Source organism: Agromyces bracchium (assembly GCF_009709675.1).
In the GTDB taxonomy this organism is placed as follows: Bacteria; Actinomycetota; Actinomycetes; order Actinomycetales; family Microbacteriaceae; genus Agromyces; species Agromyces bracchium.
Map to the genome: position 1 here is coordinate 1 of NZ_WMLB01000027.1, position 51,738 is coordinate 51,738.

Consider the following 51,738-nt stretch of genomic DNA (forward strand, 5'->3'; position numbering starts at 1 on the left):
CGCATCAACCCCTACCTGTAACCCCACGCCGATGACCGCTTACACAAACCACTTGACAGGCTCGGCGACGGTCGCCGTGCGACCCGCGGCCTGGGCGAGGCCGACCATGGCGGTGGCGTCGGCGGGGTCGCCCTTCGCGTCGATGACGAACACGGGCCACCCGTAGCTGAGCGCACACAGCACGAGCCCGTTGATCAGGACCGTCTTCCCGCTGCCCGACTCGGCGATGATCAACGCGCGCGCCGCGGACGATGCGTTGGGCATGAGCACGAACCTGCCGGTCGGGTCGACCCAGTCACGCACCTGGCGGGCGTCGTGGAACCGGTCCGCGAGCGAGGTCACGGTGGAGCGGGTGGTGAACCCGAACGCTTCCCGATCCGCGACCCGGTGCGGCACGGTGACCGCCCCGTCGTGGACGCCGGTGATCCGTCCGGTGGCCGGGTCGAGGCGGATCCCGATCCGGGCCGCAGTGGAGGCGTCCGCGGCGCGCTTGCGTGCGGTCTCGATCCGTTCCTGGCGGAGCACGTCACTGACCCGCCTCGTGCGGACCCGGTCCGCGATCTGTCTGCGCCGGATGGACCACGCCACCGGCAGGAGGAGCACCCCGGCGCACAGGTTCGCGACCAGCCAGGGCCCGAACATGGGCCACACCTGCCCCATCCATCCGTCGCTCGCGAGGAACGCGGCGGCCGCGCCGGTGCTGACCCACTGGGTCAACAGGAGGGCCTCGATGGTGAGGAGGATGGTGACGAGGAGGATGCCGGCGGTGTTGATGATCCACTGCCACGGCCAGACCCGCCAGAACACGGCCTTGGTCGCGATGCTCTCCCCCGCCACCCGCACCGCGATCACCGGGATCAGTAGCGGCAGCGCAACCAGCCCGACCAGCGCGATGAGCGCAGCGGCGAGGACCGCTTCGAGGGCGTCGCTGAGCGCGTCGGTTTCGGCCGGGGCGGGCGGGACAGCCGCCTGCTCCACGCTCACCGGGCCGCCTCCTCGAACAACGGGGTCGACACGGCCATCCCCCTCGACCCACTCTCACTGCCGGATGGTGCGGTGTCGTCCCAGAGTGGGGCATCGTCGCCGACCCACTTCCCGCGGACATCGAGCACGGGCAGGGTGAGCAGCCGGTGGCGTTCGGTGCGGAAGATGAACCGGTCCGCTTCGCGGGCCACGACCCGGGCCGCGTCCGGGGTGCACAGGTACACGACCCGGGCTACCCCGGTCGTGGTCATCCGGGTCGCATGGTTCGTGTGGATCGTCTTGTACCGGTGCAGCGTCTTCGGGGTCAGCTCGACCTCGACGAGCTCGATCCGGTCGCCCTTGATCGCGACTCCGTCGACCTGGTGCTCCTGGGTCGACCCGGGTCGCCGGTCCCGGAACCACTCGTAGCCGCGGGCCAGGTACCGGGCCGACGCCGCCGCGACCGCGACCTCGTGCCGTGCGGTCTGCCGGTACAGGTTCGGTGCGCCCCGCCCGACAGCTTGGTGCGTGGCCCACACCACCTGCCCGTCCTGGAAGTTCGGCCGAGCCCGATCCACCAACCCGACCCCGGCCAGCCGGGCCACCCACTGCTGCGCCTTCCGCCGACTCACCGGCACCCCCGCCGTCTCGCCCGCGAGCCCGGCCAGCGCCCACCGGATCGCGTCGACATCCGCCATCCGCACCACGCCCAACCACTCGAGCATCGCCTCGTCACGACTGGTCAACTGCACCATCAGCGACCACTCCCCCCACCGTTCTCGTCACCTGTTCGTGTCCTCGTTGTCGTCGTCATGGCCGCCCGGTCCCCGTCGAATGTCCAAGTCCTTCTCTGTCCTCTTTCCCTGTCCCGCCGCCCCGGCTTTACTTCCCAACCTCCCTCAGGAAGACGAAGGATGAGTGCGGGAGGTTGGGAAGTAAAGCCGGGGCGGCCGGGGCGGCGGGACAGGGAAAGAGGACGGTGAACCGTACGTTCACCTATTCGCGCCGGGTGAACACCCGAACGCACACCCACCCAACCAGCACGTGACCCCCAAACGGGGGGAACACGCCGTGCGGTCGGCAGAGTCGTCCGCCCTGCCAGAGCCATCATCGACCGCGCATGACGACCCGGGCGAGCTCGACCCGCGGTCGTCGCGACGCCAAGGAGGAGCTGCCTTGAGCGGATGTCTGCGCTCATGCGACGCCGACCGGGTCGCGCTCGAGTGGGACGGTGGCTTCCGGTGCCTGGTCGTGGCGGGCGCGTTCGACCCAGCGTTGCGCGGTGGTCGACGCGACGCCGACGGTGCGCGCAGCGCTTCGCACTGACGCTCCGTCGTCGACGAGGGAGATCACCTCGTGGCGCTGCGCGTCGCGGTCGATACGAGTGGGCCGGTCCACTGTCGCGTTGGGCTCGGACGCGCCATCCCCCGCTCGTTCCACAAGCTGACCCGACGGCTTCGCTTCGGACCGTTCGGCCGGTGCGGAGTTGCCTGTGGAAACGGGTCGCCTGCCGCGAGCGGGTCGGACGGTGACGGTGGGGTCGGTTCGAGTGGGACGGTCGTCGCGGCGGTACACGGTCGCCGCGGCGAGGTGGGTCGTCAGCAGCAGTGCGATCGCGGGGACCGCGTTTACGATCACCGCAGGCACCTGCCCCAGGATCATCGTGTCCGGGTCCGCGATCGCGACGGCGGCCGCGTTGCCGGCCACGGTCAGGGCGCTGAACAGCGTGAAGGTGAACCACGGGAGAGCGCGCAGGAATCGGGATGGTGCGGGCACGAGCAGGGCGATCAGCATTGCTGCAAGGGCGGGCAGGTCGACCACGATCGGGAACACGATCGCCCGGTCGGCCGGCATCCCGCCGACGTGGAGGGCGAGGTCGTGCAGCGCGCCCCACGACATGAAGATCGCCAGCGCCCCGGCCGCGGCGATCAACCAGCCCAGGAAGATCCGCAACGACCGTGACGCCGCTCGCAGCTGCGGCCCACGGCCACTCACCCCGACCGCCCTCGAAGCGAGCGCGACCGAAGCGCGAGCCTCGCACGCGTCTCGAAGCTTCGACTTCGACGACCCCTGACCGCCCTCGCTGCTCTTCCCCCTCGTGGATGACGTCGGCTCTGGGTGTTCGCGCGTCGCGCGCGTACTGATTCCTTGCTGTTCATTCCTGTTCTCTTCCTTCTTCTAAGGGGGACGCTCAGTGACCCCCTGCAGGTACGCTCAGTGACCCCCTAAGGGGTACGGTGAGCGACCCCCTGAGGGGTACGCTCAATGACCCCCTGACCCCGTGCCGGGAACTGCAACACCACCGGGTTGTCCACAGCCGCGCGTGCCGCGCTGGGCTTCGAGGAACTGACCAGGAGCTCGTACTCGGCCGGAAGGCCGCGACCACCTGCTCTGACCCGCACGATCGCGCCCTTCTTCACCAGCTCGCGGACGGCACGTTTGACCGCCTGGTGCGCTGCCGGGCCGCCGTTCTCGGGGGCAGTGAAGCCCAGCGCGACCGCGGACATCTCACGGCCTCCGAAGTACCGCCTGGCCGGGCGCCCGTCCGGGGTGTCCTCATCCCAGCACTCCAACGCCATGTGCAGCAGCAAGCGGGTCGCGGCATTGCCCAGTCCGAGCCGTGCCGCAACCAGCACCGCGCTCTTGGCTGCGAACAACCCCATCACCCCGACCCCCGCGCCGCCGGCCCGGTCAGGCGTAGGACTCCGCACCGGTCCGCATCCGCGCCGTGGACTCGACCCACTCGATCACCTCGTGCCGCTTGTAGAGCACCGTCCGCTTCGTCGGCTTGTAGAACCGCGGCCCCTGCCCCGTGTACCGCAGCTGCGCCAACGCACCCAGTGAAAGCCCGGTGATCTCCGCGACCGTCTCCGGCTGAATGAATTCCTTCTCCATCACGCTCCCCTTCAAAATGACAACCCAGTCACTCTGTGGTTGTCACAGTCACGGTAGCGGGTTCACCTTCGGCACGACAACCCTGAACGCGATAACCTGTCGAAATGACGGACTACCGGGCAGAGCCGAGCATTGGCGCCCGCATCCGCGCCGCCCGCCGTCAACGCGGCTACCGCACCACCCGCGACCTCGCCGAAGCCCTCACCGGGACGAAGATCACCGAATCTGTGCTCGAGAACATCGAATCCGGACGCAAAGCGGACCTCACCCTGGGCCAGTTCCTCTCCATCGCCTACGCACTCCGCATCGCACCCAGTTACCTGCTCGCCCGCATGGTCGAGCCCGACGGCCCGCTCGACCTGCAGAACCTCAGCGACGACCTCAATGCGCTGACCGCAAGTGAGTTCGACGCATGGCTCTCGGGCTCATCCGCCGGCGGGCACCGTCCGGGATCAACGATCGAACGCCAAGAACGTCACGACCTCGACCTCCTTCGCGAACTCGCGGCGACTCAGCGGGAAATCACGCGACAAGAGGTCATCCATGCACTCGACGAAGACGGTCGCCAGCATCAGACCTCGTCCGGATCAGCGGCCAGTCGACTCAGGGCGCTTCGGGAGCGCGAAGTCGACCTGGCTCAGTTGCTCGAGAGCTCCGGGATCCGATCGCAACCCGATTAAAGTCCTGCGGTGGCCTGCCGGTCTCCGGCCACTGCTTGGTCTCCTCAGGGTCCGCAACTCACCGCGCTACGTCGGGACGAGCAGGACCAGAGGCAGAGCAGTGAGTGAGCCTGGGTCTTCGAGCTACGCCCAAGACAGACTCAGCGGGCGACGCGTTGCATCTGGCGCAGGTGCTGCGATTGGACGAGATCGTCGCGGTCCGAGTACCGTCCTTAGAGCAGGAGGCCGCGCGAGTTCTGATCCGTGCTCAGGACAACCGTGGCGAGCTGATGGCGGCCCGGCATCGACCATCGAAATTGCCGCTGCGCCACCGGGATCGGCTACGGCCGGCAGGCGTGGACGGGTGCCAGCCGAGAAACTCGGGGGCCCGTGCTGGTCACTCACTCGCACCAACCCCCGCGTATCAGTCTGGCCGCTCGTCGCCAGGGAATTGAGGGTCACCACCGATGCCCGGCGCCTGCGACCAAAAAGAGGAGCGCCCGGAGCTCGACAACTCCGGGCGCTCTTCCCCTGCCGCTTGACAGGAACCGATCAGATATCAGTTGTAGTTTGTGGTGAGGATTTCCGTCACGAAGTCCCAGTACTCGTCGTTATCCACCGTGTAGACAACATCAATCGGGTTCAGGTGCGCTGGCTGACGACCTTCCGTCCACTGCCGAATTACGCCAAGGAACGGACCCGGCTCGTCTGCAAGGGTCATGTAGCGAACAGCAGTTCTGTCAGTGATGCTCGGAATCATCAGCACCGCTGGCGTTACCGCGTCCCAGAACGACTGCACTCGCTGAGGATTCGCCTCCCAAACCGGGTACGCTACGTCCTTGAGCAGCTCAGCCACAGGCGTGTCGGCCGCAACGATCTCATCCATCACGGGCTTTGTGAGCTTCACTGTGTTCGCGATCTCACTCGGGATCAACACCTGCTTCGGGAAGTCAGCATTCAATGCGACGTTAACGGCAGTGGCATCGCTGCCCCAGTTGAACGAGCCCGACCCGTTCGACCCATCTTCCGGCGTCACACCACCCATGTAGTAGATGCCCGCAGTGTTGGCGGCGAAGTTCGGATCGTGCTTAATTGCGAGGGCGGTATTCGTGACGGCACCGATCGACATGATGGTCACCTGACCGGGATACTTCTTCACCTGCTTGGTCATGAATTGCCAAGCGGGCTCGGGCTGAGCCTTGGTCGTAACACCGGCGTGCGTCGCCGGATCATACTGCCCACCCAGCTGCATGCTTGAGTAGTCGACCTCGGAGTTCGGGTCCAGGTCGGCCTTCATGTTGTCGCGAAGGCGGAGGTTCCACATCTCCACGAAATCGCTGTCCTTATACCAACGTCCATCAAGCGGACGGTCCTGTCCGACATAGAGGGGAACGTCAGTCCGCTCCACCTTCTCCAGCATGCTGAGACCCATCTGAGCTTCGACCTCGGTGCGAACGCCGGGAGGAGCCGTGGTGACGCCGAGAAGGTCGATGTAGCCGGCCGCGTCCGCCTGGAGCAGGAACATCAGCGTGTACATGTCGTCCGTGTTGTATCTCAGGTCCGTATCCAGAATGACCTTTGTCGTTGCCGCCGAAGTCACTACGTCGTGATCGGATGCGGCGGCTTCGAGTGTGACGGTGGTCTGGGCACCTGCTTGCGCCGGGGCGGTCCCGGCCAGCAGTGCGGCCAAGGTCACCGCCAAGACGACCGAAATCTTGTGCTTCATTGTGACTCCAATGTCGGGCTTATGTCCCGTCCGCCTTGGTCCTGCGTTCCATTTGTACAGGTGAGACGAGACGTGGTGAGACATGAGAACACCACATCAACCGAAGGTTGACAAGCGGAATTTTTCCCAGTTCAAACGGCTTTTTTGGCGCGTCCGGGCACCCCTCCCCGCAGGCTAGGGGTCACAGCCGCGCTGCCTACTTCACTAAGCCCATCGCGAGCCGGGTGGACGCTTTGTCTCGGTAGTAGTCGATGATCACGGCGAAGACGATTACCGCTCCGGTCACCATCTGGCGCGCGAAGTCACCGACTCCCAGCAGCAAGAGCCCATTGGTGAGCACTCCGAGTAGGCACGCTCCCAAGAACGTGCCGATGAGTGAGCCCTTGCCGCCGAACAGGCTCGTCCCACCGATGATGACCGCGGCGATCGCATTCAACTCGAAACCCTGCCCGATGATCGGGCTGGAGGTGTGCAGGCGAGTCATGTAGATGATTGCGGCCAGCCCTGCCAGCGCGCCCGAAATGCAGAACGCTGCCACCTTGTAGTACGACGTGCGGTGCCCCGCGAGGCGAACGGATTCCTCGTTATTGCCGATCGCAAATAGCATGCGCCCGAAGACCGTCCTGGTCAGCACCAGGTGACCAACTACGATGACCGCGAGGGCGACGAGGAAGACTGCGGGCACGCCGAGGAATGTCGCTGTCCCGAACGCGTTAAAGGAGGCGGGAAAGCCGAAGACAGCTGCGGCGTTTGTCGTCTGCAGCGCGGCTCCACGCGCGATGTTGAGCATGCCGAGTGTGACGATGAAGCTGGGAACCATCCAGCGCACGGAGACGAAGCCGTTTACGAATCCGCAGCCGAGTCCGACCAGCACTGCGGTTGCGATCGCTGCGGTGATTGCTATCGGGTCCGGTAGTCCACTCGTGATGACGAGGCCTGCGACCATCGCACTAAGCGCGAGCACGGATCCAACCGAAAGGTCGATTCCTGCCACCAGAATCACAAACGTCATGCCTGCCGCGAGGATGGTGTTCAGTGTGATCTGCGTCTGGATGTTGGCGATGTTCTGCGGCGTCGCGAAGCTAGGCGCTGAGATCCAGAAGATCGCGATCAGGACAAGCAGCGCGATTCCGATGCCGGTCTCACCGAGTACCCAGCGGAGGACCTTTGTCCCCAATGGCGTCGGCTGCGCGAAGTCTCTTTGTACGCTTGCGGTGGTCATGAGCTTTGCCGGTTTCTCTTTCGATTGCTTGTTTCGGAGGAACCTGCGGCCACAAGGGCGGCCTCTCCGCCCTCCGTGCCGAGGTACCCGCTGTAAGCGTGGGTGAGGATGAGTTCCTGGTCGAATTGTTCGCGGGGAATGTCGGCCACGATCTGACCACGCGAGAACACGAGGATGCGGTGACACATTCCGATCAATTCGCCCAGATCAGACGAGACCATAACGATCGCCTTTTTCCGGCGAGCGAGGTTGGCAAGAAGACCATAGATCTCGTGTCGCGCACCGACATCGATGCCGCGTGTGGGTTCGTCGACGATGAGGACGTCTGAGTCCCTGAAGAGCCACCGCCCAAGCACGACCTTCTGTTGGTTTCCTCCTGAGAGAGTTCCCACCGGCGTGCCGATGGACCCAACCTTGACGCGCATCTGCTTGGCGACATCGGCTGTTCTTTGCCGCTCCGCCCGCCGGCGCAGGAAACCCCTACGGGAGACAGCATCAATATTTGCGAGGCTGATGTTGACGTCGCATCCCATCTGGAGGACAAGGCCCTGTTGCTTGCGATCCTCGGTGGCCAGACTGATCCCGCCGCGAACCGCGTCCTTGGGCGACCGCAGGTGGACCCGGCGGCCTCGCACCGAAACCGTGCCGCCCCTTGACTGATCGGCCCCGAAGATGGCCCGCACTGTCTCCGTGCGACCGGCTCCGACGAGCCCTGCCATGCCGACCACCTCGCCCTCACGGACAACGAAAGACACCGCGGATCCGGTGTCGGCCACCTCAAGTTGATCCACTTCGAGCACGACTGCTCCCGGGTCCACGTCGTCTGGGAAGGGGTGGTCGTCCACAAGCGCCTGGCCGACCATCATGCGTACAAGATCGGCGGTGGTTAGGTCGGCGATCCCTCGAGTGCCAATCGTCTCCCCGTTTCGCAGGACGGTGGCGCGATCGCAGATCTCAAAGATCTCCTCGAGATGGTGCGAGATGTAGATGACGGCGACACCGCGTGCGCGAAGGTCCGCAATCAGTTGAAGGAGACGGCGCTTCTCCGGCACGGTCAGCGTTGCGGTGGGCTCGTCGAACACCACCACTTTGGCTTCAGATGAGAGCGCGCGCGCGATCTCAACGAGCTGCGTCTGAGCGAGGCTGAGACGCTCCATCTTCGTGGTCGGAAGCACGTCGAGCCCCACGAGATCCAACATCTCTCGTGCCGCGCGGTTCAGTTCGCGGTAACTCACCACGCCCGCACGGTTGGGGAGCCCGTCGAGGAACAGATTCTCCGCGACGGTTAGGTTCGGCAGCGCGGACAACTCTTGGTGGACAACTCGGATTCCCGCACGTAGGGCGTCCTGAGGTGTCGCGGGCGTGTAGTCCGCGCCATCCAGCGTCAGTTGTCCGCGATCCGGCGGGTGCACGCCACCGAGGATGCGAACCAGCGTGGATTTGCCCGCGCCGTTCTCACCCACCAGGGCGTGCACCTCGCCACTGCGGACGTCCAAATCCACCCCGTCGAGGGCGACCACGCCGGGATAGCGCTTGGTGACGCCACGAGCTCGGAGCCTGATCTGGTCGTTCATGTCTTGCCTTCTCTACGGACCGGTAATCAGCTCGATGTTGGTCTTCTCCCACTCGGCGACTGTGTCGCCGTTCAGGAGCGCCAACGCAGCATCGATGCCGAAGACAGCCTGCTGAGACCCAAACTGGTCGAGCGTGGCCAGCAGTGAGCCGTCCTGAAGGTAGGGTTCGATCTCGGGGATGTTGTCAAAACCGACCACCTTGATCTCCCCCTTCTTTCCCGCCGACTCCAGGGCGGCCAGTACTCCGAGTGCCATCGAGTCGTTCGCCGCCATGACGCCCTGAATATCGGGGTTGGCGGAGAGGATGTTCGTGAAGACAGTATTGGCCTGCTCGGTCTCCCAGTTCGCTGTGGCCGATGCCACCAGGTCGAGCCCGCCTTCGTCGATCGCGGCCTCGAAACCCTCCTTACGCTGCTCGGCGTTGGCGGCGCCTTGCACCCCCTCGAGGATGACGACCTTCCCGCCTGCGCCCAGCTCGTCAGCGAGGACTTCGCCGACGGTACGTGCGCCCTCAACGTTGTCAGGACCCACGAAGGGGACCTCGATGTCCGCGTCGGCCAGGGCGCTATCGTCGAGCTTCACGTCGATATTGATGATCTCGATGCCCTGATCCGCGGCCTGCTTAAGTGGAGCGACGAGGGCGCGCGAATCGGCAGGTGCGATCACGATCGCATCAACTCCCTGCGCCACCAGGTTGTTCACCGCCTCGACCTGTCCGGTCACGTCCGTCTCGGACTGAATTCCAACCGCCTTGAGCACGAACTCGTCGTTCCCTTCGGCGTATTCCTCGGCGCCAGCCTGCATGTCCTGAAAGTACGGGTTGCCAAGACTCTTCATTACCAGCCCGATGGTGGGCACGTCTCCATCGGAGTCCTGCCCCGTGCCAGCAGTCGTACCGGTGGTCTGCTGGCCGCAGGCACTGAGCGTGGCCACCAGAGTTGCGGCTACTGCCGCGGTTGCAAGCAACTTGCTTCTCATTGTTATCTCCCTTGATGCGCCGCGACTCCTCCGTCGCGGGGGCCTAAATGTGGTCGACATGTTGGTGGTCTAGAAGGGAACGCCCGCGCGGAGGACGACGTTCGCGTAGGGGGTGGTCTCGCCGGTCCGCACGATTACTCGGGCTGTGTGGGCCAACTTTTTTAGGTCAGCGTGCGGACGCCGTTGCAGCGGAATCCCGCTGAGCAGATCACGAACCGAGGTAAGGACTTCGCCGTCGGCTAGCTCGTTGGCAACAACCGCGACCTCCACGACAAGTTCGGAGGCGACCGCCGAGAGGACTCCGGACAGCCGCGGCGAGTTGGCCGCGTAGACCAGGTCGATCACAGTCTCCGCGCCCCGAGGAATTGGTAGCCCTGGATCAGCGATGATGATCTCGTCGCCGTGTCCCATGGCTGCGATCTCCGCGGCGAGCAGCGGATGCCAGATGCCCTGCCTACGCATTGGCCGTACCTCTGCGAGCGCGGAAGAGTTCCACTTCGGCGCGCGCCGGCATCGCGGTCTGCGCTCCTACCCCGGTGGTCGCCAGAGCGCCGGCAGCGGCAGCCCATGCCATCGCCTCGCCGAGCTCGTCTCCTCGCGCGAGCGCAACGGCGAGCACACCGCAGAATGTGTCCCCGGCGCCCGTTGCGTCGATTGCGTCTACCTGAAGCGCCGGCTGGACCAGGGTGCCATCTGCTGTTGCTGCGACAGCACCCTCCTCGCCCAGGGTGATGATCACTGAGTGTGGCCCCGACGCGAGGAGGCTCTCCGCTCGCGCATTCCAAGACTCGCCCTCCGCACCCAAGGTCATGGCCTCCGTCTCGTTGACGATGAGCACGTCGGACATTGCGATGAGGTCGCTCAGCGCCCCTGCTGAGCCAGCCGAGAGGGGCGAGGCGTTGAGCACGATCGTCGAACCCGCCTCAGCAGCTTGGCGGGCGGCGGCCATGGCCGTGGGGAGCGGGATCTCCAGTTGCAGCAAGAGAACATCGACCTGGCGGTGTCCCGTGCGGTGCGACATCAGGTCAGCCGGCACGAGGGATGAGTTGGCACCAGCAGCGACGCTGATAGTGTTCTGTCCCTCGCTGTCGACGACGATCAACGCCACTCCGCTGGGAGAGGATCGATCGACACGGATCCCGGCTGGGCTCAATCCCTGTCGGAGAAGGTCAGAGTGCAATTGCGCTCCGAACGCGTCAGCTCCGATTGCGGCAGTGAGTTCGACGGCGCCGCCGAAACGGCGAGCGGCAACTGCCTGGTTGAAGCCTTTGCCCCCAGGTCGGGCCGCCGTCTCTCGACTGAGGACGGTTTCACCCGGCAGCGGGAGACGGTCAACTTCCACGATGAGGTCGAGATTCATGCTGCCAACGACGGCCACCACCGGGCCAGCATCGTCGCGCTGCTCGGGAACGATGACCATGTCCGACTCGGCTCGGGCTCCCTCGGCCGGACATCCGCACGAACCGCGGACGATCAGCTCGACGTCAAGGGTGTCGATCCGCTGGGGCGAGGGCTCCAGCTCCGTGTGGGTGATCTGGGCTAGGAGCTGCTCGAACGCCCGCCGGGCCAAGTCAGGGACAGGCTGACGGATCGTAGTCAGAGCGGGAAACGTTAGCTCGGAGGCCGCAATGCCATCGAAGGACACCATCGCGACATCCTCGGGGCACTGCAGACCACGACTATGCAGCGCGTGCATAACGCCGATAGCTTGCTCATCGCTCGCGACGAAAATGGCGTCGATGTCAATGACGGCGTCAAGCATCTCGAGCGCCGCATCGTGGGCGGCGAAACTTCCGAACGAAACTTCGCGGAGCAGATCGGCGGTGGGCTGCATTCGAGCGCTTAACAGCGCGTCGCGCCACCCACGGACCCGGTCGGCGGTGTTGCGCAGATCCTGCGGGCCGGAGATGCAGGCGATGCGGCTTCGTCCATGTCGAATCAAGTGCTCAGTGGCCAGGCGGCCGCCCTGTCGATTGTTGGAGACGACCTGGCTGGGTGCGACCCGGTGAGCTCCGAGCAGACGGTCGACGACGACCCACGGAGTGCCCGCCCGGGGGAGCTCGTCGGCAATCGGCACATCATCGTGCGAAGGGATGAGGATCACGCCGTCGACACGGCGGTCCAGCAGCGCGCGTACGTGTCCGGTCTCCTTCTCCACGTCGTCCCCCGCGTTGGCGAGGAACAGGGTGTACCCGTATTCGAACGCCACCTTCTCGATCTCGCGCGCCAGTTCGGCGAAGAAGGGATTGGCGTTGTCGGGTACAACGAGCCCAATCGTCTTGGTCTCACTGGTCCGCAGCGAGACGGCGAGTTGGTTAGGGCGGTATCCGAGTCGCTCTACGGCCGCCAGGACACGCGCCTTCGTCTCTGGAGCTACTCCTCGGGGCCCGTTGTTGAGCACATAGCTCACCACCGCCGGCGAGGTTCCTGCCAGCCGCGCCACATCGCTGCGGGTAACCATTGCGTCTCCATCAACTCGGGTTGCTCAACTTCGTGGATGGAACGGAAACACATCAACCATCGGTTGACAAGACGCGCCGGTAGAGTCCACTTCTGCGAGTCCCTTGCGCATTCTGTATAGCGTCCGATCGCCTAGGTGATCAGACTGCGAACCATGACGTCCGCAACCTCACCTTTCCCTCAGCGAGGAATCCATCCAGTATTAGGTTATACCTCGTTAGTATGACCGCGTCAAGGAACCTGGAGCCCGACGCGCGTTGTTCAGTCCACGTGACTGGCCGCGCGGTTCGCTGGTGCTCGGGGCGCCTGCATCACACGTCCCTTCTTGAACGTGCTCTGGTTGCCCCCTCCCCCAATAGAGGTGTTCGGCGACCGCCTCCGCGGGGAGCCGGTCGATTCGCCGGGAAACCGAGGCGAGCGCGGCGCAACACGGATTGGCTTTGGCGAGGCAGGCACAGGCTGTCGTCGTCGGTCATGATTCTTCGGCACACGCACGGAGATTCGCCGGCCGACGCATGGTCGCCAAGCCGGCTACCTGTTGGGCTCGTTCACGTTGGGCGCATCCCGGGATGAAAGCCGTCCCGACGGCGCGGTCGCCCACCTTGAGGTCCCGTCCGTTGCGCCGGGCTCCTAGAGGAGGCCCAGGCATGCCCGCAGCCGTAAGCGGCGAGGAACGTACGGTTCGAACGGGCCGTGTTGTCGCCTGACTGATCAGCTGCTGCGGCCGCGACTTGACAGCCCGTGCCGGCAGTCTTGTCTAGGCCTTCGTCTACGAGCTAGCGATCGCACTCTGAACTTCCTCCATCGCTTCCTCTCGCCCCCAGTCTCGGCGATCAGCCTTCGTTGCCGGGCAGGCACGACGGGCTGGAGGAGAAGGTCGCCCGGCCGCATATGCGCGACCCTGCAAGAGAGGGTTTCCACACGGTCATATCTGCAAGGTATGATGTCGTACTGTAGACCCAACGAGACAACGTGTCAGTGACGACGACCTGGCTTCAAGTATGAAGAGAGCCGAGCCCAACGCAGCATCATCTGGTGGAATCCTCGAGGGGATGCGCGCGACGTGGCTGGTCGTCGGCCTGGTGATGGTGGTGCTCGTTCAACAGCTCGACAAGTCCATGCTGACGCCGGCGCTTCCCGCGATGTCCGAGGAGCTAGGGGTCGGCCTCGACCAGATCGCATTCGTCTCGACAGCTTTCCTTCTCGTTGGCGCGGTCGGCGGAGTGGCGATCGGCCGTTGGAGCGACTTCATCGGTCGCCGTCGGACGCTGTTTATACAGCTCGTCGTCCTTGCGATTGGGACGGCGCTTTGCTGGCTCGCACCCAATTTCGAGCTACTTCTCCTCGGCCGCGTGATCCAGGGCGTTTGCGGCGGCTCCTTCCAACTATCGGCAATGATCCTCAGCGAGAATCTGGATCGTAAGAGGTTCGCAGCCAGCCTGGGCATACTCACCGCAGTCAACGGAGGAGTGGGCGGATTCGACGGCTACGTCGCTGGCCTCCTGACCCAGGAATGGGGCTTCCGGTCAATCTTCGCTGTGATCTTCGCCACGGCGTTGGTCGCGATCATCTTCGTGCGGTTCACTGTTCCGAAGCAGCCGCCGCCCATCACCACAGGAAGAATGGATTGGACGGGCGCGGGGCTTTTCGCTGTCTTTCTAGTGAGCCTTAATCTGCTTGTCTCCAACGGTGCGAAGCTGGGCTGGCTATCCCCAGCCGCGCTTCTTTCCGCCCTCGTCTGCCTCGCCGGTGCCGCGGCATTCTGGTTCGCGGAGAAGCACGTGAAGACGCCGCTCATCGCCGTCCACCACCTCAAGTCGCGTCAGGTTTGGCCAGCCTTGCTGACGGTGCTCCTGTCGCTTGCAAGCGTCTTCGCAGTCCTCAATTTCACCGTGGTGTTGCTCAGTCAGAACAGCGAGGTCGGGTACGGGTTGGACGCCGCCACGTCTGCCCTCTTGTACCTTGCCCCGCCAGCGCTCATCGGTATGGCAGCGGCACCATTCGCGGGCTGGCTCGCGGGACGGCTGGGCTGGCTGATGGTGCTGCGCGGTGGTCTCGTCCTATCCCTTTCGGCGATGCTAGCGATGAACATCTTCCTTGGAGACAGGATCGTGGTCGCGATCACCATCGCTTTCCTCGGCTTCTCGTACAACGGGCTCTTGCTCACCACGACAAACGCCCTGGGTGTGCTGCAGTCGCCAGTGGAGGCTCCCGGCGCGCTGCCGGGAATGATCGGCGCCGCCTTTGGCATCGGAGCTGGGCTGGGCATCAGCATTATCGCGCCACTCGCGGCTCAGGGAACAATGGCGGGCTTCCATTCGGCTATCTGGGTCTCCATCGGAATCGGCGTACTCGCGCTAGCCATCGCTTTCCTCATCGACCCTTCCAAGAAGATGCTGGGGGCTGAGCCCATCGACGCGGCAACGAGCCCGCGTGACTTGACCGGGTGAAGTATGGCTCACTGTGCGGAAGTCGGCGCCACGCTCTCGCGCAACGCGGACGAAGCGCATCCGATGTCATACCTGCTAGGTACGATTACAGGCGTGACGACCGATCCGAGAAAGAGAACGACATGACGACCATGGATACCTTCCTGCGCGAACGGCTATTGGTTGCTCCCGGAACGGCGATCCGGGTTGCGGTCTACTCGCGTCTTGCCGACGGGATCCGCACCGGGGTCTTGCCGTTGGGAGCGCTGCTCCCCCGCGAGACCGAGCTCGCCGCTCAGCTACGCGTGAGCCGGACACCCGTGCGTGAAGCGCTAATTCTGCTCGAGGAGGACGGACTCATTCGAACGAAGCGGGGCGTTGGCCGATTCGTCGCGGACGCCCTGCCACGTTCGGGCCTCGAGGTGTTCCGGCCCTTCGACGACCTCCTGGCTGAGAGCGGGGGGGATGTTGAGACAGAGCAGCTTCGTTTTGATATCAAGCCCACGACGGATTTCATCTCGAACAAGCTGACTCTCGATTCGGCCGCCAACACATGGTTCCGGGAATGTATCATCCACCTGAATGGTGATCCCGTCGCCCTGATCCATGAGCATCTCCCAGCTGGCAAGTACCTCGATGACGTGCATCCCGAGATCGGAGAAGTGCTCCTTGAGCTCAGCCGTGAAAGGCGGTCACTACTCGCCGGCCTAATCGAACGACTGGGTCCGGTCTTCCACTCCGGGTCTTGCCAGATAACCGCCAGCCTTGCGGGTGAGTCCCGTGCCACGCTGCTTGGTATTGACGACGCCGATCCGGTTCTTGTGCTTACCCAAACCGCTGAATATAGGGACAGGCCTGTCTATCTCGCCAAGTGCATCGTCAGTGGGCAAGTAAATCACCTAATGATCGTTCAATCCTCGGCGCTCCCCTCCTGAATGTCACTACGCGTTTCGAACTTCAACAAGGAAGAACACGGTCAGCGGGGCAGATGAGTAGGCCGACGACGGCTCGTCGTGACCTGTCCGTGGGGTCGAAAGCGGCCGGAGCGGCGCGATCTGGCGCGCGCGGGCCGGACTGGCCTCGAGAGTGCACCGTCCGTGCGATCTTGCTCGCAGGCATCGCTCGGGTCGGGGAGGCCCATAGGGTGGAGACGCAACCTGGGAGGGGACCACACATTGGGCACGGTTGAACCGTATTCGAGCGCGGCCGGCAAGAGATACCGAGTGCGCTATCGGAAGCCTGATCATTCGCAGACCACGAAGCGTGGGTTCACGACGAAGAAGGAGGCCGAGCTGTTTCTGGCCAGCGTCGAGCTGGGCAAGGCAGCCGGGACCTTCATCGATCCCTCGAGCGCTCGTGTCACCATTGCGGCCCTCGGCACCGCGTGGCTGAAGTCGCAGACTCACCTGAAGCCATCATCGACCGCCGTCGTAGAGTCTGCCTGGCGGCTACATGTCGAGCCAACCTGGGGGCGCATTGCTGTGGCGGACATCCGCCACAGCAATGTGCAGAACTGGGTCGCGCGGCTGAGTTCCGGCGAGCCGGGACGATCGAAGCCGAAGTCGCCCGCACTTGTGCACCGGTGCTACGGCGTTCTCGCCGGCATCCTCGACACTGCGGTGAAGGATCGGCGCATCCCGTCGAATCCCGCGCGCGGCGTGGGACTACCTCGAAAGGTGAGCAAGGAGCACGTGTACCTGACGCACCTCGAAGTCGACCGTCTCGCGGGTGCCTCTGGCGTCCACGCACCACTCATTCGCCTCCTCGCCTACACCGGGCTTCGCTGGGGCGAGGTCAGTGGCCTCCGTGTAGGGGACGTGGATCTCCGCCGCCGGCGGCTTGCCATAAGTGTTAACGCGGTTCGCGTCGGCGGTCAGGTCGTCGTCGGCACTCCCAAGACGCACAAGCGGCGCGTCGTGCCCTTCCCAGCGTTCCTCACCGAGCCGCTCGCCGAACGTTGCGCGAACCGAGAGGACGCTGTCCTGGTCTTCCCTGACAAGTACGGGAACCACCTCACCACGCCCACGGTTCGGGAGAACTCGTGGTTCGATCGAGCGCTCGTGGCCGCCGAGTTGAAGACGATGACCATTCACGATCTCAGGCATACGGCCGCGAGTCTGGCGGTCTCGTCTGGCGCCAACGTGAAGGCGGTGCAGCGAATGCTGGGGCACGCCTCGGCAGCGATGACGCTCGACACCTACTCGGATCTCTTCGACGACGATCTGGACGCCGTCGCAGTCCGACTGGATGAGGCGGCGTCACGCGCCCTCAGCGCGCTCAACTGACGTGCTCGCGGGCCGCGAAGTCAGGCATCGTCGATCACATCCGCTCACCTGAATCACATTCGATCAGGCTCAGATGTGGTCAGGATGTGGTCACGCGACTCGCGACGAGCGGCTTATGATCGGCCGGAACGGCCTGAGATCCGCGAGATTCTGCTGTTGTAGCGAGGGCGGGACTCGAACCCGCGACACCACGATTATGAGCCGTGTGCTCTAACCACCTGAGCTACCCCGCCGCGAGGCTTCTCCGGAAACCGGAGGAACCAGAGCCCCGAGTCAGGATTGAACTGACGACCCCTTCCTTACCATGGAAGTGCTCTACCACTGAGCTATCGGGGCAGGTGCCGCTGTCGCGGCAACCACACGAGAATATCACCTCGCAGCGCGTGCGTTAAATCGGCGGCCGGGGCTTCGATCAGAGGCTCGACGGCACGCCCGACGTGTATGCGGCGCCCGCGAAGACGGCCACGAAGAAGAGCACGTAGAGCACGATGCCGATCAGCATTCCGATGCCCAGGACGTAGCCGAAGATGAGGCCCGTCAGCGCGGCGCCGGCGCCCTGCTCGCCGGTGCGACGGATCTGCGAGCGGGCGATGTGGCCGCACACGATCGCGGCGACCGAGCTGAGCGGGCCGAGGAGCAGCGCGCCGAGCCCGAGCCCGAACGCGACCCACGCCAGCACGTTCTGCGGGGCGGTGACGGGTGGAACCCAGGGGGCGGGCGCGGCGGGATACCCGGATCCGGCCGCCGGGGCGCCGTAAACGCCATAGGTCGGCGCGCCGTATGCAGAGACGGCAGAGGCGGATGCCACGGGGCCGGGCGCCGCCGGGCCGGTCGCCACTGGGGCGGATGCCACGGGGCCGGGCGCCGCAGGCGCCACGAGCGGCGCCGTGCCGTACGGCAGCGTCGGAGCCTCGGGCTGCGCCACGGGCGGGGCCGGAGGCGCGGGCGGGAGGGGCGGGGGCGTCTGGGCGCTCATGGCGGGGCTGCTCCGGTTCGGGTGCGGGGAGGTGGGTCCGGCCGCCATGCTATCGCCCGAGCGACCGCGGATCGAGGCATCCGTCGCCGCGAGCGGGAACGCACTCGTCGACCGACGACAGGACTTCAGGGACCGCACGGAGGCGACCGAGCCGGCACCCCGGTACGCAGGAAGCGGAACATCGACCATGCCGTGATTGCGGACCGGGGATCCGTTGCGGGAGCATGGCGAGGGAACCGGCAGTGCACCATGGCGAGCACGGGACACGACGCGCGGCCGCCCGGGGGGAGGATCCCGGGTCGGTTGATCTCCCGCCTGCTCGCCGGCCGCGTGTTCGTCGTCGCGCCCGTCGGCGCGGGCAAGTCCACGCTCCTCGCGCGGCTCGAATCCGAACTCGGCGGCACCGCGGTCGTCCCCGTCGACGCCACCTTCGGCGACCCCGGGCGACTGCGGGCGGCGATCGCGGATGCCTCGGCCGACGGCGCGACGACCATTGCGCTCGACGACGTCGAGTCCGTGCTCGGCACGCCCGCCGAGCCGCTGCTCGCGAGCCTGGTCGGCAGTCGAGAACGGATGCCGCGGCTCGTGCTCGCCTCACGGGTGCCATTGCCACCGATGATTGTCCATGCGGCGGCCGACCGGACCGCGACGATCACCGCGCCCGAGCTCGCATTGCGCATCGACGAGGTCGCGGTGCGGTTCGCCGAGGTCGTCGGCCGGCCGCTCGGTCTCGGCTGCGCGTCGCGGGTCGTCCGCGAGACGGCGGGCTGGCCCGCACTCGTCGAGTTGCTGGCGCAGCGCGCCCGCCGGGTCGACCCCGACGCCCTCGAGGCGATGGTCGAGTCCGACCTGGCGACCGACTTCGCCGCCGGAACCCTCGAGGCCGCGATCGAGGCGCTGCCGCTGGATCTGCAACGATCCCTCGAGGAGGTCGGCCCGCTGCCGCGGCTCGAGTTCGCCGCGTGCGCGCGGGTGCTCGGGGCATCCGCCGCCGGCCGACTGCTCAGTGCGATGGAGGCGGGGGCCGTCATGCACGAGGTCGTCCTCGGCCGTCGCATCCTGCCGCCGGTGTTCCGGCGCCACCTCGCGGCGTGCCGCGCGCTCGCGGCCGGCGCCGTTGCCGACACCGACGTCGACGCTCGGGCGGCGATGGTGATCCCGCCGTCCGCCGCCGCTGCGGTGACCCGGACGGCACCCGCGGCGCCCACCGCCCCCGCCGACGCCGCACCCGCACCGCCGCGCTCGCCGGCGCCCGTCGGCGACCCGTTCGACGCGGCCCTCGCGCGCCTGCGCCGCGGCGACGTCGTCGGGGCGATCCCGTTCCTCCGCCGCATCGTCGACGGCGGCGACCCGTCGCAGGCGCGCGCGGCGCGCCTCGCGCTGCTCGTCATCCGCGAGCCGATCGCCCCGAGCGACCAGACGCTCGACGCGCTGGCGGCGCTCGAACGCGAGTGCGTCGAGTCGGCGGACCCGCGGCTGGCGCGCCTCTGCCAGGGAGCGATCGCGGCGATCGCGGGCCTGCCGCACGCCGCGGTGCGCTCGGTCGTCGCGTCGGCCGACGCAGATCGGGACGCGCTGGCCGCGGCGGCGGTCTCGGGCATCGACCTCGTCGTGCGGATCCGCCGCGGGCAGGCGACGAGCGCCGACACGTCGGCCGTCGCCGACCGGTTCGACCGGCTCGGCCACGCGGATGTCGCGGCCTGGGCGAGGTCGTGCGGCGCGCTCGCCGCAGCGGCATCGGGTTCGACGCACACGCGCGAGCTCATCGTCGAGGCCGACGGGTGCGTGCGGGCGTCCGGAGTCGAGGGTGCCCACGCGCTGCTCGAGATCGCGCAGGCCCTGGCACCCGAACGAGCGAGCGCGTCTGCGGGCACGCGTGCCGCGTGGCGCCGTCGCGCGCTCGACACCGGGTTGCCCCGACTGCCCTCGCTCGTCGCCGACGCCGTCGCGCGGCAGCCGCACCCCGCCGACGGTGGATGGGGCGGGGCCACCGGTTCGCGCCTTCCGCGCCTGACGGTGCAGTGCTTCGGGGGCTTCCACCTGCGCGCCGACGGCGCCGAGATCGACCTCCGGCGGGTGCGACCGCAGGCCCGCGCCCTCCTCCGGATGCTCGCGCTCAACTCGGGCGCCCCCGTCCACCGCGAGCTCATCGCCGACATCCTCTGGGGCGACCTCGGCACCGACTCGGCGGTGCACGCGCTGCACGTGAGCGTGTCGAGCCTGCGGCGCGCACTCCCCCGCCCGCGCGCCGACGAGGACAGCTCGATCGTCGAACGCGTCGGCGAGGCGTACCGGCTCGGCATCGTCGATCGTCGCGACTGCGACCTCGCCGACTTCGACGACCACCTCGCGGATGCCGCGGCGGCCAAGCGTCGACGCGATGCGGAGTCGACGGCGCACGACCTCCGGGCCGCGCTCGACCGGTACACGGGCGACGTACTCCCCGAGGACGGCCCGGCCGAGTGGGTGACCGGCGCTCGGGAGCGCTACCGGCTGCGCGCGTCCGAGGCCGCGGCCTCGCTCGCACACCTCGAACTCCGCCTGGGCTCCGCGCGCGCCGCGGTCGAGACGGCGACCAGGGCGGTCGAGATCAACCCGTGGCTCGACGAGGCGTGGCGCACGCTCGTCGAGGTGCAGCGCCGCTCCGGCGACGTGCTCGCCGCCGAACGCGCGGCCGAGGGGTATCGCCGCATGCGGGTCGAGCTGGGGGTCGACTGAGCGGGCCGGCAGGGGCAAGGCCGGCGGCGCGGCATCCGCTCGACGGGTTCGCCCCACAGCCCGGCCGACAGCCCGGCCGGCGGCTCAGCCCGCGACCACCACGGTCAGCTCGACGGGCAGGTGCGCCGGCACCACGGCCGCCGCGACCCGCTCGAGGCGCCGCTCGAGTTCGGCCCGGTCGCCCTTCGGCACCGTGATCGTGATCGCGAGGCGCAATTCGTCGGAGCCCGGCAGCGGAGCCCCCGGCGTGGGCGACCACGCCGTCGCCCCCGACTCCTCGAGCTCGACCTCGGCGTCGGGCCCGGCCGCCAGCCGCAGCGCCCCGCGGATACCGTCGGGCGTCCCCGCGCGACGGTGCAACGCCGCGGCCCCGGCGACGATCGAGCGCCGCTGCTCCTCCGACCACGCGTCGTCGAGCGCGACGTCGACCCACCCCGCGAGCCAGTCGAGGAAGTCGGCGGGGGCGTACTCCGGCCGGACGTAGGAGTCCAGGCTGTCGAGCACCGCGTAGACCGGCGCGATCGAGTCGTCGAACGCGCGGATCCACTGCATGAGGAACTGGTCCTCCTGCAGGATCCCCGGCAGCCGCGAACCGATCGGCACCGGGTTCGCCAGCGGCTGCCGGTTGATGCGATCGTGCACGATTCCGCGCATGGTCACACCCCCGACGTCACCCGGATGCTGTGCCCGAAGCCGTGCACGAGCGAGGTCGGTCCGAGGATGATCCGCTGCACCGGCTCGCCGCGCTCGCCCGTGACCGGGTCCGCCTCGAAGAGCAGCACCTCCTCGACCAGCTCCGCACCGGGCAGGGACTGCAGAACCGCGTACACCTCGCCCGCGAGCACCGGGCGACCGAACGGCCATCCGTTGCCGTCGTTGCCGCCCCGGATCGGGTCGAAGTGCCGGTACAGCGTCGCGAGCGCCTCGGCCTGCAGCCGCTTGACGGCCACCCTGGGCCGCGCGACCATCTGCGCCGCCACGATCACACCGCGGTACTCGGGCGGCTCGATGACGAGGCGCGTGCCGGCGATCCGCCGCATCTCGAGGTCGTCGGAGATCGCCTCGAGCAGCTCCGGGCCGGGCTGGAGGTCGGCGTAGTCGATCCGCCCGTCCGGGCCGACCGCGACGGTGGGCACGACGAGGAGCCGGACCCCGGCGCCGCCGCCGTCGTCGACCGGGAACGCCTGCGTCCGGCCGACGCCCGGCGCAGCGCGCTTGGCGAGCTGCTCGAAGTCGCCGAGCGTCACCGCGCGGTCGCGCGTCCGCAGCACGAGCGGGCCGCGCACCTTCGCCTCGTCGATGGTCTCGGCGTCGGTGCCGTCGTGCGCCGCCTTCCGGTTCACCGCCCCCTTCACGAACGGCACCGTCGAACGGAGCACCGACAGGCTGCCCGCCGAGACGTTCCCGTCGCGGCCTCCTCCGACGCGATACCGCGGCACGCGCAGGGGCGCGCCCTTCGGCGGCACCGCGCCGTAGCGGCGGAGGCTCCCGTCGGGCTCGCGCACCGCGGGCGGGAACGACACCGTGCCCGTCGAACGATCGACGACGACGTGCCGGTCGGTCTCGCCGGACCCGGCGAACGAGTCGACCTCGGCCCACTCCTGCCATCCGCTCCCCGAGCCGACCTCGACGACGAACGCGTCGCCGTCGTCGACGACGGGCCGCTTCTCGAGCGAGAACGCCTGCCCGGGCACGCCCTCGGAGAGTCCGAGGATCTCCTCGTCGATCGTCCGTGCGTGCAGCGCGACGGCGACGCCGCCGACCGTGTCAGCCGACGCCTCGCGCACGAGCGGCGGTTGCTTGTACTTCGGTACGCCTTCCTCGCGTTCGACGATGCGGCACCTGATCCATCCGGCGTTCTCGTCGCCGATGACGGATGCCACGTGGTCGCGGCCGACGATCACCCGCACCTCGCCGGCCTGGTTGAGGCCCCCCGTGTGATCCACGACGAGGTCGCAGGCCGACCATCCGGAGCCGTTCCACGACTCCCACACGATCGGCGGATCGAGCGGATCGACGCCGACGCCGCGGACGGCGCAGTCGAGCCGGATGGCGATCGCGAGACCCGGGGCCGGCTGGTCGAGGCCGATCAGGAGCTCGTCGCCGATCTTCGGCGGCGTCGAGAAGGCCTCGATCGGGTCCGAACGGAGCCGCGGCCCGCGGATCGTCGTCGCGTCGCCCGATCGGGTGCCCACGTGCGCGAGCTTCCGCGGCGGGATCTGCAGCTCGTCGGTGGTCTGGAACACCACGGACTCGGTCTGCTCGTTCCGGGGCGTGCCGACCTCGGTGCGCGCCGGCACCACGACGGTGTCGGTGCGCGGCGCCGCGAGCCACATGACGACGTCGGCAGTGGCGGGGGTCGGCGGGTAGAGCGAGGTCCCGATCAGGTCGAGGAAGGCGACGTAGAGCTTGTCGGGCACGCGGTTGAGGCGGTAGAAGAGCTCGTCGGTCATGTAGGCGAACGCCTCGATCAGCGTGACACCGGGATCCGAGACGTTGTGGTCCGACCAGTCGGGGCAGCGCAGCGCGACGAGCCGTTTCGCGTCGTCGACGAGGTCCTGGAACCGTCGGTCGTCGAGGTTGGGTGCTGGCAGGCTCATGATGTCGCCTCCGATGCGCGCTCGGGAATCACGTAGAACGGGAAGACGAGGTTGCGCGGGTCGTTCGAACCGCGGATGGAGTAGCCGATGTCGATCAGGAGCAGGCCCTCGTCGGCGCGCACGAACGACACCGCCACGCGCGTGACGTCGATCCGGGGCTCCCACTGGCGCAGTGCCGTGCGCACGGCATCGCCCACCGCGCCGGCCGTCGCGGCATCCGCCGGTGCGAACGCGTACTCGTGCACGGCGCACCCGAACTCCGGCCGCATGGGCCGCTCGCCGGGCGAGGTCGCGAGGATCAGGCGGATGCTCTCCTCGATCTCGCGGTCGCCCGACGAGAGGGCGATGCGCCCGCCCGTGTCGGCATGGACGGGGTACGACCATCCCCGTCCGACGAACTCCTGCGACATCCCGACCTCCGACTGGCACTCAGTTGATCTTCACGAGGCTGCCCGACACGACCGTCGACCCCGACGACGACAGCTGCGCGGACGCCTTGCCCGTGAGCGAGACCTTCGCGCCGCTGAGGTCGAGCGAGGTCGCACCCTCGATCGTGACCTTGGGCCCCGACAGCTTCAGCTCCGACTTCGCCGCGACCTCGACCTTGGTTCCCGAGACCGACACGTCGCCGGTCGCGGTGACCGTCGCGTCGCGTTCGGCGGTGACCTCGACAGGTCCGGCGGCGATGATGCGGATGCCCTTCTCGGCGGTCTGGGTGAGGGTCACGTGCTGGCTGCCCTCGTTGGTCGACACCCGGACGAACTCCTCGCCCGCGCGCTCGACGAACTCGAGCACCATGCCCGTACGCGACGTGAAGCTGCGCCGGACCACCGAACCCGACTCGACGGCGGGCGCCCAGCCGCCATGCGGCGCGTCGAGGCCGTTGTAGAGCCCGCCGAGCACCACCGGCCGGTCGAACGAGCCCGCCTCGAACGCCACGAGCACCTCGTCGCCGACTTCCGGCAGCACCATCGAGCCCCGCTCGCCGCCGGCACCGACCTGCACGACCCGGGCCCATCCGCTCACGTAGTCGTCCGAGAGGATCGGAAAGGTCAGCTTGACCCGACCCTCCTCCTCCGCCCCGCCGCCCTGGACGTCGCTGACGAGTGCGCTGACGACGCCCGTCATCGTGGCGGCCGAGCCCCGATCCGGCCTCGTGCCCGCCCCGAGGAGCGAGCGGTCCGACGCGTCGCTCACGGTGAACGAGGTCGTGTAGCCCTGCTCGGCGGTGAACTCGTGCCGCGACTCGGTCACGACGTACCGCCCGTCGAACGGCGCCCCGAAGCCCTGCAGCCGCACCGCCGTGCCCGAGCGGATCCCGGGGTTGCCGAGGATCTGCGCCTCGATCTCCGCGAACCCGCCGGCGATGCGCGCCGAGAGCGACGTCGCGAGCCGGTCCTGCGGCTGCTGCGAACCCGTGCCCGCCCCGCTCACGTACGGGGGGCTCGAGAACACGTTCGCCACCTTCACCGGGTCGAGCGTGGGCAGCTCGGCCGACTCGGTCTTCGCCGGTGCGGTCGACACGACCTTCTCCTTCGCCGCGACGTCCCAGCCGCGGACCTCGACCTCCGGCACCTGCTCCGCGCTCGTGATCGTCGAATGCAGGTACACGATGTTGCGCCCGTGCTCGATGACGATCGGGTCGTCGACCGCCGTGGCCGATCCGCCCGACGCGGATGACGCGGTCGTCGGGGGCCCGAAGTCGAGACGCCCCTCGGTGACGGCGAACACGCAGCCCGAGTCATCCGCCAGTCGCTTCAGGAACACCCAGTCGCTGACGTTGTCCTGCGTGGTGTGCGCCCGCACCGTCGGCGGGCCCGAGATCGTCCCGGCCGTCAGGCCGGCCCGCTCGGCGACCTTGCGCACGATGTCGGCCGTCGACATGTCGACGTACGCGGCGATCCGCCGCCCGCGGAACAGCCGGTGCGAGGCGTCGAGCCCGCGGACCCTCGTGCGGAGCTCGCCGGCCAGGTCCTCGCGGTCGAGCGCGGTCACCTCGCCCTCGAGGAGCTTCCGCTGCCCGTCCGCGCCGTTCTGCGACACGTCGATCACGACCTTCGCCCCGATCTCGAAGCCGGCCTGCGACAGCACGGTCCCGGCGGAGTCCAGGAACTCCAGTTCGAACGAATCGGGCAGGTTCGCGGCATCCGTCACCCGACTGCGCTCGAGCACCGCCGAGACCTCGGTCGGCAACGGCGACCCGGCCACCGAGACGAGGATGAGGCTCGTGTAGGCGTCAACGGACGAGGGCACGGGCGATCTCCTTCCTCGCGATCATGCGGCCGTCCGCGTGCGTGAGCTCCTCGAGCGTCGGGATCAGCACGGTGACGCCCGGCCGGAGCCGGAGCGGATCATCGATCCCGTTGACCTCGGCGAGTTCGCGCCAGCGGGCGGGATCGCCGTACTCGGCGTACGCGATCGCCGCGAGCGAGTCGCCCGCGCGCACGACGTGGGAGTGCCGCGGCAGCAGGCCGCCCGAGGTCGGGTTCTGCTTCGACGGCTCGTTCGCGAGCTCCTCGAGCGCGACCGTGCACACGGCGCGGAGCGGCGTGCCGTCGGGCGAGAACAGCGTGTACTTGGCCGAGACGCTCTTGATGTACCCGACGAAGCCCGTGAGCACGCCCCAGCGGAACTTCACCCACGGCGCCGACGGGCGGTTGCCGTCGACGGACGCGCTCGTGGGCGTGCAGGCCTCGAACAGCGCCTCGACCCGCTTGACCACGCTGCCGTCGCGCTGCCGCGTCTCGTCGAAGTACATCTCGACGCTCATCTTCTGCGGGTCGGGCCCCTGGTAGGTCGTCGGCGGCGCCGAGGCCGACTTCTTCTGGCTCTTGCTCTCCCACTTCGCCGATTTGGCGACCGTCAGCTCCTTCGGGTTGAGCTGGAAGTCGATGGTCGTGATCTTCGCGCCGACCTTGCCGGGCTTCTGGCCGGGCTCGTGCACGTCGATGGCGGCGTGCACGAGGTTCGTCGTGTCGGATGCGGTGGTCGTGATCGGCATGTCGGCGCCTTCAGTACGTCGAGCCCGTGCGGACGAAGCCGTTGTGGGCGATCTCGAGGGTCTCGGTGAGCACCTTGGGCTGGTCGGGGTTCAGGGCCGGGCCCGTCCACCGCACGGGGATCACGTCGTGCAGGTCGTAGGCGGCGACCGGCTTGTTGTCGGCGCTGCGGATCTCGATGCGCCCCGTGCCGCGCGACGGCGCGCTCACCGCCGAGACGACCCAGTTCACGACCGCGTCGGCCGTGTCCTTGCTGACGGGCCGTGAGAGCTTGATGTTCGGGTACTTCAGGCGGGTCGGGAACTGCCAGATGAACCCGTTGGCGCCGCCCTCCTCCCGCGTCTCGAGCACGACCTCGACGCCCAGGCCGTCGCAGGTGGAGAACTCCCCCAGGTCGTGCTCGTCGAGGTGCACGAGGTAGTGCACGCCGACGGCGATCTCGGTGTCGGTGAGCATGTCGCCTCCTTCGTTCAGGTCACGTCGACGCGTCGGCGTCGACCGTCAGATCCCATCGATGCGGATGCCTCGGCGCTCGCGATCGAGCAGGAGCTCCGCCTTGATGCGCCGGACCAGCGGTCCGTACAGCCGCCGCACGAGCTGTTCCACCTCTCCCGGCCCGGTCGCCCCTGCGCCGAGTGCCGCTCCGGCGGCGGCCGCGGCACCGCCGAGCGCCGACGCGGCGGCCCCGCCCGCCTCGCCGGCCGCCTGCTCGGCGCGCTCGCGGAGCTCGGATGCGCTCGGGACCGCCTCGCGGGCCGTCGCGATCGCGCCCGACGCGGCCTGCTCGGCACGCGACCTCGCGTCGCCCGCGGCCTCGGAGAGGTCGGACACGTCGGGCAGGTCGGGCATGTCGGGCACGCGTCGGCGGAGCGTCGAGAGGTCGGGGAGGTCGCTCGCGCTCGGCATCGACGGCAGGCCGAAGCGCTGCACCGCGAGCGACCCGCGGGGCGCTGACGTCGCGGGCGCGGATCCGGTGCGACGCGCGGCGCCCGCGGCGGATCGCTGTGCCGTGACATCCGTCGCCGTGGCCCAGGCGGCGGATGCCTCGGCGCGGGCGGACCCGTACGACTCGGCCGTCGGAAGCGGCACGGACGGACCCGCATCGCCGGTCGCGCCCGCGCCGGGGTGAGGCGTCGATCGGGCTCCGTCGAACGCTTCGGCGGGGCCGGGCACGCGGTTCGTGCGAGCGCCCGGTGCCTCGCCGGGCTGGAGGTCGCGTTGCACGTGCGCCGAAGGTCCTGCGTCCGGTGCGATCACGCGCGCCGCGACGACGCGTGATGACGCCGCAGGGCCGCGCGTCGATGCGCCCAGCGCCGGCACGATGCGCCGCGCCGGGGTGAGCGAGGTCATCGCGAGGGGCGCGTGCTGCGCGTCGCCTGCGTCGGCGAGGGCGTCGAGCCGGGTGCGTCGCTGCACGAACGCGGTGTCGCCGCGGCGTGTGCCCGAGATGCCGGTCAGCGGGGGCCCCGGAACCTCGGCGGCCCGGGCGACCGTCGGCGCATGCGATGGTGCGCCGGGCGTCGAAGAGACCCCATCGGCTGCCCGCGGTCCCGTGGCGACGGTCAGGTCCGCACTGGAAGGCGGTTCCATCGGAAGGTCCGACGGTGTCGGGACCGGGCCGCCCGCAGCGAGGTCGCGGTCGGCGAGGATCGGCGCGTCCGCGTTCGCCGCGTCTCGGCCGAGCGGCGCCCCCTCAAGCGCTGCGTCGTCGGATGCGGGCAAGCCGGGTCCGGCATCGACCGCCTCGTCCGGATCGTGCGGATGCTCCGGCGCGGCGATTGGCTCGAGCGCCGCCGACGGTCGGTCCGCGTCGTCGGGGCCGGCCCCGGCGCCGAGCACGTCGGCCATCGAGCGGAGGTCGCTCGACTCGGCGAGGCGCTGGACCGCGGAAGGGGCGAGCGGCGCGCCCAGGCCCGGCCGGCGCGGCTCAGGCGGCGGTACCGGTGCCACCGTCGGCGAGGCGGTCGGCGGCAGCGACGGTCGATCGATGGACCGGGACGCGATGGTCGGAGCCGCGCGCTCGCCCGACCTCTCGCCCGACCCGATCGCCTCGTCGGTATGGCCCGGCGGCCGATCGCCGGCGGCGTGGTCGTGCGCGGAGTGCTCGTCGGCGGAGTGCTGGTGGGCGGCGGGGAGGTGGCCGGCCTGGTCGTTGCTCGCGGCGGTCGCGCGCTGCACGGGGAGGTCGACCGCACCGTGGCCGGCCGCGCCGGCTCCCCGCGGGGAGGATCCCGTCACCGGCAGGCTGTCGCCGCGAGCGCCGCGGTCGAGATCCGCGGCGCTGGCCGCCCCGGTCGCGCCGTGATCCGCGCCCGACCCCGCGCCGAGCGTCGGGGCATCGATCGCCGGTTCCGCCGCGGGCGGCGGTTCCGGCTCCGCCGACGCAACCGCCGCGCTCGTCGCGAGCGCATCCGACCGGGCGATCGGGCCCGCGAAGCCCGTCGCTTCCGCGGCATCCGTCACCGCCGCGGCATCCGTGGCCCCTGTGACCTCCGTCGCAGCCGCGGCATCCGTCGCCTCCGCGACATCCGCCACCGGCGTCTCACCCACGGCGGCGCGCTGGACGCCGACCGCGGGAACCGGCTGACGACCCGACCCCGCGCCGCCGGCCGGTCGCGCCGGCCGCAACGGCAGGTCGACCGCCGTCGCGCGCTGGATCGGCACGCCGAGCGCCGCGTCGTCGACGGCGACGGTTCCGGCGGGCGCGCGACCGTCGACGAGGTGTCCCATCGTGCCGAGCGACGACGGCACGACCCTCGTCGGCAGCCCATCGACGAACCCCGTCCGCAACGTCGCGGGCGGGGAGCCGCCGACCTCACGCTGCAGCGGCGGCAGGAAGGCCCAGCCGGCCGGGGCCGGAGCCGGAGCCGAGACAGGGGCATCCGACGTGCGCGCGGGGCCCGAGGCATCCGTCATCGCCGGGTCGGCCGCAGCCGTGCCCGCGCGTCCGGTTCGCTGCCACGGCCACCGCACCGCTCAACCGCCCTCGTTCAGCCGGGTGTTGATCGCCGCGATCTCCTGCACGTAGCGCTTTCGCGACGCGTGCTCCATGTCGAGGATGTCGTCGAGCGACCAGTGGAAGTGATAGGCGACGTACGCGACCTCCTCATGGATGCGGTCGGCCGGGTACGTCATGATTCCCCCAGGCGCCCACCCGCGAGGTCGGCCGTGAACCGGTGCGAGCACTCGGGGCAGGTCACGGCGATCCGGGTGTGCCCCTCGGCGTTGATGCGCCGGTAGAAGTCCTGCAGGAACGCGACATCCGACGCGAACATGTTCTCGATCACCGAGCCGTCGACCGACGGCAGGGTGCCGAGCGAGGTGATCACGCGGCCGAGGAGCACCACCGTCGTGAACGCGGCATTCTCCTGCACGCGGGCGTCGTACAGCGGCAGCAACTCGTCGCGCGCCGTGGCGAGGCGCATGACCCCGCGTCGGTGCACCGTGCCGTCCTGGCCGACGTAGCCGCGCGGGAGCTCGAACGCGAACTCGGTGCGCATGACGCCGTCGTCGGCCGCCCCGAGGCCCTGAGCGCCCGGCGACTCCGGCGCATCCTCGGTGCCGGATGCCGCCGTGCTCGGCATCGTCGCGATGACCCGCTGCATCAGGTCACCTCGGACTCGTCGAAGCAGACGGTGAACTTCTCGGTCGCCTGCTCGGTCGCGCCCGCCTTCAGCGAGTTGATCTCCACCGAGCGAACCCAGCAGTTGCGGAACTCGTACTTCTTGAGGGTGCCGCCCTGGTAGTCGAGCAGTTCGACCGAGGCGTTCTTGCGCGCGCCGGCGACGTCGCCGTTCATGACGACCTTCAGCCAGTCGCTGATCGTCTTGGACTCGGTGAGGCCGCGGGTGACCGTGAACTCCCCCGTCTTCGCGCGACCGATGAGCTGGCGGGCCACGTACTTGCCGTCGGCGAGCTGCTGCTTCAGCTCGATCTTGTCGACCTCGTTCTTGAGGCCGGTGACCTCGGTGACCTTCGGGATCTCGATGCCGTCGATGGTGACCTTGAAGGCGTAGGCCGGTGAGGAGTCGAAGGAATCGGCGAGTGCCATGGCGTGCTCCTGGGTTCGGTTCGGTCGGATGGTGGTCCGGGTGGGATGGTGGTCCTGGTCGCTCCCGCGGTCACTCGGTCACGAGGCTCGTGCCGCCCGAGAACTGCGACAGCTGGAAGACGACGAACTCCGCCGGCTTCACGGGCGCGACGCCGATCTGGCAGACGACCTGTCCCGAGTCGATGACGTCGGCGGGGTTGGTCTCGTCGTCGCACTTGACGAAGAACGCCTCGTCGGGCGTGCGACCGAAGAGCGCGCCCTTGCGCCACTCGCCGATCAGGAACGCCGAGATCGAGCGGGTGAGCTTGCCCCAGAGCGCCGGGTCGTTCGGCTCGAACACCGCGAACTGCGTGGCGTTGAGGATCGACTTCTCGAGGTAGTTGAAGAGCCGCCGGATGTTGACGTACCTCCAGGCGGAGTCGCTCGAGAGCGTGCGTGCGCCCCAGACCCGGATGCCGCGGCCGGGGAAGCTGCGGATGGCGTTCACGCCGATGGGGTTCAGCAGTTCCTGCTCGGTGCGGGTGAGCTGGGTCTGCAGTTCGACGGCGCCCCGGACGACCTCGTTCGCCGGCGCCTTGTGCACGCCGCGCTCGCTGTCGTTGCGCGCCCAGAGCCCGGCCATGTGCCCCGACGGAGGCACGTAGCGGTTCGTGCCGGTCGCGGGATCGAGCACCGTGAACCACGGGTAGTACAGCGCCGCGAACTTCGAGTCGTAGCCGGCGTCGTTGCGCCGCCACTCGACGACGCCCTGCGCCGACAATTCGGGCGGCGGGTCGAGGATCGCCATGCGGTCGCCCATGAGTTCGCAGTGGGCGATCACGGCGAGCTGCACGGCCTTCACCGTCTTCAGGTCGATCGCGCCCTGCTGGAACGCGGCCATCAGGTCGGGGATCGCGACCATCGTGACCTCCTCGACCTCCTCGAGGCCGCTGAAGCCGGTGCGGTCGGCCGAATCGCCGATGTAGTCCGAGGCGGCGAGCCCCTCGTGCACGACGGGCTGCTCCTCCGGTTCGGGCACTTCGAGGTCGAAGGTGCCGTTCTGCGGGCGGATGGCACCGGCCGCGGCGTCCGCCTCCTCGACGACGACCGCCTTCGACTCCGCGAGCTTCGTCACGACGAAGTTCGGGCTCGCCGGGCTCGCCGACACGCCGTCGTACACCTCGGGCGAGCGGCCCTCGACGGTCACGGCGATCTTGAAGCTGCCCTCCTCGGCGCCCTCGGCCTCGGTGTCGCTCACCTCGACCTTGACGGGCTTCGCGTTCGGCGACGCGTTCTTCGCGGTGAAGACGTAGTTGCCGATCTTCGCCGTCTGCGGGCCGGCCGGAAGCTGCTTCTGGCCGCCCTTGCGGCCCTTGCCGCCGCCGTCGCCCGAACCGGCGCCGATCCGCACGACGTAGCAGTTGCCGCCACCGTTCAGGAAGTAGCCGTAGACGGCATAGGCCAGGTACGCGCCCTCGACCAGGCCGCCGAACTTCTCGACGTACTGGGTCCAGTTGGACACGAGGGTGGGCGCATTCTCGGGGCCCTTCGGCGCCAGGCCGATGAACGCGGCGACGGCGGTGCCGACGCCCTCGATCGGCCGGGTGCCGGCCTCGATCTCCTGCACGTACACACCGGGAGAGAGGTAGGTGGGCATCGGAGGCTCCTTCGCTGGATCACGTGGTTCCAGCGTCCGCGCGCGCGTGCCTCGACGTGCAGTCTGTCGGTGCGTGCGGGTGGGTAGTCGTGGCTGCGCGATCGGGCAGGGCGTGGCCCGGCGGATGGCGCGGTGCGACCCGTCGACGCGGTTGTGGGTGGCGACGACTCAGCGACCACGGCGCGCAGATTGACGCTCTGCGATACTCGCGGCGAGGAATTCGACGACGTCGAGAAGCTGTCGAAGTGCCGCGCCGTCGATCGCGGAGTCGGATGGGACGGGCGATCCGGTTCGCTTGCTCTCGACGTGTTCCTCGTCGCGCGATTCCTTGGTCAACCGTATTCGGCTCGCGAGCGGACCCGCGAATGCGTTCTTGACCGCCTGCGAGACCCTGTCCGGATCCTTGGCCTCGGGATGCCCAGCCATGACCTTCCGCAGCCCGGCCAGCGCGACATTGTCGGCGTGCTTCTGCTTCTCGGTCTTTCGATCGGCGGCGCCCTTGTAGATCATGATCGTGGTCATGCGCGCGTAGAGCCGGTCGTCGTCCTTCTTCGACATCCGATACTTCGCGTAATTCGAGATGAAGGCCTGGATCCATGCCCGCGGGATGACGTGCTCGCTCTCCAGTCGATTCTTTTTCGCGCGCTTGTCTCGACCGCCGTAGCCTCTCGAACCTTGATCCTTGTGCCGCCCGACCTCACCCACGACGCCTTTCTTCCCAGCGTCGGCGAATTCCTCACGCGGTGGCTCACCCGTGTAGCCGATTCGCGCCCAGACCTCCTTGATCACCTTCACAAGGTCGTCGATGGCTGCCCGGTTCTGGGCCTCCACCGAATCCTTGGCGTTCACCTTCGCCTTGACGGCTGCCGCCAGGTTGATGACTTCCAATGCCTCTTTGGCCAGCGCGGGCCGCTTGTCGCGTGTCGCTTTCTTCGCCGCTCGCTTCTGGTGCGCGGCGACTGTCGCCTTTCGACTAGCTATTGTGAGCTCGAGCGCACCCGGGGCGCCGGAAGTCGCGAGCGTGTGCGACTCCCCGCCTACGGCGAATGTCCGCTTGAAGAGTCGAAGTGCCGCCGCCTTCCCGGCCTCGACCTTGCCCTTCACCCACGCCTTGCCCGCCGCGACCTTCGCCTTGACCTTCGTGCTGATGCCCTTGATGCCGCGGATGATCGGGCCGGCGACCTTGAGCCCGGTCTTGATGAGGAAGTCGAGGGCCTTGTTGATCGGCCGCTGGATGGCCTGGATGATCGAGCGGATCTTCTCGCCGATGCCGCCGATGCCGAGGACGCTCGCGATGAAGCCGATGAGGATCGGCACCATCTGCCCCAGTGCGCTCTCGACCTTGTCGACGACGACGCCGACCCGGCCCTTCGCGATGTCGACGACGCCGTCGATGACGGTGTTCACGAACTGCGCGATGCGCTCGGCGTTGTTCACGAAGAACATGACGACGTCGTAGATCAGCTTGCACGCCTTGATGAACGCGGCGGCGGGGTTCAGCAGGCTGATCAGCCAGGTGATGCCCGCGGCGATGATCTTCGTGATCACGAAGTCCTGGATCTGGTCGACGATCATCGCCTTGAGGTCGCCGATCTTCTCGACGAGCTTGTCCCAGAGCCCGGCCACGCCCTGGTCCTTGATGATCTGGAAGATCTCGACGCCGCGCTCGACCGCCGCCATCGCCGTCTCGCCGATCTGCCGGACGAGTCGGTTGCGGATGTTCGCCCAGGTGAGGCCGAACACCGAGGCGAGCAGCTTCACGATGCCCTTGAGGTCGAACGTGTCGGGGATCTCGATGCCCGCGTCTCCGAGTTGGCCGAACAGCCAGCCGAGGAGGCCCTTCTTGAGGTGCGTGGTGATGTTCGCGAAGAACTTGTCGATGCCGCCCTTGATGCCGCTGATGAGGTTGCCGAGGAAGCCGACCGGATCGCCGACGATGTCGCCGATGACGCTCGCGGCGCGCGAGAGCGCGCTCCGCAGCATCGCGGCCAGCTGGCGGATGGTGTTGATGACGGCCTTGATCGCGCCGATCGCCTTGTCGACGAGCCCACGGTTCTCGGCCTGGAGGGCTTCGATGCGCTCGTCGAGCCCCTTGCGCGCCTCGACGTACTTCGTCGCGAGCGTCTGGACGACGTCGTTCTCCTTGTCCTTGACCTCGCTCTCGAGTTGATCGAACCGGTCCCCGATCTCCTTGGCGGCATCCGACCCCACCCGCTGCAGGTCCTTCGGCAGCGACTTCACGTAGGAGGCGATCTCGCCGCGACCCTTCGCGATGCGCTGCTTCGCCGCGGTCAGGGCTCCGCCGACGAGGTTCGCGACGCGATCGATCACGCCGTCCATCTGCGCGAGGTAGAGCTCGCGACCGGCGACGTAGAACTCGTTGACCTTGTCGGGCATGCCGAAGAGCTTGTCCTTGGCCCAACGGAGGCCCCCGAGCCATCCGCCGTACCGGTCTCGCTTGTAGGCCGACATCTTCGCCGCGACGTACGACTCGAAGCGCGCCCTCGCGGCGGCCTCTCCTCGTTCGAACTCCGCCTCGACCTTCGGGTCGATCCCGTCGAGGATCTTCTTCACGTCGGTCTCGGTGGCGCTGAAGATGCCCTGGATCTTGGCGGTGACCTCGGCCCGCCGCTGCTCGTCCTTCGTCTTCGTGCGGCCCTTGTCGGCGACGAGCTTGGCGAGCGCGGCCGCCTTGGTCCCCTGCATGCCCTGCACGCCCGCCGCCGTGGCCGCGCCGGCCTGGGCCTTGCCCTGGGTGATGGTCGCCTGCTCCACGGCCCGGTACTCGCCAGGGGCCGAGTCCGCGTGCGCCGCCGCCGTCCGCTTCTCGGCGAGCGCACCCTCGAACTCGGGCTCGCCCGACTTCGCGAGCTGCTCGTCGGTGACGTTCGCGTCGACCATCTCCTGGTCGACCTCGCGCTTGCCCGCCTCGAGGTTGAGCTGCTCCGCGGGCGCGGGCTTCGGCACGGCTCCGGCGGCGGGGATCTGCGCGACCTGCCCCGGGTTCTCGGCCGCCATCGGCGTCACGGGCTTCGGCACGGCCTTCGACTGGTCGGGCGGCGCCGCCGTCGCGGCCTCGATGTCGTGCGCCGCGCCCTCCTTGCCCTGGCCGACGAGCCCCTTCACCTCGCCCTTGACCTCGCCGGCCTTGCCCGACTTGGCGTAGTCGTCGGCCTCCTTGAGGGTCTTCGGCGACTTCGCCTCGATCGCGGACTTGACGGCGGCGATGAAGGCCTTCTTGTCGAAGGTCCCCGGCTGCTGGGCGTCCATCGAGTCGGCCTTGGCGGCCTTCGCCTGACCGAGGAGGTCGTCGCTCGGGGCGACGGCGGCGTCCTGCGCCGCCTTCGCCTTCGACGCCGCGGGCGGGTGGGCGCGCTTCGCCGCCCCGAACGACTTCACCCCGCCCGCGACCCGCGTGAACGCGGGGTCCTTCTTCGGTGCGACACCGGGGGGCTGCACCGGCGGAAGGAGCAGCTTGTCGGCCGTCAGCGGCTTCGGCCCCGCGAGGGCCGCCGGGCCGCCGCCGCCTCCCGCGGCACGCGGGGCCGCCGCGGCCGGCCCGGCCTTGACCGCGGTGCGCTTGGCCGCGGCCTTCCCGAGCGGAGACTTGGCCGGCACGGGCTTCGGCGGCGGGACGGCCTTCTTCGCCGGCACCGAGCCGGGACCGAAGCCGGTGATCCGCACCGCGAGCGCCGAAGCCGGCGGCTTCATGCCCTCGAGGTCGACCGGGATCCCGACCGCCTTCGCCTGCTTGAGCCCGCGTTCCACGCGTTCGATGTCGGGTTCGTCGCGGCGCAGCTCGACGAGCGCGCCGTCGATCTCGACGACCGCGTCGCCGCCGGGCCGCCGCCACTTCGCGGCGACGAGGGCGCTGACCGCGGCGTTCCCGGCCGCGCGCTGCAGCGCGAGGATCGACTCGGTGCCGGGCGGCGCCGCTCCGCGGTCCAGGCTCCGGCGGGCTGCGGCGAGCGCGGTGGTCGTCGCCGAGCGGATGCCGCCGGGCGGGCGCCGATCGACGGGCGGTCGATCGCGTGTCGTCTCCGCGGCGAGCGTCATCGACGTCGACTCCGGTCAAGTGCCGGGCGTCGGTCGGGGCGGTGCGGAGGTCCGAGCCATGGCCGGTCGCGGCTCAGGTCGCCGCCTCCTCCTCCGGTTCCTCCGCATCCTGGCGCTGCACGAAGAGGCCCTGGACGGACTCGTCCTCCTCCTCTTCGCCCTGGCGCTGCACGGTCGGGGTCGCGCCCGGGTCATCCGCCTGCCGCTGCACCGGCGTCGGCTCGCCCATCACGCGCGCCGCGTTGTCGGCGGCCGCGCGTTCGAACCGGTCGCCCGGGTCGCTGACGCTGATGCCGCTGCCCGCGGGCGACCCGTCGACCGGTCCGGAACGCTGCTGCACGACATGCGTGAGCTCGTGCGCGATCGTGGTCCGCCCCGCCGTCGTCGACGGGTCGTAGGCGTCGCGCTGGAACACGACGTGCGACCCGACGGTGTACGCGTGCGCGTTGACCGACCGCGCGGACTCGTGCGCCGGCGCATCCGTGTGCACCTTCACGTCGCCGAAGTCGGCGCCGAGCCGCTCCTCCATGTCGGTGCGCAGCCCGGGGTCGAGCGACGCGCCGCCCGACGAGATCACGTCGTGCACGGGCGATCGGCCCTCCTCGACGAGGTCGCTGACCGCGCCGTTGCCGGCGTCGCGCTGCAGTCGCAGCAACCCGGCGGGTCCGATCGCGTCGGCGCGCCGCGCGGCGAGCCCTGCCGCCTCCGTCGCGACCGACGCCTCGCGTGCGGTCTCCGGCTTGCGGCCCGCCGCCGGCTCGGCGGGGTCCCAGTCGTGTGCGTGCATGGTCCACCTCCACGATCGCCCGATTCCATTGCACCGCCGCCGCGCCCCGGCCGGGCGAGGTCTGCCCCTTCGGGCACCCGGATGCACCCGAACGGCCTCCGACACGCGATCACGGGAGCACCACGACGTAGCGCTTCGACACGTAGCGCATGTGCCCGCCGAAGAGCACGGCGAACCATGCTCCGCTCTGCCCGATGATGTCGATGCGCGCCCCGCGCGGGAGCACGTCCACGCGCGCCGTCGCGAGGTCGGGTCCCTCGCGGACGTTGAGCCAGGCGGGCGTCGTGCGGCCCACCTTCGACAGCGATTCGACCGCGGCGACGGCCCCGCCCCCGGCCGCTGGCGGAGTCGGGGCGGTCCGTACGATGCCGAGCTTCGTGAGGATCGTGTTCTCGGACGGATCGGCGTCCGTGAGCCGGTCGACGCTCTCCCCCGCGGGCGGCCGCAGCCGCGTCCCGCCTCCGGCGTTGGCGCGGAAGAATCCCTCGGTGTGGGCGTGCGGCCACGTCGCGCCCCCGAGCATGATGTGAGCCCGCGTGGGCGCGGCGGCGCTCGCGTGCGGGAGGAGGTCGACGATGCGCGTGGCGAGCCACTCGTCGGACAGGTGCTTCCGGAGTGCGTCGAGCGAGGTCGCGGCTTGCACGATGCCGGTGATCGCCGCCACCCGGGTCGGGTCTGGGCCGAGGCGCACCTGATCGAGGGCGACGCGCCCGCCGGCGCCGATCGAGCCGATCGCCCGGATCTTCGGGGCCAGTTTCGATTCGAACGCGGCCGCGTTCTCCATGCCCCAGATCTCGCCCGGCGTCTGATGGTCGGAGTCGTGGAACTCGCTGAGCCCGCGCGAGGACTGCTCGGCGACGCGTGCCAGCCCCGAGATGTCCCCGGTCGATTCGAAGACGTCGAAGATCTCCGCGATGACCACGTCGCCGTACGACGTGAATCCGTGCCCCTTGCGCGCCGTCATGGCCGCGGTCGCGGCGGCGGCATCCCGCGCCCACAGCACCACGAGGCTTCGGGCGGCGCCCTCGGGCTCATGGCCCTTCTCGACGTAGTCGGCCGGGTTCGTCGAGGCGGCGGCCTCGTCGCCCGGGATCGTCTGGTGCAGCTCGCCTGCGGCCGTGATGTACGAGCCGGGGCCGACGGATGCCACGTTCCCCTCGACGGTGCGCCCGCCCGCCATGTTGCGGATGAGCGTGGCGATGCTGGGGTTCGTCGTCAGGCTGTGGAGGATCGTCGCGCGCGCGAGTGCGGGGTTCGCCGGAAGGTTGTCGGCGACGGGCTCGGCCGCGGTCAGGCAGGCGTTCAGGACGATACGGGCGTCGGGGCCGGGTGCCATCACGGCGACGAGGCCGCGGATGAATCGCTCGGTCCGTCGCCTGCTCGTGGTGCCCGGGGCGTCGGAGGCGGCCGAGTCCGGTGCACCCGGACGCCCGGCCAGCTCGATGCCGGTCGGCCCGCCGTGGCCGGCCAGCATCACCTGCTTGACCCGGCCCGCCTGGCCGTAGGTCCGCGCCAGGGCGGTGAGACGTGCGCCGGCGGCCTCGAGGGTCGTGGCGCCCTCGATCATCAGCGCGAGGTTGGCGGCGTTGGTGACGACATCGGTGAGCTGCGCGTCGTCGTGGAAGGCGCCGTTGTGGTCGGTCCCGGTGTGCAGGATGATCAGCAGCGGCTTGCTGCGGCTCCGGTCCGCCCGGTTCGTGATCAGCTGCTTGAGCAGCGCCTCCTGGAAGCGGTGCAGGTTCCGCACGTCGGGGACCTTCCCGATGTACGCGGCGGGGTCGGCGCCCCACTCCCGGTACGACTTCGAGTCGCGCCCCGTGTCGGCCTCGAGGTAGGCGTGGGCACGGCGGAAGTACGACGCGAGGTCGGCGGCCCTGCCGCTCCCGGAGAGCACGCCGAGCTCGGCCTTCGCTTCGTCCGTCCCGCCGAGACCCCGGTGAAGGTCCGCCTTGGGCAGTCGCGTCTCGAGCTCGCGGATCGTGCCGCCGAGCTTCACCGCGTCCGCGAGCGCGGTCGTCCCGTCCGGCGGCTCGGCCGAGTCCTTCCGCTGCGATGCGCGGGCGAAGACCTCGAGGTCGCGCCGGTCGGTCGCCGATTGCGCGACGAGGTCGGCGCACGTGAACGGCCGGCACGGGTCCATGGGCGCAGGCGCACCGCGACGCGCCCACCGGAGCAGGTCCATGAGATCCCGACGGGTCGCCGCCGACAGTGCCGGGTCGGTCATCCAGTCGGGCCGGTCGCGGGCGTAGTCGTCGAGCTCGCCGAGCGTGAGCGTCGTGAGCGTCGCCGCGGGCTTGAACGCGACGACCGGTGCGACCGGTGGTGCGCCCTGCCGTTGCAGCACGCCGGCGACGGCATCGTTCCCCGCGGACCGCTGAAGGTCGACGACGCGCTGCGCAGGCGCGGGTTCCGCCCTCAACGGAGGCTGCCGGTCGCGCCGTCGCCCGTCGAGCCGTGTCGGCCTCCTGCCGGCCCCGGACGCGAGGCGCGTCATCCGCTGCCCACCTCGGCCCAGTAGCGGCCGAACTCGCGCTCGACCACGAGCCGGCCGAGCTTGCGGTACTCGCGGTGCACCGCGACGATGAGGTGCTTCATGCGCACCGTGCCGTGCTCGGCCGCGGCGAGGTACGCGGCGGTGATGGCGGCAGAGCGGATGGCGCCGCCCGCGAGCTCGAACGACTGGCCGAGGAACTCGAGGTCGATGTCGTCGTCGCGGCCGAGCCGGCTGCCGAGGCTGCGGTCCCAGAGCCTGGACCGGTGGGCGGCGTCCGGCATCGGGAAGTCGACGATGACGTCGAGGCGCCGCGTGAACGCCTCGTCGATGTTCGCCCGGAGGTTCGTCGCGAGGATCGCGAGGCCGTCGAAGGTCTCCATGCGCTGCAGCAGGTAGGCGCTCTCGACGTTCGCGTACCGGTCGTGCGCGTCCTTCACGTCGCTGCGCTTGCCGAACACGGCGTCGGCCTCGTCGAAGAGCAGCACCGCGTTGGTGCCCGTCGCGGCCCGGAAGATCCGCTCGAGGTTCTTCTCCGTCTCGCCGATGTACTTGTCGATGACCGTCGACAGGTCGATGACGTAGAGGTCGAGCCCGAGCCCGCCGGCGACCACCTCGGCCGACATCGTCTTGCCCGTGCCGGAGTCCCCGGCGAAGAGGGCGACCACCCCGTGGCCCCGACCGCCGCCCGGTCGCATGCCCCAGTCACCCAGCACCTGTTCGCGATGGCGTGCGCGCAGCTCGATCTCTTGGAGGGCGTTCAGCGGCGCCGCGGGGAGCACGAGGTCGTCCCAGCCGACCCGCGGGTCGACGCGGCGGGCGAGGCGATCGAGCGCCGACGCGTTCTCGGCTCGCGCTCCGGCGGCGAGGTCGTCGGCCGTCAGCGCGCCGCTCCGGGAGACCGTCGCCTGCGTGCGCGCCGTGCGCGCCGCGCGCTGCACCTGCTCGGGACGGAGCCGGAACTGGCCGGTGACCTCGGCGACGTCGATCGACTCGGCGGCGGGCCCGAGGAAGTCGCGCCACAGCCGCGCGCGATCGTCGACGGTCGTCGGTTCGACCTCGATCATCGCCGGCAGCTCGCGCCACCACGACGGGTTCCAGGTCGTGTCGCCGACGAACACCGTCGGCTGGGGCGAGTCGGCGAGCACCTCGACGAGCGCGGCGGGTGTCGTCTCGGTGAGCGGCCCGACGATGAGGCCGGAGCCGCGCAGCCGCACCTCGCGGACCGCGGCGTGGGCGAGCGGGATCGCCTCCTGCTCGCCGCCGAGCCGGGAGAGGTCGAGGTAGAGCGCGCCGAGCCCCTGCGCCCGCAGTCCGCGATGGGCGACGGCCTCGCCCGAGCCGGTGGCCGGCTCGCGCAGGTGGATGAGACGGATGCCGGCCGCGAGCGCGGCCGCCACGCGGCTCGGGTCGCCCCATTCGACCGACGACGGGTCGCGGACGACGCCCTCGAGCGCGCGGTCGGGCCCGTCGTCGCCCAGCAGGTGTCCGACGACGCGGTCGGGGACCCGCACCGCCCGGCCCGGCAGCGGCCGCTCGTCGTCCTCGACGACCACGAGGCCGCCCGAGACGAGCGGCCCGGAGATGAGCCGGGCCCGGTCGGCCGCCGACGTGAGCGGCACCCCGCAGAGTTCGAGTGCGAGCGCGAACGACGGACGGCGGCGGCCGACGTCGTCGTTGAGGTACCCGAAGAAGCGCTCGAACCTCGGGTCGAGGTCGGCCGCCAGCGCGATGACGAGCAGGTCCTCGTCGATCGGGCCCAGGCCGAAGGCCTGCGACAGGCGCCGGAGCCGGAGTTGGTGCCCGGCGGCCTCGGCGAGGTCGGCGGCCTGCTCGGTCTCGGCGAGGCGAGCCGAGGCATCCGACCAGTCGGGCACCCCCGGCGCCCCCGCCAGCAGGCGGTCGACCATCTCGTCGCTGAGGTAGAGCCCGCGGAACGGATCGTCGGGCTGCGGATCGACCGCACGCCGAGCCGCCACCAGCCGTCGGATCCGGTCCTCGATGACGCCGACCCGACCCAGCAGGTGCACGATGCCGGGGTCGGAGATCATGTCAGCTCCCCGAGCGGGCATGGCCCGTGCCGACCCGCGGCCGGGTTCCGACCTGGTCGGTCGCACCGATCGATTCGGCGCTGATCCGCGTCTCCACCCGGTCGACCGGCGGGCCGGCGGCGTACGAGATGCCGCGCGTCATCGGCGCGGTGATCACCACGTCGAGCGACGGCTTGAGTTCGCCGCCGAGCGACGACCAGACGTCGGCGAATGCCCGGTCCTCCGGCGGCGGCAGGGCCACGTTGATCGAGCACGGAAGCCCGGTCTCGGCGAGCGTGTCGACGACGAACGAGTCGGGAACGGCGTCGTACTGCAGGAAGCAGCGCAGCAGCGCGTCGAGGAGGCGGTGCTCGTCGTCGGGGCGCTGCGTCCACGCCGTCACGAGGTAGGAGAGCTTGAAGAACCGCGGGGCGGGGATGCGGCTCGTGACGACGCCGTGCTCGTCGCGCACCTCGGTGAAGCCGTGCTCGCGGCGGCGCGTGTCCTCGCGGATGTCATAGAGGAAGAGGTCCACGGTCGGCGCGTTGCGGCGGGCCGCCCACTCCTTCGTCGGCGCGTCGAGGGCGACCTCGATGTCCGCGGCGATCCCCTCCGACCGTCGCACGAGGGCACGGATCGCATCGTCGATCTCGCCGATCATGCGTCAAGTGTGCGGGCGGCGCCCCGCGCCGGTCGGATGGGCCGGGGCATCCGCGGGGGCAGGGTCGGATTCCTCCTCGGGCAAGCGGTCGGCGCGGCGCTCCGCGCCTGCGCGCGCCGGCCTCCGCATCCGGCCTCGCGCGACCGGACGGGTCAGATCAGCCCTTCCCGCATCGCGTACGCGACGGCGTGCGAGCGGTTCCTCAGCTGCAGGCGGGTCGTGACGTCGTGCAGCACGTTCTTGACGGTGCGCTCCGAGTAGCAGAGCTCGGCCGCGATGTGGGCCGTGTCCCAGCCGTCGGCCACGAGCCGAAGCACCTCGATCTCCCTCGACGCGAGCCCGGTGAACGCGATGCCGCGCGGGTCGAGCACGGTGCGCTGGAGCCGGCCGACCTGGTCGAGCAGCCGACCGAGCAGGTCCGGCGGGACCGTGCCCTCGCCGGCGGCGGCCGAGGTGATGCACGACACGAGCCGGTCGGTCGTCGCCTCGGAGCGGCGGACGAACCCCACCGCACCGCTCTCGACGGCGCGGACGAGGTCCTGGTCGTCGAGTTGGGCGGCGATCAGGATGACTCGCGCCTCGCCGTTGCGACGGACGAAGCGCAGCGTGTTCAGCGACTCGTCGTCGACCGCGTCGACGATCACGAGGACGACGTCCGGCGGCTCATCCCCCTCGGCTGAGACGATCCGCACCTCGGGACGCGGCCGGAGCGCACTCGTCACCCCGGCCTCCGAGATCGGGTCCCGCGCGTACACGCGGACGGCGATGCGTGACATGGCATCCTCCTCGGCGCTGTCGACGGCGCCCGGCCGGTGCCGTCGCGAGCATGATCGCAACGGCCGCTCTCCGCGCACTCAACATGTCCTCAACGGGCGGCGGCGCTGCCCGTTCGCCCGCCCGCCCACCCGCCCGCCGGTGCAGCGCGCCGGGTAGCGTCGGGGCATGCCCGTCGGTCCCGCGCTCCGCGTCGGCGACATGGCCATGTGCCCGCTCGTCGACGGCGTCGTCCCGCACGTCGGCGGGCCGATCACGCCGGTGGCGTCGGTGCCGACCGTGCTCATCGCCGGCATGCCCGCCGCCGTGGCCAACGGCATCCCCGGCGGCATCGTGTGCGCCTCGCCCGCGCCGAACGGCATCGCCATGGGCAGCACGACGGTGCTGATCGGCGGGTTCCCGGCCGCGAGGCTCGCCGACCTGTCGATGCACGGCATCCCCGTGGCCCCGGGCCCCGGTGCCCCGACGGTGATCATCGGCGGGTGACCGAAAGGGCACGGCTCGTGCCCGGAAGGCGGGTCGGAGGGCCGACACGCGCGGCGCGATTCGTTCGTAGCGTCGGATGCATGGCCACGGTCGCCGACATCGAGCCTGCCTCGCTCACGATCACACCCGGGACGTCCGAGCAGTTCACGCTGACGCTCCGGAACGAGGGCGACGACGTCGAGGCGTATCGGCTCACGGCGATCGACGACGCCGCCGACCTCATCGTCATCGAGCCCGACACCGTGCTCGTCCACCCCGGCGAGACCGGCACCGCGGTCGCGACCATGCAGCTCGCGCACAGCGGCACCTGGGCCGTGGGCGAGATGGTCGTGCGCTTCCGGGTCGTCCCGGCCGGCGATCCCGACGACTTCCTCGTGCTCGAGGCGATCGCGACGATCCAGTCGTTCAGCGACGTCGCCGGGGTGCTGACGCCGCCGACGCTGGAGGGGCGCCGCGGCGCGTCGACCCGTATCTCGATCACGAACTCGGGCAACGCGCATGCCGAGGCCGACCTCGCCGTCTCGGCCGGCAACCTCGAGCTGACCATCGATCGCCCGCGGGTGGCCCTCCCGGCCGGATCCACCCAGGAGGTCGGCCTCCGGGTGCACGCCCGGAGCGTGCTGTGGCGGGGCGATCCGGAGCAGCACGACTTCACCGTCACGGTGACGCCGGAGGGGCAGCCGTCGGCGACGCTCGAGGGCACGTTCCGGCAGGTCCCGCTCCTGCCCGGCTGGACGTTCGTCGCGGCGATCGTCGGTGCCGCCGTGATCGGGCTGGGCGTGTTCATCGGCCTGGCCGTGCTCCTGTGGAACGGCCTCACCGGCATCGCGCGCCCGGTCGCCACGACCGAGGCCGCGACCGAGACGCCGACGTCCACGCCGACCGCGGAGCCCGTGAGCGTCGTCACCGCGCTGACCTCTCCGGCCGACCCGGACCCGGCCGCCGGCATCGTGGTCGCTACCGTGGCGGTCGATGCGGCGGATGCTCCGCAGGACGCGCTCGTCGCGGTCGCCGTGACCTGGCCCGACCAGCTCGCGCTTGCGAGCGATTCGTGCGTCGGATGGCTCGACGCCTCCACCGACGACCTCCGCGAGCCGGATGCGCCCGGACTGGTGCGCCCCGGCGACCAGTGCCTCATCGACCCGGGCGCGCTGCGCTCTCAGGCCGACCTGGAGTTCACCGTGCCGCCCGAGGGATTCACGGGCACCGTCAGCGCCAAGCCGAGCCGGCTCGTGAGCGTCGACGACACCCGGGTCTCCGAGGTCGATCCCGGCATCGACCCGAGCGCCGCCGAGCGGGTCGAGATCACGACCGACGCGCCGCCCTACTGGATGCAGGTCGAGGCGTACCGGCCCGACCCCGACTCGAGCACCCGCCAGTACGTCATGGCGGTGCACCGCTCGCTCGACGCCAACTCCGACGACGCGCAGTTCGCGTTCCGGATCTCGACGCCGGACTTCGCCGATCCGCCGAACCTCTTCGGCGCGTTCCTGCAGAACGGGGCCGCCGCGTGCGTGACCGTCGAAGAGGACGTCTGCGTCGTCGACTTCCCCGTCGACGTTCCCCCCGCCGAGCAGGGAAGCGGCCGGTGGGTGGGCGGCTCCCTCGAGACGCAGTGGATCTTCGTGCCGATCCAGGTCCCGACCGGCGAGTCGGCCGCGGGGCTCGTCTCGCTCGAAGCGGCGGGCATCACCGAGGGCGACGAGGAGCTGGGCGCGAACGAGGCGGCCGAGCTGGTTCCGCCCGCGACGGGCCCGCTCGTGCTGGGCTCCGACGTATTCCCCGTCGACGTCGAGTTCGACCCCTCCACCGCCGCCAACGGCGATGAGGTGCAGGCGACCGTGGAGCTGACCGCGGCGATCTTCGACGACCGCACGGCCGCCGAGGACGGTTCGCGTATCGTGCGGGTGAAGTTCGACTGGTCCGACCGGATCGACCTGACCGAGGACCCGGTCGGGTGCGCCGAGTACGACGCGGAGAATCGCGTCTGCACGCTCGAGGAGGCGGCCGCCGGCGACGAGCTGCCCGACATCGAGTTGACGTTCAGGGTCGACGACGATGCGACGTTCGACGGCACCGACCACGCCGACCTGCTCGCCAAGGCGAGCGTGCTCACCTACCCGCCCGAGGACGAGGACGACCTCACCGGCGGCGCCGACGTCCCCGGCGGCTGGCCCATCCGCTGGGACGCGACGGAGATCCAGCCCCTCGACTTCACGTTCGGGTGAGCCCCTACTTCACGGCGCCGGCCGAGAGGCCGCCGACGATGTACTTCTGCAGGTAGAGGAAGAGGAGCACGACCGGCAGCGCCGCGATGACCGCGCCCGCCGAGAACGCCGCCCAGTCCGCGTAGCGCGGGTTCGAGACGAGCTTCGTGAGGCCGACCGCGAGGGTCTGGTTCTCGGTGTCGATGAGGATCACGGAGGCCACGACGTACTCGTTCACCGAGAAGATGAACGACAGCAGTGCGACGACCGCGAGGATCGGGGCGACGAGTCGCAGGATGATCGTGAAGAAGATGCGCGCGTGGCCCGCGCCGTCGATCTTCGCCGCCTCGTCGATCGACGCCGGGATCGTGTTGAAGTACCCGTACATGAGGTACGTGTTCACGCCGAGCGCACCGCCGAGGTAGACCATGATCAGGCCGATGTGCGTGTTCAGGCCGATCGCGGGGAACCAGTCGCTGATCGCGGTCATCACGAGGAAGATCGCGACGACGGCGAGCATCTGCGGGAACATCTGCACGACCACGATCGTGATGAGGCCGAACCGGCGGCCGGTGAACCGCATGCGCGAGAAGGCGTACGCGGCGAGCGCCCCGAGGAACACCGTGAGGAGCGCGGTGACGCCCGCGATGATCAGCGTGTTCGCGAACCACGTCGTGAACGGCACCTGCGGGTTCGTGAGGATCCGCGCGTACGCGTCGAACCCGATCTGCGAGAACAGGGCGTTCGAGCCGGTCAGGGTGCCGTTCGGGTTGAGCGACGACGAGATGACGAACACGACGGGGAACAGGGCGAACGCGACGACGACGATGCCGACGAGGTGGCGCCATCCGGTCGCCTTGAACCACTTGCCGAAGCGGAAGGGGCGCTTGACGGGCACGGCCGAGCGCTCGAGCGCGGGGTCGCCCCCGACGCGCACGGCGTCGCGCTGCTCGCGCAGCTCGCCCTCGAGGAGGCCGGCGTCGGAGCCGGGGATCGGCTGCTGGTTCGACATCAGTTGATCTCCTCGAGCGACTTGGTGCGGCGGAACGCGATGATCGAGATCACCGCGACCACGATGAAGATGATGATCGAGTACGCCGCCGCGAGGCCGTAGTCGCGGTTCTGGCCGGTGAACGCGACCTTGTAGACCATCGAGATGAGGATGTCGGTGAAGCCGACCGGGATCGGCGCGCCCGTGTCGCGCGGCCCGCCGTTCGTCAACATGTAGATGACGTTGAAGTTGTTGAAGTTGAACGCGAACGAGGCGATCAGCAGGGGCGCGACGCTCACGAGCAGCAGCGGCAGCTTGATGTGCCGGAAGGTCTGCCACGCCGAGGCGCCGTCGATGCTGGATGCCTCGTTCACGTCGTCCGGGATCGACTGCAGCGCACCCGTGCAGATGAGGAACATGTACGGGAACCCGAGCCACAGGTTCACGATGAGCACCGAGAGCTTCGCCATCCATGGATCCGTCAGCCATGGGATCGAGGCCCCGCCGAAGATCACCTGGTTGATGAAGCCGAAGCTCTCGTTCATCATTCCCGCCCAGACGAGCGCCGACAGGAACGACGGGATCGCGTAGGGGATGATCATCGCGACCCGGTAGTACCGGCGGCCCTTCATCCGCATGTCGTTGAAGACCATCGCGAGGAAGAGGCCGAGGAAGAACGTCGTCGCGACCGAGATGAGCGCGAACGCGAAGGTCCAGAGCGTGACGTAGACGAGCGGGCCCGCGAGGCGGGTGTCGGTCACGGCGCGGACGAAGTTGTCGAAGCCGACGGTGATCTGCCAGCCGGGCAGGAGCTCGGTGCCGTCCTCCGAGGTGAAGGCGCCGGTGCCGATGTCGCTGTAGACGGTGCCGGTCGAGAGGTCGGTCATGGTGCCCGCGGCCTCGTCGTACTCGAGGTTCGAGGTGTACAGGTAGCCGTTCGAGCCGTCGGGCGTGCGGATGGCGCCGTCGTTCGGGTCGTCCGAGAACGGCACCGCGAGTTCGGTGATCTCGTTCGTGCGAGCGATGACGTCGGCGAACTGCAGGGTGGTCCAGCCGTCGACCGCGACGGCCTTGCCGTTCTCGACCTCGGTCGGGTCGACCGACTGGAGGGGCTGCTCGGTCGTGCCGAGGCTCGCGTCGCCGTCGGGGTCGGTCACGAGCAGGCCGAGCGTGCCGAGCTGGTCGACGACCGTGACCTGGTAGGTCGGCGACTCGGGCACGCGCTCGAGCGAGGCGGCCATGAGCGAGCTGACCGCCTGCTCCTTGGAGCCGTTGTGCCCGGTGCCGTAGTTGGTGAACGCGATGTAGCCCGTGTAGACGAGCACGAACACCTGGAACAGCACCAGGAAGATGACGCCCGGCGTGAGGTACTTCGCCGGGAGGGTCTTGCGTGAGAAGTAGATCCAGTTGACGAGCGCGGTCACGCCGACGACGACCGCGAGCACCAGCCACTCCTGCGAGAGCGCGAGGACGAGGATCGCGTAGACCGCGATCGCGTCGACGATGCCGAGCAGCAGGAGCTTGATCAGGATGGAGCGGATGCCGCCTGACGCGGCGTCCGCGATGCGTGCGGCGCGCTTCTGCCGCTTCGTGGGCGGCGTCGCCGACTGCGTGGCGACGTCCTCGTCGATCGTGGTGCTCATCTGCTGCTCTCTTGCTCTCTCGTCCGGCTCGCTCGTCAGACGCTCTTCAGGCGCTCGGGGATGCGAGTGGCTCCGAGCCGGATGCCGCGTGAACGTGGCATCCGGCCCGGAGCCTCAGGCCTTACTTGGCGTCGATCGCAGCCTGGACGTCGGCGGTGAGCTTCTCCCACGTCGCCGTCGGGTCCTCGCCGTTGATGATCGAGGCCTCGGCGATGCCCCAGTACTGCCACACCGAACCCATGGCGGGGATGGCGGGCATCGGGACGGCCTCGGCCCCGACGGCCGCGAAGCCCTCGATGATCGGGTCGCTCGAGGCGGTCTCAGCAGCGGCGCTCAGGGCCGGGAGGATGTTGCCGGCCTCGAACAGCTCGAGCTGGACGTCCTCGGTGCCGATGTAGTTCACGAGGAAGTCGTTCGCGGCGACCTTGTTCTCCGACTCCGAGGAGACGAAGAAGCCCTTGACGCCGGCGAACGGCGCGGCGGCCTCACCGGTCGGGCTCGGGACGGTGTCGATGGCGACGTTGACGCCGCCGTCGATGGCCGCGCCGACGTTCCACGGGCCGGTCAGCCAGAAGGCCGCGGTGCCGTCGAGGAAGGCCTGCTTGGCGATGTCACCGTCGATGTCGGTGTTGAAGACGCCGGTGCCGTTCTTGCCCTGGCTGCCGAGCCAGGTCGCGAACTCGGTGCCGCCCGCGCTGCCGAGCTGCAGGTCGGTGGGGTCGTAGCCCTCGTCGTTGGTGCCGAACACCGGGGCGCCGAACGCCGTCTGGAACGGGTAGAGGTGGTAGGGGTTGCCCTCGGCGCCCTGCTCGACGACGAACGGCTGGTCGAGGCCCGCGGCCTTGCCCTTGGCGATCATGTCGTCGAAGCTCGTGGCCGCCTCGGCGACGAGGTCGGCGTTGCGCAGCACGGCGATGTTCTCGACCGCGTAGGGGAGCATGTAGACGGTGCCCTCGTAGGTCGCCGCGTCGATCGCGACGGGGAGGTAGTCGGCGGCCGAGTCGCCGAGCTCGAGCGGCGCGACGACGCCGTTGGTCGAGAGCTCGCCGAGCCAGTCGTGCGCACCCATGGTGATGTCGGGGCCCTCGCCCGTCGGCACCTGCTGGATGAAGTCGTCCTTGATGGTCGCGTTGTCCTTGCCGACGAGCTCGACCTCGACGCCGGTCTCCTCGGTGTAGGCCTCGGCCGCGCCCTTCAGCGCGTCGACGCGCTCGGAGTCGACCCAGACGGTCAGCGTGCCGCCGGCCGAGGCGCCGTTGTCGCCCTCGCCGGAGTCGCCGCTCGCGCAGCTCGCGAGACCCAGGGTCGCGACGACGGCGACGGCGCCGGCCGCGAGGAGGCTCTTCGTGTTCACCCGCATTGGTGTGCCCTTCTCAGTGTGCGTGAGATCGGCGCCTTCGCCTGGTGGGGAGTTCCGCGCACCGTGCTCGAAAGGCCGTTCTTCCGTGTGATGTTGCCCGCCATGTGATTGCAAGCGGTTTCAGGTATACCTGCTTCTCGTCACATTGACAACTCGGCGTTACGTGATCGATACCGGCTTGCTAGGCTCCTGCGGGGCGCCTGAACGTGCAAGCGCTTCCAGATATCTGAGATTGGCTTAAGGTTTTCTCCATGACTTCCGAATGGTGGCGCACCGCCGCGATCTACCAGATCTACCCCCGGTCCTTCGCCGACGCGAACGGCGATGGGATGGGCGACCTGGCCGGCATCCGCTCGCGCCTTCCCGAGCTCGCCGAGCTCGGCGTCGACGCGATCTGGCTGTCGCCGTTCTACACCTCGCCCCAGAAGGACGCGGGCTACGACGTCGCCGACTACTGCGACGTCGACCCGCTGTTCGGCACGCTCGCCGACTTCGACGAGATGCTCGCCGAGGCGCACCGGCTCGGACTGAAGGTCATCGTCGACCTCGTCCCGAACCACTCGAGCGACCAGCACGCCTGGTTCCAGCAGGCGCTCGCGGCCGCCCCCGGCAGCCCGGAGCGCGCCCGCTACATCTTCCGCGACGGCCTCGGCGTCGACGGCGAGCTCCCGCCGAACAACTGGGAGTCGGTCTTCGGCGGCTCGATGTGGACCCGCACCGCGAACCCCGACGGCACGCCCGGGCAGTGGTACCTGCACATCTTCGACAGCTCGCAGCCCGACTTCGACTGGGAGCAGGAGGAGGTCCGAGAGGAGTTCCGCCGCATCCTGCGCTTCTGGCTCGACCGCGGGGTCGACGGGTTCCGGGTCGACGTGGCGCACGGACTCATCAAGGCCGAGGGCCTGCCCGACTACACCCCGCCGGCCGACGCCGGCTCGATGGGCGGCAACCAGCACGGGCTCGAGGCCGGCGTGCCGCTCGAACCCGAGATCCACGACGAGAACGTCGGCGCGCCGTACTGGGGCCAGGAGGGCGTGCACGAGGTCTACCGCGACTGGCGCCACGTGCTCGACGGGTACGACGGCGAGCGCATCCTCGCCGCCGAGGCCTGGGTCGACCCGCTGCCGCGCGTCGCCAAGTGGGTGCGCCCCGACGAGATGCACCAGGCGTTCAACTTCGCCTACCTCGAGACCCCGTTCGAGGCGGCGCCGCTGCGCGCCGTGATCGACCACTCGATCGAGACGTTCGGCGCCGTCGGCGCGCCCTCGACGTGGGTGCTCTCGAACCACGACGTCATCCGCCACGCCTCGCGTCTCGCGCTCACCTCCGACAGCCTGCAGGGCCACGGCATCGGGCCGAAGAGCCCGGGCCTGCCCGACCCCGTCGTCGGCCTCCGCCGCGCACGTGCAGCGACCGCGCTCATGCTCGCCCTCCCCGGCTCCGCCTACCTCTACCAGGGCGAGGAGCTCGGCCTGCCCGAGGCCATCGACCTGCCCGACGACGCCCGCCAGGACCCGACCTGGTTCCGCACGAACGGCGAGCGCTACGGCCGAGACGGATGCCGCGTGCCGCTGCCCTGGGAGGCCGACGCGCCCTCGTACGGCTTCGGCCCGGCGGATGCCACGTGGCTCCCGCAGCCCGCCGAGTGGGCGTCGTACGCCCGCGACCGCCAGCGCGGGGTCGCCGGTTCGACGCTCGAGCTCTACCGCTCGCTCCTCGCCGAGCGCCGCGCTCGCTCGCTCGCGACGGGCGAGCTCGAGTGGCTCGACGGGTTCGGCGACGACGTGCTCGCGGTCCGCAACGGCGGCGTGCTCGTCGTGGCGAACACGGGCTCGACCCCCGTCGAGCTCCCCGAGGGCGACGTGATCCTCGCGAGCGCCGACCTCGACGGCCGCACCCTCCCGGGCGACACCACCGCCTGGCTCTCCGCGTAGCGCGCTTCTGCCCTTCGGTGGGCGGATGCCTCGCAGCATCCACCCACCGCTTGTGGGCTGCCCGTCTCACGGGACGTCCACCCGAGTTCGCAGGACCACACGCCCGACGCCCGCCCTCAGGCACGCATCACCCAGCTCATCCTGCGA

General features: G+C 69.5%; 40 protein-coding genes and 2 tRNA genes. 8 read left to right on the forward strand and 34 right to left on the reverse strand.

What is annotated here, in order from left to right; genetic code table 11:
• Positions 1-39: 39 nt before the first annotated feature.
• The 5 genes from GJ743_RS13415 to GJ743_RS13435 form a co-directional block, all read right to left on the reverse strand.
• Positions 40-984: a hypothetical protein gene (locus GJ743_RS13415; RefSeq protein ID WP_155052429.1), complete on the reverse strand. Its 945-nt coding sequence runs from the start codon at positions 982-984 to the stop codon at positions 40-42.
• Positions 981-1,718 carry a hypothetical protein gene (locus GJ743_RS13420; RefSeq protein WP_155052430.1) on the reverse strand — a complete coding sequence of 246 codons (738 nt, stop codon included), beginning with the start codon at positions 1,716-1,718 and terminating at the stop codon, positions 981-983. Before GJ743_RS13420 ends, GJ743_RS13415 begins: the two co-directional genes overlap by 4 nt.
• Before the next feature lie 439 nt (positions 1,719-2,157).
• Positions 2,158-2,958, reverse strand: coding sequence for a DUF2637 domain-containing protein (locus GJ743_RS13425; RefSeq protein ID WP_155052431.1), 801 nt, complete (start codon positions 2,956-2,958; stop codon positions 2,158-2,160).
• Between the two features lie 230 nt (positions 2,959-3,188).
• Positions 3,189-3,626 (reverse strand): hypothetical protein, encoded by a 438-nt coding sequence (locus GJ743_RS13430; protein WP_155052432.1) that lies wholly within the window; start codon positions 3,624-3,626, stop codon positions 3,189-3,191.
• A 28-nt stretch (positions 3,627-3,654) separates the two neighbouring features.
• A complete protein-coding gene (locus GJ743_RS13435; protein WP_155052433.1) occupies positions 3,655-3,858 on the reverse strand; it encodes a helix-turn-helix transcriptional regulator in 204 nt (67 codons plus the stop codon).
• 104 nt (positions 3,859-3,962) lie between these two features.
• Here GJ743_RS13435 and GJ743_RS13440 point away from each other — a divergent pair, with 104 nt between their 5' ends.
• Positions 3,963-4,538 (forward strand): helix-turn-helix domain-containing protein, encoded by a 576-nt coding sequence (locus GJ743_RS13440; protein ID WP_155052434.1) that lies wholly within the window; start codon positions 3,963-3,965, stop codon positions 4,536-4,538.
• 538 nt (positions 4,539-5,076) lie between these two features.
• Here the strand turns inward: GJ743_RS13440 and GJ743_RS13445 are convergent.
• From GJ743_RS13445 to GJ743_RS13470, 6 genes are all read right to left on the reverse strand, one after another.
• Positions 5,077-6,243: a nucleoside hydrolase gene (locus GJ743_RS13445; protein ID WP_196217002.1), complete on the reverse strand. Its 1,167-nt coding sequence runs from the start codon at positions 6,241-6,243 to the stop codon at positions 5,077-5,079.
• Between the two features lie 196 nt (positions 6,244-6,439).
• Positions 6,440-7,465, reverse strand: coding sequence for an ABC transporter permease (locus tag GJ743_RS13450; protein WP_155052436.1), 1,026 nt, complete (start codon positions 7,463-7,465; stop codon positions 6,440-6,442).
• Positions 7,462-9,039, reverse strand: coding sequence for a sugar ABC transporter ATP-binding protein (locus tag GJ743_RS13455; RefSeq protein WP_155052437.1), 1,578 nt, complete (start codon positions 9,037-9,039; stop codon positions 7,462-7,464). The genes GJ743_RS13450 and GJ743_RS13455 overlap by 4 nt, the downstream gene beginning before the upstream one ends.
• Positions 9,040-9,051: 12 nt before the next feature.
• Positions 9,052-10,017 carry a sugar ABC transporter substrate-binding protein gene (locus GJ743_RS13460; RefSeq protein WP_155052438.1) on the reverse strand — a complete coding sequence of 322 codons (966 nt, stop codon included), beginning with the start codon at positions 10,015-10,017 and terminating at the stop codon, positions 9,052-9,054.
• A gap of 69 nt (positions 10,018-10,086) precedes the next feature.
• Positions 10,087-10,479 (reverse strand): D-ribose pyranase, encoded by a 393-nt coding sequence (rbsD, locus tag GJ743_RS13465; protein ID WP_155052439.1) that lies wholly within the window; start codon positions 10,477-10,479, stop codon positions 10,087-10,089.
• A complete protein-coding gene (locus GJ743_RS13470) occupies positions 10,472-12,478 on the reverse strand; it encodes a PfkB family carbohydrate kinase (RefSeq protein WP_155052440.1) in 2,007 nt (668 codons plus the stop codon). Before GJ743_RS13470 ends, rbsD begins: the two co-directional genes overlap by 8 nt.
• Before the next feature lie 1,000 nt (positions 12,479-13,478).
• Here GJ743_RS13470 and GJ743_RS13475 point away from each other — a divergent pair.
• From GJ743_RS13475 to GJ743_RS13485, 3 genes are all read left to right on the forward strand, one after another.
• Positions 13,479-14,927: an MFS transporter gene (locus GJ743_RS13475; RefSeq protein WP_155052441.1), complete on the forward strand. Its 1,449-nt coding sequence runs from the start codon at positions 13,479-13,481 to the stop codon at positions 14,925-14,927.
• Between the two features lie 122 nt (positions 14,928-15,049).
• Complete coding sequence (locus GJ743_RS13480) at positions 15,050-15,841, forward strand: GntR family transcriptional regulator (RefSeq protein WP_155052442.1); 792 nt, start codon at positions 15,050-15,052, stop codon at positions 15,839-15,841.
• Positions 15,842-16,129: 288 nt separating this feature from the next.
• Positions 16,130-17,191 carry a tyrosine-type recombinase/integrase gene (locus tag GJ743_RS13485; RefSeq protein WP_328289183.1) on the forward strand — a complete coding sequence of 354 codons (1,062 nt, stop codon included), beginning with the start codon at positions 16,130-16,132 and terminating at the stop codon, positions 17,189-17,191.
• Between the two features lie 159 nt (positions 17,192-17,350).
• Here the strand turns inward: GJ743_RS13485 and GJ743_RS13490 are convergent.
• From GJ743_RS13490 to GJ743_RS13500, 3 genes are all read right to left on the reverse strand, one after another.
• Positions 17,351-17,424: transfer RNA gene (locus GJ743_RS13490), tRNA-Met, on the reverse strand.
• A gap of 31 nt (positions 17,425-17,455) precedes the next feature.
• A tRNA-Thr gene (locus GJ743_RS13495) sits at positions 17,456-17,527 on the reverse strand.
• A gap of 76 nt (positions 17,528-17,603) precedes the next feature.
• Positions 17,604-18,167 (reverse strand): DUF4190 domain-containing protein, encoded by a 564-nt coding sequence (locus tag GJ743_RS13500; protein WP_155052444.1) that lies wholly within the window; start codon positions 18,165-18,167, stop codon positions 17,604-17,606.
• A 303-nt stretch (positions 18,168-18,470) separates the two neighbouring features.
• On the opposite strand from GJ743_RS13500, the gene GJ743_RS13505 reads away from it, so the two are divergent.
• On the forward strand, positions 18,471-20,885 hold the full coding sequence (locus GJ743_RS13505) for a BTAD domain-containing putative transcriptional regulator (RefSeq protein ID WP_155052445.1): 2,415 nt from the start codon (positions 18,471-18,473) through the stop codon (positions 20,883-20,885).
• 84 nt (positions 20,886-20,969) lie between these two features.
• Here the strand turns inward: GJ743_RS13505 and GJ743_RS13510 are convergent, their stop codons facing one another.
• The 17 genes from GJ743_RS13510 to GJ743_RS13585 form a co-directional block, all read right to left on the reverse strand.
• On the reverse strand, positions 20,970-21,539 hold the full coding sequence (locus GJ743_RS13510; protein WP_155052446.1) for a phage tail protein: 570 nt from the start codon (positions 21,537-21,539) through the stop codon (positions 20,970-20,972).
• Positions 21,540-21,541: 2 nt separating this feature from the next.
• Positions 21,542-23,485: a putative baseplate assembly protein gene (locus GJ743_RS13515; protein ID WP_155052447.1), complete on the reverse strand. Its 1,944-nt coding sequence runs from the start codon at positions 23,483-23,485 to the stop codon at positions 21,542-21,544.
• Positions 23,482-23,895 carry a GPW/gp25 family protein gene (locus GJ743_RS13520; protein ID WP_155052448.1) on the reverse strand — a complete coding sequence of 138 codons (414 nt, stop codon included), beginning with the start codon at positions 23,893-23,895 and terminating at the stop codon, positions 23,482-23,484. Before GJ743_RS13520 ends, GJ743_RS13515 begins: the two co-directional genes overlap by 4 nt.
• A gap of 19 nt (positions 23,896-23,914) precedes the next feature.
• Positions 23,915-25,738: a VgrG-related protein gene (locus GJ743_RS13525; protein ID WP_155052449.1), complete on the reverse strand. Its 1,824-nt coding sequence runs from the start codon at positions 25,736-25,738 to the stop codon at positions 23,915-23,917.
• Positions 25,722-26,486 carry a CIS tube protein gene (locus tag GJ743_RS13530; RefSeq protein ID WP_155052450.1) on the reverse strand — a complete coding sequence of 255 codons (765 nt, stop codon included), beginning with the start codon at positions 26,484-26,486 and terminating at the stop codon, positions 25,722-25,724. Before GJ743_RS13530 ends, GJ743_RS13525 begins: the two co-directional genes overlap by 17 nt.
• Positions 26,487-26,496: 10 nt before the next feature.
• Positions 26,497-26,940, reverse strand: a complete 444-nt coding sequence (locus tag GJ743_RS13535) for a phage tail protein (RefSeq protein ID WP_155052451.1) — start codon at positions 26,938-26,940, stop codon at positions 26,497-26,499.
• A 45-nt stretch (positions 26,941-26,985) separates the two neighbouring features.
• Positions 26,986-29,457, reverse strand: a complete 2,472-nt coding sequence (locus GJ743_RS13540; RefSeq protein WP_155052452.1) for a hypothetical protein — start codon at positions 29,455-29,457, stop codon at positions 26,986-26,988.
• 3 nt (positions 29,458-29,460) lie between these two features.
• The gene (locus tag GJ743_RS19245) at positions 29,461-29,619 is read right to left on the reverse strand and encodes a DUF6760 family protein (protein WP_196217003.1); all 159 of its coding nucleotides are present in this window, start codon (positions 29,617-29,619) and stop codon (positions 29,461-29,463) included.
• The gene (locus tag GJ743_RS13545) at positions 29,616-30,089 is read right to left on the reverse strand and encodes a hypothetical protein (protein WP_155052453.1); all 474 of its coding nucleotides are present in this window, start codon (positions 30,087-30,089) and stop codon (positions 29,616-29,618) included. The genes GJ743_RS19245 and GJ743_RS13545 overlap by 4 nt, the downstream gene beginning before the upstream one ends.
• A complete protein-coding gene (locus GJ743_RS13550; protein WP_155052454.1) occupies positions 30,089-30,535 on the reverse strand; it encodes a phage tail protein in 447 nt (148 codons plus the stop codon). The genes GJ743_RS13545 and GJ743_RS13550 overlap by 1 nt, the downstream gene beginning before the upstream one ends.
• 70 nt (positions 30,536-30,605) lie before the next feature.
• Positions 30,606-32,171, reverse strand: a complete 1,566-nt coding sequence (locus tag GJ743_RS13555) for a phage tail sheath family protein (RefSeq protein ID WP_155052455.1) — start codon at positions 32,169-32,171, stop codon at positions 30,606-30,608.
• Positions 32,172-32,339: 168 nt separating this feature from the next.
• On the reverse strand, positions 32,340-36,227 hold the full coding sequence (locus GJ743_RS13560; RefSeq protein WP_155052456.1) for a phage tail protein: 3,888 nt from the start codon (positions 36,225-36,227) through the stop codon (positions 32,340-32,342).
• A gap of 73 nt (positions 36,228-36,300) precedes the next feature.
• Complete coding sequence (locus tag GJ743_RS13565; protein ID WP_155052457.1) at positions 36,301-37,014, reverse strand: eCIS core domain-containing protein; 714 nt, start codon at positions 37,012-37,014, stop codon at positions 36,301-36,303.
• 109 nt (positions 37,015-37,123) lie between these two features.
• On the reverse strand, positions 37,124-39,358 hold the full coding sequence (locus GJ743_RS13570) for an SH3 domain-containing protein (RefSeq protein WP_155052458.1): 2,235 nt from the start codon (positions 39,356-39,358) through the stop codon (positions 37,124-37,126).
• Positions 39,359-39,504: 146 nt separating this feature from the next.
• Entirely contained in the window at positions 39,505-41,556 is a 2,052-nt protein-coding gene (locus tag GJ743_RS13575; protein WP_155052459.1) for an ATP-binding protein, read from the reverse strand.
• A 1-nt stretch (position 41,557) separates the two neighbouring features.
• Complete coding sequence (locus GJ743_RS13580; protein ID WP_155052460.1) at positions 41,558-42,196, reverse strand: DUF4255 domain-containing protein; 639 nt, start codon at positions 42,194-42,196, stop codon at positions 41,558-41,560.
• A gap of 152 nt (positions 42,197-42,348) precedes the next feature.
• A complete protein-coding gene (locus GJ743_RS13585; RefSeq protein WP_155052461.1) occupies positions 42,349-42,972 on the reverse strand; it encodes a response regulator transcription factor in 624 nt (207 codons plus the stop codon).
• 166 nt (positions 42,973-43,138) lie between these two features.
• On the opposite strand from GJ743_RS13585, the gene GJ743_RS13590 reads away from it, so the two are divergent.
• Together GJ743_RS13590 and GJ743_RS13595 are read left to right on the forward strand one after the other, a co-directional pair.
• The gene (locus GJ743_RS13590; protein WP_155052462.1) at positions 43,139-43,456 is read left to right on the forward strand and encodes a PAAR domain-containing protein; all 318 of its coding nucleotides are present in this window, start codon (positions 43,139-43,141) and stop codon (positions 43,454-43,456) included.
• 80 nt (positions 43,457-43,536) lie between these two features.
• Complete coding sequence (locus GJ743_RS13595; protein WP_155052463.1) at positions 43,537-45,684, forward strand: COG1470 family protein; 2,148 nt, start codon at positions 43,537-43,539, stop codon at positions 45,682-45,684.
• 4 nt (positions 45,685-45,688) lie between these two features.
• On the opposite strand, the gene GJ743_RS13600 is transcribed toward GJ743_RS13595, so the two are convergent.
• The 3 genes from GJ743_RS13600 to GJ743_RS13610 form a co-directional block, all read right to left on the reverse strand.
• Positions 45,689-46,675: a sugar ABC transporter permease gene (locus tag GJ743_RS13600; RefSeq protein WP_155052464.1), complete on the reverse strand. Its 987-nt coding sequence runs from the start codon at positions 46,673-46,675 to the stop codon at positions 45,689-45,691.
• On the reverse strand, positions 46,675-48,297 hold the full coding sequence (locus tag GJ743_RS13605; protein WP_155052465.1) for an ABC transporter permease subunit: 1,623 nt from the start codon (positions 48,295-48,297) through the stop codon (positions 46,675-46,677). The genes GJ743_RS13600 and GJ743_RS13605 overlap by 1 nt, the downstream gene beginning before the upstream one ends.
• Positions 48,298-48,418: 121 nt before the next feature.
• On the reverse strand, positions 48,419-49,657 hold the full coding sequence (locus GJ743_RS13610) for a sugar ABC transporter substrate-binding protein (protein WP_155052466.1): 1,239 nt from the start codon (positions 49,655-49,657) through the stop codon (positions 48,419-48,421).
• 251 nt (positions 49,658-49,908) lie between these two features.
• Between GJ743_RS13610 and GJ743_RS13615 the strand changes: the two genes are divergently transcribed.
• Positions 49,909-51,591 (forward strand): glycoside hydrolase family 13 protein, encoded by a 1,683-nt coding sequence (locus GJ743_RS13615; protein WP_155052467.1) that lies wholly within the window; start codon positions 49,909-49,911, stop codon positions 51,589-51,591.
• Positions 51,592-51,738: the final 147 nt, after the last annotated feature.

Coding starts and splice junctions, on each gene's coding strand:
- GJ743_RS13420 (WP_155052430.1), bottom strand. CDS start 1,718: ATGGTGCAGTTGACCAGTCGTGACGAGGCGATGCTCGAGTGGTTGGGC.
- GJ743_RS13430 (WP_155052432.1), bottom strand. CDS start 3,626: ATGGGGTTGTTCGCAGCCAAGAGCGCGGTGCTGGTTGCGGCACGGCTC.
- GJ743_RS13435 (WP_155052433.1), bottom strand. CDS start 3,858: ATGGAGAAGGAATTCATTCAGCCGGAGACGGTCGCGGAGATCACCGGG.
- GJ743_RS13440 (WP_155052434.1), top strand. CDS start 3,963: ATGACGGACTACCGGGCAGAGCCGAGCATTGGCGCCCGCATCCGCGCC.
- GJ743_RS13445 (WP_196217002.1), bottom strand. CDS start 6,243: ATGAAGCACAAGATTTCGGTCGTCTTGGCGGTGACCTTGGCCGCACTG.
- GJ743_RS13450 (WP_155052436.1), bottom strand. CDS start 7,465: ATGACCACCGCAAGCGTACAAAGAGACTTCGCGCAGCCGACGCCATTG.
- GJ743_RS13455 (WP_155052437.1), bottom strand. CDS start 9,039: ATGAACGACCAGATCAGGCTCCGAGCTCGTGGCGTCACCAAGCGCTAT.
- GJ743_RS13460 (WP_155052438.1), bottom strand. CDS start 10,017: ATGAGAAGCAAGTTGCTTGCAACCGCGGCAGTAGCCGCAACTCTGGTG.
- rbsD (WP_155052439.1), bottom strand. CDS start 10,479: ATGCGTAGGCAGGGCATCTGGCATCCGCTGCTCGCCGCGGAGATCGCA.
- GJ743_RS13470 (WP_155052440.1), bottom strand. CDS start 12,478: ATGGTTACCCGCAGCGATGTGGCGCGGCTGGCAGGAACCTCGCCGGCG.
- GJ743_RS13475 (WP_155052441.1), top strand. CDS start 13,479: ATGAAGAGAGCCGAGCCCAACGCAGCATCATCTGGTGGAATCCTCGAG.
- GJ743_RS13480 (WP_155052442.1), top strand. CDS start 15,050: ATGACGACCATGGATACCTTCCTGCGCGAACGGCTATTGGTTGCTCCC.
- GJ743_RS13500 (WP_155052444.1), bottom strand. CDS start 18,167: ATGAGCGCCCAGACGCCCCCGCCCCTCCCGCCCGCGCCTCCGGCCCCG.
- GJ743_RS13510 (WP_155052446.1), bottom strand. CDS start 21,539: ATGCGCGGAATCGTGCACGATCGCATCAACCGGCAGCCGCTGGCGAAC.
- GJ743_RS13515 (WP_155052447.1), bottom strand. CDS start 23,485: ATGAGCCTGCCAGCACCCAACCTCGACGACCGACGGTTCCAGGACCTC.
- GJ743_RS13520 (WP_155052448.1), bottom strand. CDS start 23,895: ATGTCGCAGGAGTTCGTCGGACGGGGATGGTCGTACCCCGTCCATGCC.
- GJ743_RS13530 (WP_155052450.1), bottom strand. CDS start 26,486: ATGCCGATCACGACCACCGCATCCGACACGACGAACCTCGTGCACGCC.
- GJ743_RS13535 (WP_155052451.1), bottom strand. CDS start 26,940: ATGCTCACCGACACCGAGATCGCCGTCGGCGTGCACTACCTCGTGCAC.
- GJ743_RS19245 (WP_196217003.1), bottom strand. CDS start 29,619: ATGACGTACCCGGCCGACCGCATCCATGAGGAGGTCGCGTACGTCGCC.
- GJ743_RS13545 (WP_155052453.1), bottom strand. CDS start 30,089: ATGCAGCGGGTCATCGCGACGATGCCGAGCACGGCGGCATCCGGCACC.
- GJ743_RS13550 (WP_155052454.1), bottom strand. CDS start 30,535: ATGGCACTCGCCGATTCCTTCGACTCCTCACCGGCCTACGCCTTCAAG.
- GJ743_RS13555 (WP_155052455.1), bottom strand. CDS start 32,171: ATGCCCACCTACCTCTCTCCCGGTGTGTACGTGCAGGAGATCGAGGCC.
- GJ743_RS13560 (WP_155052456.1), bottom strand. CDS start 36,227: ATGACGCTCGCCGCGGAGACGACACGCGATCGACCGCCCGTCGATCGG.
- GJ743_RS13565 (WP_155052457.1), bottom strand. CDS start 37,014: ATGCACGCACACGACTGGGACCCCGCCGAGCCGGCGGCGGGCCGCAAG.
- GJ743_RS13575 (WP_155052459.1), bottom strand. CDS start 41,556: ATGATCTCCGACCCCGGCATCGTGCACCTGCTGGGTCGGGTCGGCGTC.
- GJ743_RS13580 (WP_155052460.1), bottom strand. CDS start 42,196: ATGATCGGCGAGATCGACGATGCGATCCGTGCCCTCGTGCGACGGTCG.
- GJ743_RS13585 (WP_155052461.1), bottom strand. CDS start 42,972: ATGTCACGCATCGCCGTCCGCGTGTACGCGCGGGACCCGATCTCGGAG.
- GJ743_RS13590 (WP_155052462.1), top strand. CDS start 43,139: ATGCCCGTCGGTCCCGCGCTCCGCGTCGGCGACATGGCCATGTGCCCG.
- GJ743_RS13595 (WP_155052463.1), top strand. CDS start 43,537: ATGGCCACGGTCGCCGACATCGAGCCTGCCTCGCTCACGATCACACCC.
- GJ743_RS13600 (WP_155052464.1), bottom strand. CDS start 46,675: ATGTCGAACCAGCAGCCGATCCCCGGCTCCGACGCCGGCCTCCTCGAG.
- GJ743_RS13605 (WP_155052465.1), bottom strand. CDS start 48,297: ATGAGCACCACGATCGACGAGGACGTCGCCACGCAGTCGGCGACGCCG.
- GJ743_RS13610 (WP_155052466.1), bottom strand. CDS start 49,657: ATGCGGGTGAACACGAAGAGCCTCCTCGCGGCCGGCGCCGTCGCCGTC.
- GJ743_RS13615 (WP_155052467.1), top strand. CDS start 49,909: ATGACTTCCGAATGGTGGCGCACCGCCGCGATCTACCAGATCTACCCC.